Here is a 56,532-nt window from a genome sequence, read left to right as displayed (position 1 = left end):
CTGCCCGGCGCCGAGCGCCAGCGGCAGTGCCACCACCGGAGCAGGCGCAGGCGGCTCGGTTCCGGCCTCGACCACCACAACCGACACACCCCTCAAGATTGGATCGCTCCTGCCGACAACGGGGTCGCTGGCGTTCCTCGGCCCGCCCGAAATTGCCGGTGTCAACCTTGGCATCAAGGAAGTCAATGACGCAGGGGGCGTACTGGGCAAGCCCGTCGAGGTGATCCACCGCGACTCCGGTGACACCAAGACGGACATCGCCACCCAGTCCACCACGGCGCTGCTTGGCAGCGGTGTCAGCGCCATCATCGGCGCTGCTTCCTCGGGCGTTTCCAAAACCGTCATCAACCAGATCACGGGCGCCGGCGTCATCCAGTTCTCGCCTGCGAACACGTCTCCTGACTTCACCACCTGGGATGACAAGGGCCTCTACTGGCGCACGGCTCCTTCGGATGTGCTGCAGGGCAAGGTGCTCGGCAACTACATGGCTACCTGTGGTGCCCAGACCGTCGGCATGATCGTCCTGAACGACGCCTACGGCACGGGCCTGGCAAAGAACGTCAAGTCTGCGTTCGAAGCCGCCGGCGGCAAGGTCGTTGCCGAGGAGCTCTTCAACGAAGGCGACTCGCAGTTCAGCAGCCAGGTGGATAAAGTCATCGCAGCCAAGCCTGACGCCATTGCCCTGATCACCTTCGACCAGGCCAAGAGCATCGTCCCCCTGATGACCGGCAAGGGCATCAAGGCAACCCAGATGTTCCTGGTGGACGGCAACACGTCGGACTACAGCAAGGACTTCCAGGCGGGCACGCTGAAGGGCGCCCAGGGCACCATCCCAGGCACGTTCGCCAAGGACGACTTCAAAAAGAAGCTGCTGGCCATTGACCCGGCCCTGAAGGACTACAGCTACGCTGGCGAGTCCTACGATGCCGTCAACCTGATTGCACTGGCAGCCGAGGCCGCGAAGAGCACCAAGGGCACCGACGTCGCCAAGCAGCTCAAGGCAGTCTCTGAAGCCGGGGAGAAGTGCACCGACTTCGCATCCTGCGTGACACTGCTCCGCAACGGCAAGGACATCGACTACGACGGCCAGTCCGGTCCGGTGACCTTCTCCGACGCAGGCGACCCGACGGAGGCTTACATCGGCATCTACGAGTACCAGGATGACAACACCTACAAGCCGTCCAAGGAAGAATTCGGCAAGCTGTAAAAGCCGACTCAACCTAGATAGCACGAAAGCCCCCGTCCAACCGGACGGGGGCTTTCTGTTGCCCGGGGAGCGCCCTAGGTAGCCTCCTTCAGCATCCTTCAAGCGCCCCGCGAAGGCAGCACACGGCCCGGGCACGCAGAAGGGCCGCCACCGGACGGTGACGGCCCTTCTGCGGCTCCTGGTGGCGGCTTAGACCTCGTCCGCCAGGGTGCCGAGGTACAGCTGAATCACCTTGGGGTCCTTCATGAGTTCCCGGCCGGTGCCCGTGTAAGCGTCCTTGCCTTGGTCCAGCACATAGGCACGGTCGCAGATCTGCAGGCAACGGCGGGCGTTCTGCTCCACCATGATGACTGAAACGCCGGCCCGGTTGATCTCGTGGACCCGCAGGAAGGTTTCGTCCTGTTTGACGGGGGAGAGGCCTGCCGACGGCTCATCGAGCAGCAGCACGGCGGGTTCCATCATCAGCGCTCGTCCCATCGCCACCATCTGGCGTTCACCGCCGGACAGCGAGCCGGCCCGCTGGGCGCGTCGCTTGCCGAGCTCCGGGAAGAGGCTGGTGACGAAGTCGAACCGTTCCGCGAAATCCTTGGGCCGCTGGAACATGCCCATCTGCATGTTCTCTTCGATGGTCAACGTGGCGAACACGTTGTTGTTCTGCGGGACGAAGCCCACACCCTTGGACACGAGCTTGTTGGCCTTGAGCCCGGTGATGTCCTGGCCCCGGACCACCACGGACCCTGAGTGAACTTTCACCAGGCCGAACATGGCCTTCAGGAGCGTGGACTTGCCGGCGCCGTTGGGCCCGATGATGCCGATCAGTTCACCCTTGCGGGCCTCGATGCTGCAGCCGTTGAGGATGTTCACGCCGGGGAGGTAGCCCGCCACCAGGTCGGTGACCTTGACGACGGATTCATCCGCTGCGGCTGGTGTGGCGGCCGCGGCAGCACTGGTGGCGCTCATTCGGTGTCCTTCTTCCTGGTTTCGGGCGTCACCGTGTCAGCGTCCGTTTCAGGGGCGATGACGTCGACGGCGATGATGCCGGCGTTCTCGGTGCCCACGATGGACTCCTCGTCGGCCACGAGCTCGGCAGCCAGTTCCTTGATGCCTTCAGCGTCGCCCAGATCCACGTCGTGGTGGGCGCCCAGGTAGGCATCGATCACGGCCGGGTTTTTCATGACCTCAACCGGCGGGCCTTCGGCAACGATCTTGCCCTCGGCCATCACCACAACCCAGTCGGCGATGTGGCGAACCATGTTCATATCGTGCTCGACGAAAAGCACGGTCATGCCTTCCGCTTTGAGGTTCTTGATGTGGTCAAGGAGTGACTGGGTCAGCGCGGGGTTGACGCCAGCCATGGGCTCGTCCAGCATCACAAGCTTGGGCCTGACCATCAGCGACCGCGCCATCTCGAGCAGCTTGCGCTGGCCGCCGGACAACGACGCCGCGTAGTCGTCCTTCTTCGCGTCCAGTTTGAACTTCTCCAGCAGGACGTTCGCCTGTGCTGTGATTTCCTTTTCCCGGCCGCCCCACATGCCCTTGAACAGCGCCTTGGAGAGCCGCTCACCGGGCTGTTCCGAACCGCCCAACCGCATGTTCTCCATGACGGTCAGTTTGCCCATCACCTTGGTCAGCTGGAAGGTGCGGACCATGCCCATCCGGGCCACCTTGTAGGGGGAGACGCCCGCGAGGCTGTTGCCTTCAAACTGCCACTTGCCGGAGTTCGGCGTGTCAAAGCCGGTCAGCAGGTTGAACAGGGTGGTCTTGCCGGCGCCGTTGGGTCCGATCAGCGCAGTGATTTTGTGCCGGGGGATCTCAAGGTATTCGACGTCGACGGCGTTGATGCCGCCGAAGCTGCGGGTGACGTTTTCGGCGACGACGATCGGATCCCGCTTCTTGCAGCCCGGAGCTGTTTCGCCGGCGGCGATCGGCCGGGTGTCCGTCATGTAATCGATGTTTTCGGTACTACCCGTGCCTTTTGCTGTTGGCACATTATGTTGCTCACTCATGCGAACGCCAACTCCTTTTTGTTGCCGAAGACGCCCTGGGGCCGGAAGATCATCAGCAGCATCAGGGCGACACCCACCAGGATGTAACGCAGCTGCCCGGCCTGGACCGTGTTCAGCCACGTCACAGCGCCGGATTCAATCAAGCCGTAGAGGATGCCCTGGGTGAGCGAAAGCACCACCCAGAAGATCATGGCGCCCACGACGGGGCCGAGCACCGTTCCGAGGCCGCCCAGCAGCAGGCACGTGTACAGGAAGAACGTCAGTTCAGTCCCGTAGTTGGCTGGCTGGACTGCACCGCGGGGAAGGGTGAAGATCATGCCGGCGAGGGCGCCCAGGACGCCGCCGATGACCAGCGCCTGCATCTTGTAGGCGTAGACGTTCTTGCCCAGCGAGCGGACGGCGTTCTCGTCTTCGCGGATACCCTTGAGGACGCGTCCCCACGGGCTCCGCATCAGGAGCCACACCAGGGTGCAGCAGATGATCACAAGTCCCCAGCCCACAACGCGGATGAAGAAGTCCCTGTTGTTCATGCCGAAGTAGGAACCGTCCGGGAACGGGTTCATGGCATAGAACCCGCCTTCGAAGGCGGCCAGGCCGTTGGCCGACCCGGTGACGGACGTCAGCTGGTTGGTGGTGACGATGTACCGGACGATTTCCGCCGCCGCGATGGTCACGATGGCAAGGTAGTCGGCACGCAGGCGCAGGGTCGGGATACCCAGGAGCAGCGCGAAGATCGCCGAGCAGATGACGGCGATCAGCAGGCCGACGAAGAACGGCACGCCGAAAGTCAGCGTGGAGATGGCGAAGCCGTAGGCGCCTACCGCCATGAAGCCGGCCTGCCCGAAGTTCAGCAGGCCCGAGTAGCCGAAGTGAACGGCGAGGCCGAGGGCGGCAAGCGCGTACGCCGCCGTCGTCGGGCTGAACAGTTCACCGGCAGCGCTGGAAAAAATGAATCCCAAGTCCATGGCTGTCTCCTAACCCACGCGCTCGCGTCGGCCCAGGATGCCCTGCGGCCGGAACAAGAGGACAACAATCATGATGAACAGTGCTCCCACATATTTGAGGTCGGCGGCTAGGCCGAACACGGTGGTCAGCTCCACGAAGATGCCGACGATGATGGATCCGATCAGTGCACCGAAAACGGTGCCGAGGCCGCCCAGGGTCACACCCGCGAAGATAAGCAGCAGGATCTGTGAGCCCATGTCGAACGTGACGCCGGGCCGGTAGTAGGCCCAGAGGATGCCGCCGAGGGAGGCGAGCATGCCGCCGGCCACCCAGACAATCCGGATGACGTTGTCCACGTCGATGCCGGAGGCTGCCGCGAGGGCGGGGTTGTCGGCTACTGCACGGGTGGCCTTGCCAAGACGGGTCTTGAGCAGGATGAACCCGATCAGTGCGATCACGACGGCACTGATGACGAGCGACCACAGGTTGTTTGGCGAGATGGACACCGGGCCGATCTGGATCTCGGAGCTCTGGGCGTACGGCAGCTGCTGGGTGGATCCGCCGAAGTAGAACTGAATGACGTAGCGGACTGCCAGCGCAAGGCCGATGCTGACGATCATCATGGGGACCAGGCCGGTCCCGCGGCGCCGCAGCGGCTTCCACAGCCCGGCATCCTGGACATAGCCGAACAGGCCGCCGCCCAGTAGGGCAAGGACCACCGCCAGCCAGAACGGAAGGCTCATGGCATTGAAGGCGAAGACCAGCACCGCACCGAACGTCACCATTTCGCCATGGGCAAAGTTGGTGAGGCCGGTTGTTCCGAAGATCAACGAGAGTCCGACCGAGGCCAAGGCCAGAAGAAGGCCGAAGCTAAGCCCGGCTACGAGCCGGTTGAGCAGGTTCTGGCCGAAGTCCTGTTGCTGGACCACGATGCCTTTTCCAAAGGCGAAGATCACTGACAGGTTGGATGTCTGGCTGAACGTGACCTTTCGTGGATTTTCCTGGCCGTCGGCGAGCTTGATGCCTTCGGGGAGAGTGGATTCGTCGAGTTCCACTTCGTAAGTGCCCTGGACCGGAACTCCGATGGTCCACGAGCCGTTGGCGCCTGATTTTGCGGTCCCGGTGAAATCGCCGCTCTTGGCGGTGATCGTAACGTCAGCGATAGGTGCACGTGCATCGTCCCGAAGGAAGCCGCTGATGCTGTTCTGGAACTGCTGGTTCGACGGGGATGGTGTCGGTGAGGGGGTGGTGGCCTGCGATGCCGGGGCAACGACGAGGAGAATTGCAACGACAGCGGCAAATACGGCCCCCATCGTCTTCAGCAATCCGCCGCGCCGTCTGTGCGACAGGCCTCTCGTTGTGCTTCTCAAAATGAAAACCTCCACATGGGGGTGGACTGGGTTGCGCCTTTACAACCACTGCGAACGGTGCGGGGGACGTAGTCGTGGCGCCAAATATGCGGTAGCTAAACCGAATACCTTGTGATGTCAGTCACCCTGCTTGGGCTTATGTTACAGCCAGCGGGGACCAATGAAGCCTCGTCCAAGGACGCCTAAGATAGCGATCGGATAACAACCGTGAAGCCAAACCTTCGAATTAATGCAGAACTGCTAAAGAAAACTTTTGTTGATTCTGAGTATTCCTAAACAGTCGCCTCGACTCACGGCCCGTGGGCTCCGTCACAGCCCGGAGTAGCCTATGTCACGGTTGCGTTTCGGCTGGCGGTACGGGGGAACTATCCCTGCCCTCCGGGCGTGGGAATTGATACCTTGAACTATAAGGATCACCACCCACCCCCTTTATTTGGAGGACACCCGCAATGGCACTTGGCGGAAACCCGATCTTCAACGGAAAGAATTTCCGTGGAGCCACCCAGGCACCGCCTGTTCCGCAGGCTCAGTACGGCCAGAACCCTTACGGCCAGGCTCCGGGACGCGCCCCCGGCCAGGTCATGGATGCGCAGGGCGGCTGGATGGCCCAGCAGCAGAACATGACCCATGACCAGCTGCAGCAGATGTACAACCAGCCGGCAGCCGGTCCGGCCGAAACCGGACGGATGACGTTCGACGACGTCATCATCAAGACCGCCGCCTGCCTCGGCGTGCTGGTTGCCGGCGCGGCGGTCACGCTCTTCGTGAGCATGTCGCTGGCCTCGCTGCTGATGATCGTTGGTGCACTGGGCGGCTTTGTGCTCGCCCTCGTCAACACGTTCAAGAAGCAGCCGTCACCGGCACTGATCCTGGCCTACGCCGCGTTGGAGGGCCTGTTCCTCGGTGGCCTGACCCGCGTCCTCGACACCATGTATCCCGGAGTCGGCCTGCAGGCCGTCGTCGGGACGCTGTCCGTATTTGCGGTTACGCTGCTCCTGTTCAAGAGTGGCAAGGTCCGGGCAACGCCCAAGGCCATGAAGTTCTTTATGATCGCCATTGCCGGGTACGCCCTGTTCTCCGTGGTGAACCTCGTCATGATGCTGACAGGCCTGACGACGGAACCGTTCGGCCTGCGCAGCGGAATCATCGGCGTGGTGATCGGCGTTCTGGCCATCGGCCTCGCCGCGTTCTCGCTGATCATGGACTTCACCAGCATCGAGGAAGGCGTCCGCAACGGGGCACCGGAGCGGTTCTCCTGGACCGCCGCGTTCGGCCTGACCGTGACCCTGGTGTGGCTGTACGTGGAGATCATCCGCCTCCTGGCGATCCTCCGCGGCGACGACTAGGACCCTGGACGGCGCACGCCGTCGTGCATTAAGTCGTGCTGAACCCCGAATGAGCCCCGCTACCCGGCGGGGCTCATTCCGTTATGGCGGGGTCCTGCTTAGCTGAGCCGCTCGTAAACCACTGCCATGCCCTGGCCGCCGCCGACGCACAGGGTCGCGAGCCCGAGCGATGCGTCGCGCTCCCGGAGCCCGTTGAGCAGCGTTGTGGTCATGCGGGCGCCCGTCATGCCGAAGGGATGCCCCAGAGCGATCGCCCCGCCGTGGACGTTGAGCCGTTCGTGGTCGATGCCGAGTTCGCGGGCATTGGCCACCACCTGCACGGCGAACGCCTCGTTGAGTTCCACGAGGTCGATGTCGCCGATGCCCAGGCCTGCCCGCGCCAGTGCGCGGCGGGTTGCCTCCACCGGCCCCATGCCCATGAGTTCGGGGGAGAGCGCGCTGACGCCCGTGGACACAATCCGTGCCAGCGGCTCCAGCCCGAGCTCCCGGGCACGGTCATGGCTCATCACCACCACCGCGGCGGCGCCGTCGTTCAGGGGGCAGGCGTTGCCGGCGGTTACCGTCCCCTCGCTGCGGAAGACGGGCTGGAGCGCCGCCACTCCTTCGAGGGTGACACCGGCGCGCGGCGAGTCGTCCCGCTCCACCACGGTGCCGTCGCGGCGCGTGTACGGCGTGATTTCGCGCGGATAGAATCCCGAGGCCACGGCCGCTTCAGCGCGGTTCTGGCTCAGGACCGCCCATTCATCCTGCTCGGCCCGGCTGATGCCGTACGTTGTGGCCACATTTTCCCCGGTCTGTCCCATCGCAATGTAGATGTCGGGCATGCGCCCGCCGAGCCGCGGGTCCGTCCACGGGGTGTTGGACGCGGCCCGTACCTCGGTGCGACGGCGTGCCGATTCGAACAGCGGGTTGTGGGTGCCGGCGTCGGTTTCCCCGGCACCGGTCCAGTTCGGATACCGGGAGACGGACTCGACGCCGGCAGCGACGAATGCGTTTCCCTCGCCAGCCTTGATGGCGTGGAACGCCATCCGGATGGTCTGCAGGCTGGAAGCGCAGAACCTGTTGATCGTGGCACCGGGGACGTTGTCCAGTCCGGCCAGGATGGTGACCACCCTGGCCATATTGGAGCCCGCTTCGCCGCTGGGTTCGGCGCAGCCAAGATAGAGGTCGTCCAGGCCGGCGCCAGTCTCTCCACTTGGGTCGAAGGACGGGATCTTGTCCAGGGCTGCCGTGACCATCGCCGCGGCAAGGTCATCCGGCCGCTCATCCTTCAACGACCCCTTGAAGGCGCGTCCGATGGGGCTCCGGGCAGTGGAAACGATGACTGCTTCTGACATGCGCCCAGCCTACGCCCGGGCTAAACCAGCCGCATCGCCCCTGCCGCCGGGGTAACGGTGAAGATCTCCGGCTTGCGGTACCCGGCGCGGGAGAAAGCCTGCTCGACGGCGGTGCGCACCTGCTGTTCGGCGGCCACCGGCGTCAGGGCAATCGCCGCGCCGCCAAAACCGCCGCCCGTCATGCGCGCTCCGATGGCACCGCTCGCGCGGGAGGTGTCGACCGCGAGGTCCAGTTCCGGGCAGGAAATCTCGAAGTCGTCCCGCATGGAACGGTGGCTGGCATCGAGAAGGGGCCCGATGGCGCCCGGTCCGGCCGAACCGAGGAGTTCCACAGTCTGCAAGACCCGGTCGTTCTCAGTGACCACGTGGCGGACCCTGCGGAACGTGACCTCATCCAGGAGGCCGCTGGCTTCGTCCAGGTCCTCGATGCCAACATCGCGGAGGGCCTTGACTCCCAGTACTTCGGCCCCGAGCTCGCACGAATCCCGGCGCGACGCATAGCCGCCGTCGGCGTGTGAATGGGAAACCTTGGTGTCGATCACCAGCAGGACAAGGCCGGCCGGTTCGGTCTCGAACGGAACCAGTCGGACACTCTGGTCCCGGCAATCGAGGAAAACGGCATGGCCCTTGGCGCCGCGCAGTGAGGCGGACTGGTCCATGATGCCCGTGGGGGCTCCCACGAAGTCGTTCTCGGCACGCTGGGTGGCCAGAACCATTTCCTCTGCTTTCAGCCCTGCACCGGTCAGCTCGTTGAGGGCTGAGATGACGGCGCACTCAATGGCGTGGGACGAGGAGAGCCCAGCGCCGAGGGGAACGTTGGAGTCCAGCAGCAGGTCAAGGCCCGGGACGTTGATGCCGCGCTCCTGGAGTGCCCAGATAACGCCGAGGGGGTACTTGGTCCAGCCCTTGGCCTGTGAGCCCGCCAAGGATGAGGTGTCCGCCGTCGTCATGCCCTGGTCGCCGTAGGTGGACAGAAGCCTGAGCGTCGAATCGGTCCTGACCCGGACAGCCACCCGCGCCGTCCTGTCGATGGCGAAGGGGAGCACGAAGCCGTCGTTGTAGTCGGTGTGCTCGCCGATCAGGTTTACGCGGCCGGGCGCCTGCCAGATGCCGTCGGGACCTGCGCCGAAGGCATCCCGGAACCGTGTCTCGAGGTCATTGCTGCTCAGGTCGCCGTGGCTGAGTGGGGCGGTCATGCGTGTGCGCCTTCCGGGAGTGGCTTGAGGGCTGATGCGGGAACCGTGACGGTGCGCAACCGCTCCGCCACGAGTTCCGGGGTGGTGTCGTTAATGAAAGCACCCATGGCCGCTTCGGAACCGGCCAGGTACTTGAGCTTATCCGCAGCCCGCCGCGGCGAGGTCAGCTGGAGGTGGAGGTAGCTGGCCGGCCGCAGCACGTCATCGAGCGGTGCCTGGTGCCAGGCCGAAATGTACGGGGTGGGCGTCGGATAGAGCGCATCGAACCGCTTGAGCAGGTCCAGGTATACATGCGCCAGTTCGTCCTTCTCGTCACCGCTGAGCGCCGCGAGGTCCGGCACCTGGCGGTGGGGGACCAGGTGCACCTCCAACGGCCAGCGTGCGGCGAACGGAACGTAGGCGCTGAAGTTCTCGCCTTCGAGGACCATGCGGCTGCCGTCTTCACGTTCGGACCGCAGCAGTGAGCCGGTCAGCGTCTGCCGGCCGTCGGCGTCGTCGAAATATTTGCGGGCGGCGGCACCCATCACAGCTGCGCGGGGCGTGACGTACGGGTACGCGTAGATCTGGCCGTGCGGGTGGTGGAGCGTCACACCGATGTCCGCGCCGCGGTTCTCGAACGGGAAGACCTGCCGGATGCCGGGCAAATCGTTCAACGCGGCGGTGCGGTGCGCCCAGGCCTCGACGACAGTGCGTGCCCGGACTTCGCTGAGCCCGCTGAACGAACCGGTGTGCTCGGGGGTGAACGACACCACTTCACAGCGGCCGAATGCCGTTCCGGTGGTTCCCCAGCCTGCGTTGCCGGGAACCGGTCCAAGCGCCGGCCCGAGCGACGGGAAGCGGTTCTCGAACACCACGACGTCGTAGTCCGGCGCGGGGATCTCGGAGGGGTTGGCGGGTGTTGTGGGGCAGATGGGGCACTGGTCCGCCGGGGGGAGGTGGGTGCGGCCCTGGCGGTGCGCAGCCACGGCCACCCACTCGCCGGTGAGGGCGTCAAACCTGACTTCGCCCGGCTCGCTCCGGGCCGGCAGCTCGCGGAGGTCGGGGTTCTGCTCCGGCCGGCGCGTGTTTTGTCCTGCCGGAGCACTATCTGACGCGGCATTGTCCGCCGAGGCAGCATCTGCCGTAGCGTCATCGAAATAGAGCAGCTCCCGGCCATCGGCAAGGTTGGTGCTGGAGATGTGTGTCATGCGTCTAGTCCTTTTCGAGCGGCGGCCATCGGAGCCACGCCGTGGGTATGGCGCGGCAGCAGGCACTTCAATTCTCCCACAAAACGATCAAAAAGAAATAGTTTCGAACAAAAGATAACAAGATGCGTTGAGATGGCCCGTGGGCGGGTGAGGCGGCGCGGCCGAGCAGGTACGGTTGTGCCCATGACTCCGAGCGCACCTCCTTCCGGCCAGGGCAGCACCTCCGCAGCAGGCAACATCGCAGCCTCCGGCCCGGCTGACTCCGGCACTAGCGAGGGCGCGCCGCGCCGCTACGCCTCCGGCAGGCAGTACGAGCTCCGCCGCGGCGATGCCCTGGCCGTTGTCACCGAGCTGGCCGCTGGCCTGCGGCTCTACTCCCGGGGCGGCGTCCAGCTGACGGAAACGTACGGGGACGGGGACATCCCTCCGGGAGCCACCGGAATCACGCTGGCTCCCTGGGCCAACCGGGTTGAAGACGGCGTCTGGTACCTGGACGGCAAGAAGCAGCAGCTGGACATCACCGAGGTTTCGCGCAACAACGCCAGCCACGGCCTGCTGCGGAACGCCTCCTACGAACTAGTGGATGAGTCCGAGTTTTCGGTGACCCTGGAGGCGCCGATCTTCCCGCAGCACGGCTACCCGTTCCTGGTGCGGCACCGCGTCCAATACGCACTGGCCGAGGACCTTGGGCTTGTTGTCCGCCAGACCCTGCTCAACGATTCCCAGGTATCCGCACCCTTCGTCCTGGGCTCCCACCCCTACCTCAGGCTGGGGGATGTCCCTGCCGGGGACCTGGTCCTGACGGTGGGGGCCGGGCGCCGGCTCGTGGCAGATGACCGGCTCATACCCCGCAGCTCGGAGCCGGTCAGCGGTGACACGGATCTGCGGGGCGGCCGGACCGTGTCCGAACTGGATATCGATGTCGCCTACACGGACCTGGAGTTCGACGGCGGCGTGGCCCGCCAAACGCTGCAGGCGTCCGACGGCCGCAGGGTGAGCCTCTGGCAGGACGGCAGCTGCGCCTACGTCCACGTCTTCGTCACGGACCAGTTCCCCGGCAGGGCAAAAGCTGTTGCCATCGAACCCATGACAGGCCCGGCCAATGCGTTCAACAGCGGCGACGGCCTGCGCTGGCTGCCGGCGGGGGAGTCGTTCACCATGACGTGGGGCATCAGCGCGTCGCTGTAGTCCGCAGCGGTTTCCCATCGGAGCGCGGCTGGGGAAGTATTAGGCTATGACGCCAGCTGAGGACGCCGCACCAACCAATAGCCCTGATGCCCGGACCGGGGCCGCCGCACCCGCGGCCCCGTTGCGGGTGTTGACTGACCGCGAGCTGGACCAGGACATTCCCTATGGCGTGCGGATCGCCGCCTCCTGGGCCTGGCGGCTGGGGCTGATCCTCCTGGTCAGCGCCGCGCTGATCTGGCTGCTGAGCAAAATCAGCTTCCTCATCATCCCCGTGATGGTGGCCGCCTTGCTGGCCGGCCTGCTGAGTCCCGTCACACGCTGGCTCAAGGCCCGGCGCGTCCCGAGAGGCGGCGCCGTCGCCATCACCGTGCTGGGCTTCCTCGGCGTGATCGGCGGCTCCCTGGCGCTGGTGGGGCGGCAGCTGGTTACAGGATTCAGCGAACTGTGGAGCGAAGCGTTGACCGGAATCCAGCAGATCCAGGGCTGGCTGGCGGACGGGCCGCTGCACCTGACAGCGGCCCAGATCGACCAGTATCTGAAGGAGGCCACGGATGCACTGCAGAACAACAGCAGCAGCATCCTGAGCGGCGCGCTTTCCTTCGGAAGCACCGCCGGCCACTTTGCCGCGGGACTCATCCTTGCGTTGTTTGTGCTGATCTTCTTCCTCCTCGAAGGTGACCGGATCTGGGCCTTCCTGGTCCGGCTTCTTCCAAGGAAAGCCCGCGCCGCCACGTTCGGTGCAGGCCGAAAGGGCTGGACCTCCATGGTCAGCTACGCGCGCATCCAGATGTTCGTGGCATTTGTGGACGCCGTGGGTATTGGCGTGGGCGCCGCCATCATCGGAGTTCCGCTGGCGCTTCCGCTGGGTGTGCTGGTCTTCATGGGTTCGTTCATTCCCATTGTTGGCGCCCTGGTCACCGGCGCAGTGGCCGTGCTCCTTGCCCTCGTGGCCAACGGCTGGGTCAACGCGCTGATCATGCTGGGAATCGTGCTGCTGGTCCAGCAGCTGGAAAGCCACATCCTGCAGCCGCTGGTGATGGGCAAGGCTGTGGCCCTTCACCCGGTGGCCGTGATCCTGTCTGTGGCGGCCGGTTCCTACCTTGCCGGCATCCCCGGCGCCCTCTTCTCGGTGCCCATCCTCGCCGTAGCAAACTCGGCGATTCGATATATTGCTGCCAGAACGTGGGAACATGAAGGAGTGCTGGTGGCGGATGGCCCGGGTGTACCCGGGGACTCCGGATCCAGCCAAGACAACACCTTCAAGGATGTCTACCTTCCCGGTGCGAATCCGGGCCGCGGCAAGGGCGCCGCACAGTCAACGGGAACTCCCGCCGGACATGCCGGCCCGGACTCCCCAGCCGAATTCCCCAAAGGAGACTAGTTCGTGAAAACCCTCAATAGCCTGCCCGTCACGTTGGACAATGTCCTGGAGGCGCAGAAGCTGCTTGAGGGGATTATTACGCGGACCCCGGTGGAAACTTCGCGGGCACTGGGCAGCATGGTGGGCGGCGAAGTCTTCTTCAAGTGCGAAAACCTCCAGCGGGCCGGCTCCTTCAAGGTCCGCGGCGCCTACGTCCGCATGGCCAAGCTGTCCGCCGAAGAGAAGAAGCGCGGCGTGGTGGCGGCGTCCGCCGGAAACCACGCCCAGGGCGTGGCGGTCGCAGCGAAGAGCCTGGGTATCAAGGCGCGCATCTACATGCCGCTGGGCGTGGCGCTGCCCAAGCTGGCCGCCACCCGCAGCCACGGCGCCGAAGTGGTCCTGCACGGGCACAACGTGGACGAAGCACTCGCCGAAGCCCAGCGCTACGCCGATGAGACCGGCGCCGTGTTTGTCCACCCCTTCGACAACGTGGACGTTGTGGCCGGACAAGGCACGGTGGGGCTGGAAATCCTGGAACAGATCCCCAATGTGGACACCATCCTGATGGGTGTCGGCGGCGGAGGACTGCTCGCCGGCGTCGCCGTGGCCGTGAAGGCGAGGGCCAGGGAGCTGGGCCGGGACATCCGGATCATCGGCGTCCAGGCCGAAAACGCCGCGGCCTACCCGCCCTCGCTCGCCGCAGATGCCCTGGTTCCGTTGAAAAAGGTCTCAACCATGGCGGACGGCATTGCCGTGGGCCGTCCGGGGCAGCTGCCGTTCAGCATCATCCGTGAGCTCGTGGACGACGTCGTAACGGTCAGCGAGGACTCCCTCGCCCGGGCGCTGATCTTCCTGCTGGAACGCGCCAAGATGGTGGTGGAGCCCGCCGGCGCCGTGGGCGTGGCCGCCCTGATGGACGGCAAGATCGAAAACCCCGGCACCACCGCCGTGATCCTTTCCGGCGGCAACATCGACCCCATGCTGATGCTCAAGGTGATCCAGCGCGGTCTTTCCGCCGCCGGCCGCTACATGACCGTCCGGATGATGCTGGACGACCGCCCCGGTTCGCTGGCCACCATCGCCCGGATCATCGCCGAGAACGACGCCAACGTCACAGGCCTGGACCACACCCGGGTTGGCGGTTCCATCTCCATGGGAGACGTCTCCATCACCGTGAACCTGGAAACCAAGGGGCACGAGCACTGCGAGCAGGTCCTGGGCGCACTCCGTGCCGAGGGCTTCCAGCCGATCGTGGTCCACTAGGGGCCATGATGCTGGATGCACAGGGGGGACGGCCGCAGACCACAAGGCATAGCCCTGCCGCACGTGCGCAGGGCGGGCTGCTGGTCACGGGGCTGTTCGTCGTTCTCCTGTTTGCGATCGAGTTCGTCAACGCTGCCACGTTCCATGCACTGAACAGGACGTTCGGCCTCCGCCCGCGCAGCGCCGACGGACTGCTCGACATCCTCACCTTTCCGCTGTTCCACGCCAACCTCGGCCACGTGGTTTCCAATGCGCTGCCGCTCATCATCTTCGGCTTCCTCGTCTTTATGTCCGGGCTCAGGGTCTTCGTCACCGCGGTGGCCTTCAGTTGGTTCGGTTCGGGCATGGTGGTGTGGCTGATTGGCGGCTGGGGAATCACGGTGGGTGCTTCAGGCCTGGTCTTTGGCCTCTTCGCCTTCCTCCTGGTCCGCGGGTTCTTCAACGGCAACTGGTGGCAGATCGCCCTGTCAGTGCTCCTGTTCCTCAGCTACGGCGGCATCCTCTTCGGGGTCCTTCCGGGCGTGGCAGGATTCGTCTCCTGGCAGGCCCACCTGGGCGGTGCGCTGGGCGGTGTTGCCGCCGCTGTGCTGCTGAAGCCCCGGCGGCTGACGCGGGGACGCCAGGTGGCGGAGAACCAAAACACATAGAACTCAGCGTTAACGCACGACGCCGGCCATCCCCGCGGAGGGGAGGGCCGGCGTCGTGCGTTAGGGCTTTGCCGTGGTTGGGGAGCTGCGCTCCTAGCCTGCGTACGGCTTGGCGGAGAGGATCTCCACCGTGATGTCCTTGCCGTTCGGGGCGGTGTAGCTGAGCTTGTCGCCCTCCTTGTGGCCCACAATGGCGGACCCCAGCGGTGACTTTTCGCTGAAGACGTCGAGGTCCGAGTCGCCCGCGATCTCGCGGGAGCCTAGCAGGAACGTCTCCTCGTCGCCGGCGATCCGGGCGACGACAATCATGCCGGGCTCGACGATTCCGTCGTCCGCCGGGGACTCGCCCACGTGGGCGTCGCGGAGCAAAACGGTGAGCTGGCGGATGCGGGCCTCGATCTTGCCCTGCTCCTCTTTGGCGGCGTGGTATCCGCCGTTTTCCTTGAGGTCGCCTTCCTGGCGTGCAGCTTCGATCTTCTGGACGATTTCCGCCCGGCCGGCGCCGGAGAGGTGGTCCAGCTCTGCCTTCAGGCGGTCAAAAGCTTCCTGGGTAAGCCAAGCTGCAGTTGCGCTGTTGGTGGTAGACACGGACTTCTCCTTTTTCGTGGTCAAACAAGTTTGCGGTCAAACAAGTAAAGACCCCGCCACGGTGGCCACTTGTGGGACTCAGTAACCAGCTCAGCGGGGTAAAGGTATTTGATCCATTGTAGTCAATGCGGTGGACAAACCAAAGAACGCCTGCGGCGTGGGTCACACGGTCAGGCCGGGAGTGCTCCTGGGGCCGCGGGCGGCTACTTCTCCGAGCCAGGAATCCAGCAGCTGTCCACCACGCCGGAAACGGACAATGACTCTGTGCGCACTACGGCACGGTGGACCGTCGTTCGTCCGCCGTCGGGGGTGGCTTCGGCCGGGTTCGGTCCGATATCGACCACTTTCCAGCCGACCACGGCAAATTTTGCGTCCAGCGCCTTAACCGCGCATTTGGCACTGGTTCCGGGATCCTTGGTGACCTGGAAATCGATCTCCGCCTGCGTGGCGTCCGTCGTGCTGTAGCCGATGTCCTTGAATGACACGGTCTCCGCGTTCAGGGAAGTGGAGATCCACGCCATGAAGCCCATGCCGGCAGCAAGTGCAGCGATTCCGATGTTGCGCTTGGCCTTGCGCGACAGGGCACGCTTTTGGCCCCCGTAACGATTGGCTAGGGTGGTAGTTGCCGGCGTCGAAATGGCCGGCCGATCCTCGGAAGTCACCGTTCCAGTTTAGTGTGGATCCGAACGGGATAATTCCGCGTCCCTGCAGCCATAAACCCGCAAGCCCAAATTCGAAGAAAGTGAGCCGTTTCAGATGACAGCGTCCGCAAGCCAGTCCAAGCCGCTCCGCCTGCTGGCCGTCCACGCTCACCCTGACGACGAATCGAGCAAGGGTGCGGCCACCATGGCCATGTATGCAGCGGCAGGCGTTGAGGTCATGGTGGCCACCTGCACCGACGGATCCCGGGGCGACATCCAGAACCCGGCAATGGAGCACGAGCCGCACCCCAAACGCGACATGGCCGGCGCCCGCCGCCTGGAAATGGACAATGCCGCCCGTGTGCTGGGAGTCCGCCAGCGCTGGCTTGGTTTTGTGGACTCAGGGCTGCCGGAAGGTGACCCGCTTCCGCCGCTGCCGCCGGGCTGCTTCGCCCTCCAGCCGCTGGAAGTAGCCGCGGCTCCGCTGGTCAGGCTGGTGCGCGACTTCAAGCCGCAGGTGATCCTGAGCTACGACGAAAACGGCGGCTATCCGCATCCGGACCACATCATGGCCCACCGCGTGGCCGTTGAGGCGTTCGAAGCCGCCGGCGATCCGGAACGGTACCAAGGTATCGGCGAACCGTGGTCAGTCAGCAAGCTGTACTACGACCGCGCGTTCAGCCCTGACCGGTTCCGGGCGCTCCACTTTGCGCTCGAAGAGGCGGGCCTGCAGTCGCCCTATGCCGAGCGGCTGGCGGCCTGGCTCGAGGCTGATGCCGAGGGCCACACGCCACCGGCCCCGACGCACCCCACCACCACCCAGGTCGACTGCGGGGACTATTTCGAAGCCCGGGACGATGCGCTCCGTGCCCACCGCACCCAGATTGATCCGCTGGGATTCTTTTTCGCCGTATCCCCGGACATGCAGCGCCGCGCGTGGCCCTGGGAGGATTACAGCCTGATCCAGTCGCGGGTGCCGGTGGACCTGCCGGAAAAGGATCTCTTCGCCGGACTAAGATAGAACCAAGCCATGTTCTATGCCCTGTAGAAGTCAGGGCCCTCAAGACGCTCCACAGAAGGTCTAACCGTGCATCACTTGCTCCTCGCCCTCGCGACAACTCCGGCGCCCAGCCCCACGCCGTCCCTGCGCCCGGGCCTCTCCGAAGACCAGGTGACGCCGGGCATGTGGGGCTTCATCATGACCGCGTTCTTCGTCCTGGCCACCACGCTGCTGATCGTGGACATGGTGCGGCGCATCCGGCGGGTCCGCTACCGGGCCCAGGTGGAAGAGGAGCGCCTGGCTGCACTGGCTGCCGGAGAGCAGGACATGCCCGAGGTTCCCGGAGCGGACGCGCCGCGAAGCGACGAAGACGGCGCGAGCGATGATGCCGGCACACTCGGGGGCCCGCAGGGCGGCGCCGATCTCCGGACGGAACGCAACGGTGATGAAGGCCGCGGACAACGGTAGCGCCCGGCCCGGTGCTGGGAACGACGCGGACAACGGTAGCGCCCGGCCCGGTGCTGCCAATGCCCTGGCCGGCGAACCTTCCGCCTACCTGAGGCAGCACGCCGGCAATCCTGTCCACTGGCGGCCCTTCGGTGATGAAGCGTTCGGCTTTGCCGCCCAGCGCGACGTTCCCGTGTTCCTGTCCATCGGCTACGCCGCCTGCCACTGGTGCCACGTGATGGCCCACGAGTCCTTCGAAGACCAGGAAACTGCGGACTTCCTCAACGCCAACTTCGTGGCCATCAAGGTGGACAGGGAAGAACGCCCGGATGTAGACGCCGTCTACATGGCCGCAACCCAGGCAATCAGCGGTGAAGGCGGCTGGCCGATGTCCGTCTTCCTGACTCCGGACGGACGCGCCTTCCATGCCGGAACATATTTCCCGCCCCAGCCCATGCCCGGCCGGCCTTCTTTCCGCCAGGTCCTCGAGGCGGTCCGCGAAGCCTGGCTGGAGCGGCGCGAGGCCGTCGAACACAACGCCGAGACCCTGGCCCGCGGAATGGCGGAAACGCAGCTTGCGGCCGCCGTCCAACTGACCGGCTCGCCGGACCCTGTCGACGCCGGGCTGCTCTCCGAAGCGGTCCGCGTCCTGGCCCGCTCTGAAGACCCGCACGACGGCGGATTCGGCACCGCGCCGAAATTCCCGCCGTCGCCCGTGCTGGAATTCCTGGTCCGGCACGCCGCGGTGGCCTCCGACACCGCCGATGCCGCGAGGGATATGGCAGGCCGGACGCTGGCAGCGATGTCCCGGTCCGCGCTGTTCGACCAGCTGGACGGCGGTTTTGCACGGTACTCCGTGACGCGCGACTGGTCCGTACCGCACTTCGAAAAGATGCTCTACGACAACGCCCAGTTGCTGCGTGCCTTCGTGCACTGGGTCCGGCTCGGAGGCAACGCGGTGTACACCGCGGAGGAGGCCGCGGACGCCGCAACGCGCACCGCGGACTGGATGATCTCGTCGCTGGGCCTCGCCGGTCCTGGAGACGGTACAGGAGGGGGCTCAGATCGGGCTGAGGCGTTTGCCTCGTCGCTGGATGCGGACACTGTGGTGGACGGCCAACACCTCGAAGGCGCCAGCTACCTCTGGACCCCCGCGGAACTGCTGGACATCCTGGGGCCTGAGGACGGTCCCGCTGTGGCGCGGCTGATGAATGTTGCTCCCGAGGGCACCGTGACGAAGGCAGCTTCGCCGCTGCATCCGGGCCGCAGGCTCGACGGCGCCGAGCACCTCCTGTGGGACCGTGCGCGGCCGCGGCTGCTGGCTGCGCGCTCGGGCCGCCCCCAGCCCGCCAGGGACGACAAAGTGGTGGCCGGCTGGAACGGCCTGGCCGTCGCTGCGCTTGCTGAAGCGGGGACCGTCCTCGGCCGGCCCGACCTGACGGCTGCTGCAGCGCGAACAGCCGCCTACCTTGAACGGATCCACTGGACCGACAGCACCCTGATGCGGGTGTCGCATGCCGGCGGGGCCCGCGGGATAGGCGGCCTGCTCGAAGACTATGCCTTCTGCGTAGACGGGTTCCTGACCCTCTACGGCGTCACGGGCAATACCCGGTGGTACCTGCTGGCCGAGGACATCCTGTTGGCTGCCTGCCTGCGGTTCGCCGCGGACGGAACGCTGGTGGACACCGCCCGCGAATCGTCCCAGGTGTTCAACGCGCAGGGGCAGCGGGCAGGCCTGGAGCCCTTCGACAACGCCACGCCGAGCGGTGCGGCCGCGTTCGCAGGCGCGCTGCTGAGCTATGCAGCGCTGTCCGGTTCCAGCGACCACCGGATCATGGCCGGCAATATCCTTTCGCTGCTGCCCCCGCTGGCAACCCGGGCGCCCCGGGCGGCAGGCTGGCTGCTGGCCACGGCACAGGCTGCGCTGGCCGGTCCCGTGGAGGCCGCCGTCGTCGGGCCTGACGGTCCGGCGCGTGCGGAACTACAGCACGCACTGCTGCTGTCCGCCAGCCCGGGGCTGGTTGTGGCGGTGGCCTCCGAAGCCGGGAGCCCGGCTGCCGTGAGTGAGGCGGGCGCTGGAGCCGCGGGCGCTGGCGCCGCGCCCGCCGTGCCGCTGCTGGACGGCAGGACGGCGGCGCCTGACGGCTCAGCGCAAGTGTTCCTCTGCCGCGGGATGGTGTGCGAGCGTCCGGTGGGTTCCGTGGCCGAACTTCTGGAGCGACTGGCTACGATGGCCGGATGACTTCTTTGCCGCACCCGCAGTCCGTGGCTCTCGGGGTCCAGCGCGCCTTTGACCTTGTCATTTTCGACTGTGACGGTGTCCTGGTGGACTCCGAGTCCATCGCCATCCGGGTGGACCAGCGGGTCCTCGCAGATCTCGGCTGGGAGCTTGGCCTCGACGAGATCGTGGAGCGCTTCGTTGGCAAGTCCGAGGCGCACTTCGTGGCGGAGACGGAGCGGCACCTGGGCGTCAGGCTGGACGCGGACTGGGAGGAGAAGTACCAGCACTGGTACCGGACGGCGTTTGAACGGGACCTGGCTGCCGTTGACGGCATCGAGGAAGCCCTGGCGCGTCTGCGGCTCCGGCACTGCGTTGCCTCCAGCGGCACACACGCCAAGATGCGGCGGACGCTCGGGCAGACAGGGCTGCTGCCAACGTTTGAAGGACGCATCTTCAGCGCCTCGGAGGTTGACCGCGGAAAGCCGGCCCCGGATCTGTTCCTTCATGCTGCGCGGACGCTCGGTGTGGAACCACGGTTTTCCGGCACATGAGGGAACTTCCGGACCTCATCGCCGCGGGCAGGCCCTAGGCAGGCCTGCCGAGCACCGCGATGGCGATGGCGATGAAGTGCGCGGCAAAAGCGAACACGGTGAAAGCGTGGAAGAGCTCATGGAAGCCAAAGTGCTGGTAGCTGAAGTTCGGCTTCTTGAGGGCGTAAAAGACGGCGCCGGCGATGTAGAGGGCGCCGCCGACGCAGATGAGGACGGCCGAGGCGACACTGGCCGCGAAAAAGTCCGGCAGGTAGAACAGGGAGCCGCAGCCCAGGGCTATGTAGATGGGCACGTAGAGCCAGCGCGGTGCATCGGTCCAGAGCAGCCGGAAGAGAACACCCAGGATCGCGCCGGACCAGATGACCCATAGCAGCACCACTGCCTTGGGCCGTTCCAGCAGCGCCCATGCCAGCGGCGTGTAGCTGCCGGCGATCACCAGCATGATGTTGGTGTGGTCGAGGCGCTTCAGGACGATCTTGACTCCCGGTGACCAGTTCCCGCGGTGGTACACGGCACTGATGCCGAAGAGCAGTACTCCCGTCACGGCGTAGACGGCCGAAGCGATCTTGAGGTCGGCGGTGGGGGCCAGCAGGATCAGGACCAGCCCCGCGGCAAAGGCCAGCGGGGCGGTGACGGTATGGATCCAGCCGCGCCACTTGGGCTTGATCGTCAGGAGCTCCGCGATACGGACAGCGGCCTCGTCCATCGGGCCCGATTTCCGGCCGCGGCCTGCTCCCGCATCCGGTTGGGGAGTTTTGCTTTCCATTGCTCAAGAATAAACTACGTTCCAGTAAGTTACTGATGAGTAACCAGTGGATGGGCCGGAATCGGAAGTCCTTGTGCACCCCGCCGCCGTTGCGGGCGGGTAGCCTAGGAATGCACTGCCGTCGTACATCAAGGAAGTCAGGTGAGTCTCCGGATGGAGTTGCCCGGGATCCTCTATGGCTTCTACGAACGCAGGCTCCTGCGCTCGCTGGACAAGGACCGCATCCCCAAACACATCGGCGTGATGGTGGACGGCAACCGCCGCTGGGCCAAACAGTTCAACGCGCCCACCAGCCAGGGACACCAGGCGGGCGCTGACAAAATCCATGAGTTCCTCGGCTGGTGCCAGGAACTCGGCGTCAAAGTGGTCACGCTGTACATGCTCTCCACCGACAACATGAGCCGCTCCGGTGAAGAGCTGGACCTGCTGATGGGCATCATTGCGAACACCCTGGACCGGCTGGACGAGGACGAGGACATCTCCGTCCACGCCATGGGCGCGCCGGAGTTGCTTCCCGATTACCTCGCCGAACGGCTCAACAATCTGACGGCGCGGACGCCGGCCCATGAAAAACTCCATGTCAACGTGGCAGTGGGCTACGGCGGACGCCGCGAAATCGTGGACGCCGTCCGGGAGCTCCTCCATGATGCCGTAGCCCGGGGCAAGGACATCGGCAAGCTGGCGGACGACCTCACGGTCGACGACATCTCGCGGTTCCTGTACACCCGCGGGCAGCCGGACCCGGACCTGGTGATCCGCACGTCGGGTGAGCAGCGGCTGTCCGGTTTCCTGATGTGGCAGAGCGCCTACAGCGAGTTCTACTTCTGCGAGGCGCTCTGGCCCGCCTTCCGCAAGGTGGACTTCCTGCGGGCATTGCGCGATTACGCCGGCCGGCAGCGGCGCTTCGGCTCCTGAAGCCCGGCGCCCGGCAGCCCGGACGCCTGCAAGCCCGGACACCTGGAACGGCGCCCGCTCATGGCCGGTTCACGTGGAATTCACGTGATCGCAACAAGAATCGCCGCGAAATAGTTTGGGAAACAAAGCAGCGGGGAATTACGTTGAATCCATTAGCAGGCACACTGCCCGCTAATCGGGGAGGCCAGTACATGGAGCGAATGTTCGCACCGGATGTATGGGAGGCCGGAACCGGCCTCGTGGCCGCTCCGCCTCACCTATAAATTATCCGGGCGTGCGCCCCGGGGCTGGAGTCGATGTGGCTATTTCTGAACACCTGCCCGACGTCATTTCCGACCAGGGAGAGAAAGCTACCTCTCGCACCGCGCGAGCCACCTCACAGACCGGTGCAGCGAACTATGACGCTGCGGCCGGTCTTGCTGTATCCGGCGGCGGTGCTGCGGCGGATGACACCTTGTGGAGCTTTGTCATCGACACCTCGGTGTTGCTCTCGGACCCCCGCGCCCTGCTGCGGTTCGCGGAGCACGAAGTCATTGTGCCGATCGTGGTCATCACGGAGCTTGAGGGCAAGAGGCACGACCCCGAATTGGGCTACTTCGCCCGTAAGGCCCTCCGCCTCCTGGACGACCTCCGGGTCCAGCACGGCGGACTTGACCGGCCCATCCCCCTGGGCGACGACGGCGGCACGCTGGTGGTGGAAATGAACCATATCTCCCCCGAGGTGCTCCCCGCCGGGTTCCGTGGAGGGGACAACGACAGCCGCATCCTCGCCGTCGCGAAGAACCTCGCCAACGAGGGCCGGAACGTCACGGTGGTGTCCAAGGACCTGCCGATGCGCGTCAAGGCATCCGCCATGGGGCTCCTCGCCGACGAGTACCGCAACGAACTGGTGAAGGACTCCGGCTGGACCGGCGTTGCCGAAGTCGAGGCCAGCGAGGAGGACGTCTCCACCCTCTACGGCCACGAGCCCGTCTTTATCCCGGCGGCTGCGGAGATGCCCGTCAACACCGGACTGGTGCTGCTCTCAAACCGCGGCTCAGCCCTGGGGCGCGTGGGCGCGGACAAGCAGGTCCGGCTGGTCAAGGGGGATCGCGACGTCTTTGGACTGCACGGACGTTCCGCGGAGCAGCGGCTGGCCATCGACATGCTGATGGATCCGTCCGTGGGCATCGTGTCGATCGGCGGCCGGGCCGGCACAGGCAAGTCGGCGCTGGCACTCTGCGCGGGCCTCGAAGCCGTGCTGGAACGCCGCGAACACCGCAAGGTGATCGTCTTCCGGCCGCTCTACGCGGTGGGCGGGCAGGAGCTCGGCTACCTGCCGGGATCCGAAGCGGAGAAAATGAACCCTTGGGCGCAGGCCGTCTTTGACACCCTCGGAGCCCTGGTCAGCCAGGAGGTCGTCGAGGAAGTCATGGACCGCGGCATGCTCGAAGTCATGCCGCTGACCCATATCCGCGGCCGCTCGCTCCACGATGCGTTCGTGATCGTCGATGAGGCGCAGTCCCTGGAAAAGAACGTCCTCCTGACGGTAATGAGCCGGATCGGCCAGAACTCGAAGATCGTCCTGACCCACGATGTCGCCCAGCGCGACAACCTCCGGGTGGGCCGGCACGACGGCGTTGCCGCCGTCGTCGAAACCCTCAAGGGACACCCGCTCTTCGGGCACATCACCCTCACCCGCTCGGAGCGCTCGCCGATCGCGGCACTCGTCACCGAGCTGCTGGAAGGGGCGGAAATCTAGGCCTCCTGGTTTGGTTGCGCCGGTCACCCTTCCTCCGCGTGCTAGCTCGTTCCTCGCTTTTACGCACGCTTCCGGAAGGCTGGCCGGCGCACCTGACCACCACTTCGTTGCTACGCCCCCAGGAACTTGGCCGTGGGTTCGTGGCCTTCTACCTTCAGCGTCCAGTCGGGGCGTTTGAAGGTGGCCGGGGTGACTCGGACCTTCTGGACCTCCTGAACCTTGCCGCCCCAGGAGGCCCTGGTGACGCCGTTCAGTTCGTAGCCGAGGGAGCGGGAGACGCCCAGGGATTTTTCGTTCCAGGCGGCTGCCTCGGACTCCGCGACATCCGCTTTCAGGTGATCGAAGGCATAGCTCACGACGGCGGCCCGCATCTCCTTGCCGAAGCCCTTGCCTTGCGCCGCTTTCGTGAGCCAGGAACCGGTGGTGACCGTCTTGAGCGTCGCGAAATCCTTGGCCTCGATGTCCTGGCAGCCGATGAACCCGCCGTCGTGCCAGATGCCGAGCAGGAGCGTCCATTCCTGCGGCGACATGTTCCCCCGGCATCGCCAGTACCACTGAGCCATGTTGGGGCCCAGCTCCTCGGCAGGGGATTCTGCCCAGGGCCTGCTGAACGGACTGTGGCCGGGATCGTGGATGCCGCTCAGCGCCGCCTGCACCGCGGCCGGGATGTCCTCATCACGAATGGGCCGGAGGGCAAGGCGGGGCGTGGTCAGGGTGAGGGCGAACGGGGGCCAGAAGGTGGCGGGCTCAGTCATCAGGGAAGCTTAGCCGTGGGGCCCGTGCGCAGCCAGTCACACGCCCCGCGAGATGTCCCAGCTGATGTGGCGGCGCACGTCGGTGAGGTTCATGGATTCTGCGAGGAACAGGTCATCAAGCATGTACTCATCCACGCCGAGGATCCTGAGCCAATGGCCAAGACCTGCCGATTCGTTCTCCAGCGAGCGGCTTAGCACGCAGACACCGGTGCCGACATCGATGCGGATCAGGTTCCGTCCCGGTCCGCACAGCGGTGCCAAGGGGTCTGAGGGCCGGTAGGCGGCATTGGGAGTCACGACGGCTTCAAAAGCGGGGCGGCCCTGATGGTCCACCTCGGTGATGGGGCCGAGCTCCACGGCGTTGGTGTTCGGGAATTCGATGGGAACGGGGGCGTTGCCTGCCAGCTCCACCGGATCCAGCGCTGCGGCAAAGCGGCCGTTTCCGAAGCACGGTTCGCCGTAGGCGGCCTCCGGGCGGCGCCGGACCAGCCCGCCGTCGTCATACACGGGGGTGACCAGCTGCGGCGGCAGGAGCCACGACTTCCTGGTGGAGCTGACGTAGAAGCCGTCTTTGGAGTCGTTGATGCCGGTGGTGCTGTGCAGTACCACGCCGGCCGAGGACTCCAGGCGGAGGGCGCCGGGCCGGCGCAGCCACGCACGAACGGTGTTGTCCGGGTCCGGGTTTTCGGCGCCCGGATCTGCGGTGCCGGGGTTTGAGGGGTCCGGGACCGGGCGGTCCACATACTCAAAACGGAGGCTCTGCCACTTCCACGGAGAGGAACGGCACAGGTTCCGGAAGTTTGCGGCCATGTCCGGCGGTCTGGTCTGCTGACCGGCTTCCCCCTGGCGCCTCGCGTCCCATGTCGACATATCCACAGTTTACGCGCGGGCTCCGCGGCGGGTCGGGAAAATCCAGTAGCATCCGAGAGTGATCCAACGACTGGGCGAACTTTGGCAATCCACCCCGCTGGGGTTCTGGCTGGTGCTGGCGGCCTGTGCCTACTACGGAGTGATGGCGGTGCGGCTTACCGTCATCGACGTCAGGCACCACCTGCTGCCGAACAGGATTGTGTTCCCGTCCTATGCCGTGGGCGGCGTGCTCCTGCTGGCGGCGGTTGTCGCCGTCCTCGCTGTCGGTGCAGACGCCTCGGCAGTACCCGACGGTGCCGCCCGGCTTTTCGGGCTCCCGGGCGGACGCATCCTTGCCGGGGGGGCCGTGCTGTGGCTGTTCTACTTCATCCTGCGCATGGTTTATCCGCCCGGGATGGGATTCGGCGACGTGAAACTTGCCGGTGTGCTGGGCCTGTACCTCGGCTACCTCGGCTGGGGACACGTGTTCGCCGGAACCTTCGCCGCCTTCCTCCTGGGCGGGCTCTGGAGCCTGGGCCTGCTTGCTGCCCGCCGCGGCACCCTCAAATCGGACATCCCCTTCGGCCCGTTTATGCTGGCAGGCACGGCCGCAGCAATGCTGCTCCTGCCTGCGGCCTGAGGGGCTGCGCAAGCGTTGCTGCCGCTAGGCTGAAGGCATGCCAGCACCTGAATTCGTCCTCAAGCTTCGCGAAAAAATCGGCCATGATCCGTTGTGGATTCCCGCGGTTCGCGGGGTGGTCTTCAACGACGACGGCCACGTCCTGCTGGGCCAGCGCTCTGACAACGGCCGGTGGGCGCTGATCTCGGGCATGCTGGAGCCGGGGGAGCACCCTGCTCCCGGACTCGTGCGGGAGATCTTCGAGGAGACAGCCGTCGTGGCCGAAACGGAGCGCATGGTGTCGGTCGGCGTCGTCGGTCCGGTCACCTTCCCCAACGGCGACGTGTGCGACTTCCTGGATATTGTGTTCCGCTGCCGCCATGTGTCCGGTGAAGCACGCGTGAACGACGACGAGTCCCTCGCCGTCGGCTGGTTTCCGCTGGAGGGACTTCCGGACATCAGGCCCGGCGACCGCGAGTGCATCCGGCGGGCGCTGCTGCCCGAGGACGCCGTCCACTACGAACCCTGAAGGGACTCCCTGATGAGGGAGTCCCTTCAGAGCGGCCTCCTAGACTGAGGCGGACTGGCGTTCAGCCTCGAGGCGTTCTGCCTCCTCGCCACCCACAGCCTCGCCCCGGGCCACCATTCCGGCGGTGTCGGAGAGCGGGATCTGCTTCAGGGTCAGCGCGAGGATCAGCGCAATCCCGAGGAACGGCAGCAGGTACCAGAACACCGGTGCCAGCGAATCTGCGTAGGCGTTCACGATGGCGTCCCGGAGCTGTTCCGGGAGCTGGCTCAGGGCCTGCGGATCGAGGGTCTGGGTGGACTGCGCTGCCTGGTCGGCGGACGCGCCGGCCCCGGTGAACGCCTTGGTCAGGGCCTCGGCAAGCCGGGAGGTGAAGATGGAACCGAACACGGCCACGCCCAGGGATGCACCCACCTCGCGGAAGTAGTTGTTCGTGCTGGTGGCCGTGCCGATCTGCTCCGCGGGCACGGAGTTCTGCACCACCAGGACAATCACCTGCATGATGGAGCCCAGGCCGGCGCCGAAGACGAACAGCTGGACGCAGATGACCCAAATGGGCGTGTCCGCCGTGAGCGTGGTCAGCCACAGCATGGCTGCCATGGTGAGGGCGGCGCCCATGATCGGGAACATCTTGTACTTGCCGGTCTTGGAGATCCGGATGCCCGAGTAGATGGCCATGCCCATCAGGCCCGCCATCATGGGCAGCATCAGCAGACCGGATTCCGCGGCGGAAGTCCCGGAGGACATCTGCAGGAACGTCGGGACGAACGCGATGGCGGCGAACATGCCCAGGCCCAGGGTGAAGCCGATGGCAGTCGAGTTCACAAAGATGCGGTTCTTGAACAGGCCCAGCGGGATGATGGGATCCTCGGCGCGGCGTTCCACCATCACAAAGGCGGCAGCGGCCACCACCAGCCCGGCGCCGAATGCCCAGGTCAGCGGCGAATCCCAGCCCTCGTCTTTCTTGCCGCCGAAGTCCGTGAAGAAGATCAGGCAGGTGGTTGCGGCAGAGAGCAACAGCACGCCTGGGATGTCGATCCGCTTTTCGGCCTTCTTGGTCGGCAGCGTCAGGGTGAACCACGCAATGGCGAAGGCCGCAATGCCGATGGGGATGTTGATGTAGAAGGCCCATTCCCAGGTGAGGTGGTCCACAAAGTAGCCGCCCAGCAGCGGGCCGGCGACGGCGGAGAGGCCGAAGATGGCGCCCAGCGGGCCCATGTACTTGCCGCGGTCCTTGGCAGGGACGATGTCCGCGATGATGGCCTGCGAGAGGATCATGAGTCCGCCGCCGCCCAGGCCCTGGATGGCACGGAAGACCACGAAGCCCCAGAAATCGGTGGCGAAGGCGCAGCCGACGGAAGCGAGGGTGAACAGGGCAATGGCCACGAGGAACAGGTTGCGGCGGCCCAGCACGTCACCGAACTTGCCGTAAATGGGCATCACGATGGTGGTGGCCAGCAGGTAGGCGGTGGTGATCCAGGCCTGGTGTTCCACTCCGCCGAGCTTCCCCACGATGGTGGGCATGGCGGTGGAGACGATGGTCTGGTCAAGGCTGGAAAGCAGCATGCCGGCGATGAGGGCGGAAAAAATGATCCAGATGCGTTTCTGGGTCAGCAGCAGCGGCTCGGCTGCCTTGGGACTGACGGCGGTGCTCATGGGCGTCCTTCTGCGGGTACGGGTTCTTCAAAGGGGAGGGAAAAGAGCTGGCGGGCGGCTGCGACGTTCTCCAGCAACAGTTCCTGGTAAGTGCGGGTGTTGCCATCGGAGAAATAGGCCATGCTGCTCTTGCGGGCGATATTGCCCAGCAGGACAACGGCCATCTGGACCACCGGGTGGTCAGGCTCCACACCTTCGCGGATGGCCAGGACGCGGGCGAACTCCGCCTCGCGTTCCTCAGTGGCGCCGATGATCCTCAGCATGAGCTGCGGTTCCTTTTTGATGACCCCGATCAGCTGCCGGGTTTCCTCTTCGGAGGCGGCCATGTTTTCGGACAGCTTCAACGAGAGTTCGATGAGGTCCTGGAACAGCGTGGCGGAGATTTCGCCGGGCGCGGAGGACTCGCCGCCGCGGATGAAGCCGGCAATGACGTCGCCGGGAATTTCGTCGTCCACGTGGCCAATGATGGCGTCTTCCTTCGTGGGGAAGTAGTTGAAGAAGGTGCGGCGTGAGATATCCGTCTGCTCGCAGACTTCTTCAATGGTGTAGCCGTTGAGCCCGCGTTCGGCGGTCAGCTTGCGCGCGACGGCGGTGATCGCCGCACGCGTTGCGGCCCGCTTGCGTTCGCGGAGCCCTCCGTCGCTTATTGCACTATTATTCACAAAGTAAAGTTTTGCACCAATCTATGATTAGTGCAATTTTAGCGCGGGCGGACACTTCCGGCCCCAACCGCGACGGCTCCCGTACGCGACGGCTCCCTTAAACGCCAGCGGCCGCCCGCCTTCGCTGGAAGGTGGGCGGCCGCCGTCGTACGTCTTGGAAACTATGCCTTGTGCGGCGGGCGGGTCATGGACATAACGTCCAGGGCGGTATCCAGCTGCTCTTCGGTCAGCTCGCCGCGCTCCAGGAAGCCCATGGCGACGACGGTCTCGCGGATGGTGAGGCCCTCGGCGACAGCCTTCTTGGCGATCTTGGCGGCGTTCTCGTAGCCGATGAACTTGTTCAGCGGGGTGACGATGGACGGCGAGGCCTCGGCGAGGAAGCGGGCGCGCTCCACGTTGGCGGTAATGCCGTCGATCATCTTGTCGGCCATGACGCGGCTGGTGTTGGCCAGCAGTCGGACGGATTCGAGCAGGTTGGCGGCCATGACGGGGATGCCCACGTTCAGCTCGAAGGCGCCGTTGGTGCCGGACCAGGCGATGGCAGTGTCGTTGCCGATGACCTGGGCGCAGACCATGATGGACGCCTCGCAGATGACGGGGTTGACCTTACCCGGCATGATCGAGGAGCCCGGCTGCAGGTCCGGGATGGCGATTTCGCCGAGCCCGGTGTTGGGGCCCGAGCCCATCCAGCGGAGGTCGTTGTTGATCTTCATGAAGGAGATCGCGATGTTGCGCAGCTGGCTGGAGGCTTCGATGAGGCCGTCGCGGTTGGCCTGGGCTTCGAAGTGGTCGCGGGCCTCGGTCAGGGGCAGGCCGGTGTCGGTGGCCAGCAGTTCGATGACGCGCTCCGGGAAGCCGGCCGGCGTGTTGATTCCGGTGCCCACGGCGGTTCCGCCGAGGGGAACTTCGGCCACGCGGGGGAGCGAGGCGTTGATGCGCTCGATGCCGTAGCGGACCTGTGCTGCGTAGCCGCCGAACTCCTGGCCCAGCGTCACCGGCGTGGCATCCATGAGGTGCGTGCGGCCGGACTTCACGACGTCCTTGAACTCGACCGACTTGCGGTCCAGCGAGTCGGCCAGGTAGCCGAGGGCCGGGATGAGGTCGTTGATCAGCGCGGAGGTCGCGGCGACGTGGACGGAGGTGGGGAAAACGTCGTTGGAGGACTGCGAAGCGTTGACGTGGTCGTTCGGGTGGACAACTTTGTCGCTTCCGGCGGCCTTGAGTGCGCGGGTGGCGAGCTCGGCGATGACCTCGTTGGTGTTCATGTTGGAGGACGTGCCGGAACCGGTCTGGAAGACGTCGATGGGGAAGTCGCCGTCGTACTTCCCGGCAGCAACCTCATCAGCGGCGTCCGCGATCGCCTTGGCCAGCTCGCCGTCGAGCACTCCAAGTTCTGCGTTGGCCTGGGCTGCAGCCTTCTTGACCCGTGCGAGGGCCTCGATGTGCGCGCGTTCCAGGGTTTTGCCGGAAATGGGGAAGTTTTCAACTGCACGCTGCGTCTGGGCACGGTACAGGGCGTTCACGGGGACGCGGACTTCGCCCATCGTGTCATGTTCAATGCGGAATTCTTCAGTGGAAGTCATGGGGCTAGCTTAGGGCGATTGGCGGCCTTGGCTGAAACCGTGAAGCGCTTGAGTCGGGCGGCGGGCGGACGCCCGCACAGCGGGGACTTAGAGTTCGCCGATGCCCGAAACGAGGTCCGCCCGGCCCTCTTTGAGGCTGTAGGAGAGGCCGATCACCGCTGCGCGTCCGGTTTCAATTGCGCTGGAAATCACACGGGAGCTGTCCACGAGCCGGTGTGAGGTCTGCTTCACGTGCTCCACCACCATGTCGTTGACTTCGGTTTCGTTGTTGCGCAGCGAGGTCAGCACGGACGGCGTGATCCGCTCCACAAGGTCGCGGATGAATCCCACGGGCATCTTGCCTGTCTCGACGGCGTCCTTGGTTGCACTGACTGCGCCGCAGCTGTCATGGCCGAGGACCACGATCAGCGGCACACCCAGCACACCGATGCTGTACTCCAGTGAGCCCAGCACGGCGTCGTCGATGACCTGCCCGGCCGTGCGGACAACGAACGCGTCGCCCAGGCCGAGGTCGAAGATGATTTCAGCGGCGAGGCGCGAATCCGAGCAGCCGAAGATCACCGCGAACGGATGCTGGTTCTCCACCAGCGAGGAACGGCGTGATGCGTCCTGGTTGGGGTGGGAGGATTCTCCGGCGACAAAGCGTTCATTTCCTTCGCGCAGTCGTCGCCAAGCCAGCGCGGGAGTCAAGTAAGTAGCCACGGGGCCACTTTACGGTGAAGGTGTGGCCGAGGGTGAAACCGTGGCGGCAGCGTTACTTTCCATGGACTTCACGACGGCGTCCGCCAGGACGGCGAACTCGTCGAGTTGCGCGGTGCCGGTCAGGATGACGGTGGTTCCCTTGTGGACGAGGACCATGCTTCGCTCGCCTTTGCCGGTGTCGCGGAGTTCCCAGTCCATGCCGCCGGCGTTGCGGCTGCCCGTGACCGGGGCATTGTTAGTCTGCTGGAGCAACCAGGTCGGGTTCGCCTGGGCAGTCTGGACGAGGCCGATAAAGGAATCCTTCGGAGTGAGGTATCCGACCTCCCACGTCGGCACGCCGCTCCCGGCGCCGGACTCCCAGCGGGCGTAATTCGGACTGAATGTGTCGCCGGTCTCGGGTGCCACGGGTGTGAATCCCGCCACACCGGAGGCGTTCTGGGCCACGGCGCTGACATTGACATTCGGGCGGTAACCGTCGGTCTTGGGCGACGGGTTCATGAGCACGATGGGGAGGAATGCGGCGACGCTCACCAACAGGGCGATGATCATGCCGATGACTGAGGCATTGGCCCTTTTCGCCGCCGCCGCGCGGATAACAGGCTTCACGACGGGTGCATCGGGGGTGCCGTTGGTGGCCGCGGGGGAGCCCGTGCTGGCCGTTTGGGTGTCGGGGGTGGACTTGTCCTGCGTTTCGCTCACGCTTCTATAGTCGCCCATGTGAATGTCGTTCTCACATTCCTGCAATTCGGAGGTGAGGAAACGCCGGGTATCACGGGCCGGTCATCCCATGACCTTCGGATGCTGCCGCGACTATGATCAGTATCAGAGGAATCACCGTGACGGACTGTACCGGCCGCACGGGTTCAATGATCGCCACTCGAAGAAGAGGTTCACGTGTCACCAGCGCCTATGACCCAGCAGTATTCCACGATTTCGCCGTCGCTTGCCGTAGGCATTGACGAACCGGACCGCAACCTTGCCCTTGAACTTGTGCGCGTCACCGAAGCTGCGGCAATTGCCGGCGGCCACTGGGTTGGCTTCGGCGACAAGAACAAGGCTGACGGCGCAGCAGTCGACGCCATGCGCTCCTTCCTGCAGACCGTCCACTTCAACGGCGTTGTGGTTATCGGTGAAGGCGAGAAGGACGAAGCTCCCATGCTTTTCAATGGCGAGCACGTCGGTGACGGCACCGGCCCCGAGTGTGATGTCGCCGTCGACCCCATTGACGGAACCCGCCTGACCGCCCTGGGCATCAACAACGCCCTCGCCGTCCTCGCCGTCGCAGAGCGCGGCTCCATGTTCGACCCTTCCGCCGTGTTCTACATGGAGAAGCTCGTCACGGGCCCGGAAGCTGCCGACATGGTTGACCTGCGCCTCCCGGTCAAGCAGAACCTGCACTTAATCGCCAAGGCGAAGGGCGTGAAGGTCAACCAGCTGAACGTCATGATCCTGGACCGGGACCGCCACCGCCCGCTCGTGGAGGAAATCCGCGAAGCCGGTGCACGGACCAAGTTCATCATGGACGGCGACGTTGCCGGCGCCATCGCCGCAGCCCGCTCCGGTACCGGCGTGGACGCGCTCATGGGCATCGGCGGGACGCCGGAAGGCATCGTCGCCGCGTGCGCCATCAAATCCCTCGGCGGCGTCATCCAGGGCCGCCTCTGGCCCACGAGCGATGACGAGAAGCAGAAGGCCATCGACGCCGGGCACGACCTCGATCGTGTGCTGTCCACCAATGACCTCGTCTCCAGCGACAACTGCTACTTCGCAGCCACGGGCATCACGGACGGCGACCTCCTCCGCGGCGTGCGCTACTCCAAGGACAAGGTCCTGACCCAGTCGATCGTCATGCGGTCCAAGTCGGGCACCATCCGCTTCGTGGACGGCGAGCACCAGGCCAGCAAGTGGGAAGGCTACGCCCGCAAGAGCTAGCCCCCTGCTTCATCCAGCGCGAACGTACACTTGAGGCCCCCAACACCGGGGCCTCAAGTGTACGTTCGCGCTTTTGTTTGCCGATCAATACCGCGCGTCATGGCCGCTCTCACCTTCTCGAGCAGGAACGGCTTGTCTCCCTCGAGATCCTCCTTGTAGACCCTGACTTCATGCCAGCCCGCCCGCTCTGTCAGGGAATGGCGGCGAAGATCGCTGCCGACTTGGAGCGGATCGGCGTGGTGGCCGCCGTCGTACTGCAATGCGATCCGTTGCTCCGTATAGGCCGCATCCGGCCACACGGCCGGCTGTCCCCAACTGTTCCTGATGACGTAGTTGAGTGCAGGTTCGCCATGGCCGAAGCGGGAGAGGATCAGCCTCATCCGGGTCTCCTGAGGAGAGTCGGCGCCTACACGGATTTCAGAGAGTGCAAGCCTTGCGGTCTTCATTCCGCGCATTCCGGGATGGGCCCCGACCATTCGGCGCAGTTCGGCCAGGGTGCAGAGGCCCTCCTTCGGCTTGGGGAAGTCAGTGCCATGGGCACAGACCAGCGAATCGCCGGCCGCGATGAGGTCATCGACGCTCATCAGCGAGGCGAGGTCGAGCCACGTCCTCGCCGGTGAGGTGACCCGGACGCCGTCGTGCATCACAACTTCCCCAGCCTTGAAGGTCAGGCGGTGCCCGACGACGTTGTGCCGCCGCGGCTTGCTGCCGTTCCGATCCCTGGCCACATGGATCCGCCAGTCCTCCTGCATCCAGGCGGGCAACGCGCACTCCCAGATGCGGCCACCGGAATGATGGGTCAGGACTGAAGTGCTGTCCAGCTCCGTGTACGCCCGGAGGCTTGCAGCCGGACCGCGAGCTCCCGCAAACGGGACGCGGATGCCACGTGAAGGTATGGCGACGTCGGGTTGCCTCTGCCGCTTTCGGGTCACCCCTAGTGCGCTGGCCGTCGTTGAGGTAAAGGATCCTGTGAGGAGTTCCTTGGGCAGGGACGTTCTGGACATGCTTCAGTCTGCAACGCCGGGGGCCGGGCAAAGCCGTTATCCACAGGTCGGATTCCCCGGCTATGCGCGAACGGACATTTGAGGCCCCAAAGCTGCCCGTGCGGAGGGCCGCAAGTGTCCGTTCGCGCTCGTGCGGAGGGCCGCAAGTGTCCGTTCGCGCTAAGTTCACGCTCAGTTCGCGCTTGTAGAGCGCGTGGGTGTTCAGCGTCAGCTGCGGAGTTCGCGGAGCTTTTCGCGGGTCTTCCGGGCGAGCTGGTAGGCGCCGTAGCGGAGTTTCTTCACGGGCAGGTCCCAGGTGCCCGGGTAGGCGATTTCGCGCCCGCCGAAGGACTTCTTGAACGCCGTGAACCCGGCCCACTTGTGGTTCGGCTGATCCTCCGGTGCCACGCCCCACAGGTCGACGTACTTCAGGCCCTTCTCCTTGGCATCCGCCATGAGCGTCACCAACAGCGGAATGCCCGCGCTGAGCTTCCGGTGTGAGTCGTCCAGGGCTGCGTGCGCATAGGTGCGGGTGTCGGCGGAATCGTAGGCCAGAGCTGCGGCGATGGGGCCGCCGTGGCGTTCGGCGATGAACAGCGTGGCCGCGCCCGCAGGCATGAGGGACCGGGCCACCTGGCTGAGGTACTCATCGCTTTGCGGCTTGAATCCGCTCCGCTTGGCCGTCATGTGCAGGAAATTCAACAACACGCGGATCTCTTCGGGATCCTGCGACGTCCGGAAGGTCACGTCCTTTTTGTGGATGTTCCGGTAGAGGTTCCGGTTGACGGGCTTCATACCGGCCAGGACCTCCTTGAAGTCCCGGTCCAGGTCCACGATCCAGCTCAGCTCGGGCTGCTGGTTGACGGGAGCAGGTCGCAGGCCGCGGCTGCGCAGTACGGTTTCGGATGCCGCGTTTTCGAATCCGGCGCTGACCGGCTCGATCCGGACGAAGGCCGCACCGCACTTGCGTGCCAGTGCCACCAAGGCGGCCAACGCGGCGTCGAATGCTTCGAGTGAATCAGCAATTGGGCCGTATGGGGCGTAAAGCACCTTGCCCGCCGGGTTTTTCTCCTCCACGGCGAGGAAGCTCCAGCCGGGACCCGACTGTTCGTGCACCGTGCGCCCGAGGGATCGCTGGACATCGGCCCACTGCGGGGTCTGCAGGAAGTATTCCACCGGATCAAGCCCCTACGGCAGTGGTCACGGCGAAGGCCACGGCGGTCCCCGCGGAGCCCGCTGCTGGGTGTACGTTGACCGGCGCCTCCGCGGCCGGAAGGAACGCACTCGCACCGCGGTCCAGATGGAGATCGCCCTTGGGGGAGTCGAGCAGCACGGAGCCGGAGACCACAATGATCACAGCCGCGCCGGACTGTGCCAGCGGGACGGGGCCGCCGTCGGGCTCCAATTCGATCCTTTGCAACTGGAATTCACGGAACGGGGGCCGGTAGAGTTCCTGGCCCAGCTCGGACGTCTCAGCGGCCAGCATTGGTACGCCCACGGACTCGAACTCCACAGTAGCCAGCAGTTCGGGAACGTCCACGAACTTCGGCGTCAGCCCGCCGCGGAGCACGTTGTCCGACGACGCCATGACCTCGATGCCGAGGCCGTGCAGGTACGCGTGAACATTGCCGGCCGGCAGGTAGACGGCCTCGCCGGGGGCAAGCGAGATCCTGTTCAGCAGCAGCGAGATGAGCACTCCGGGATCGCCGGGGTAGTGGCCGTGCAGGCTGACCACCGTGGACAGCTCGGTCTGGTACGGGGACATCGGCAGCCCGGCCTTGAGTGCTGCCACAAGTTCGCGCACGGCGTGCGAGACGGCGTGGCCGCCGCCGATGAGCCGGGTGAACGCGGCTTTCAGGCCGTCGTGCTCCACCGGGGCAGCGAGGTCCTGGGCAACGTCGAGGAACACGTGCGGAACCTCCAGCGACATCACGCGCATGGACGTGGCCAGGTGCTCGAAGAGCGCGCGCGTGGACGCGGCCGGACGGAAGCCGCAGAGCGCCTCGAACGGCGTCAGGGCGAAGATCATCTCCGGCTTGTGGTTGTCATCTTTGTAGTTCCGCTCCGCCGCGGAACGGTCGACGCCGGCAGCCTCCTCGCGGGCAAAGCCCGCCCGTGCCTGTTCCAGCGTCGGGTGTACCTGCAGCGACAGCGGACTCTCGGCGGCCAGGACCTTGAGGAGGAACGGCAGGCGTGGGCCGAACTCCGCCACGCTGGCGCTTCCCAGGTGGTGGCCCGGATCGGAGCTGATTAGCGCATCTAAAGCCAGCGGACCGCCGTCGGCCGCAAGTGCCACGGACGGCGAATCCGGGTGGGCGCCGACCCACAGCTCCGCTTCCGGCCCACCGGAGGCCTGCCTGCCGAGCAGGCCGGCAATGGCCGTGGTGGAGCCCCAGGCGTAGGGCCGGAGGACATTCTCAATTTCGTACACAGCCAGGTGTCCTTTATCTCATTGCAGCAGTTACGGCGTCAGGCGGTCGGGCAGGGGGCGCCTACAACGGGCGGCACTGGCCGTTCGTGGCCACAAGGTCCCGGATCGCCTGCTCGTTGCCCTCACGCTTGAACTGGTTGAGCATCTCTTCGGTGATCGGCTCGCCGTCGGGGGTGGTGGTCACCGGTGTGAAGTCCGACGACGACGGCGATGGCGCCGGCTGCGTCAGGGGCGCCGCCGGTGCGGCCGCCATCAGATGGCCTGGGGCCGTTCCGGCCTGCACGGTGCTGTTCCCTTCGGCGGAATCCCCGGCCGCACCTGCCGACTTTTCGGACTGTGCGGCCAACAGCTGGTCCACCTTCTGGTGGATCTGGTCGAAGTCCGGCACGGTCGAGAACGAGGCGTCGAAGTCCGGCGGTCCAATGGTCAGCCGGCTGACTTCCTTGCCTTTGGCTTTCATGGCCAGGTCCACGAAGCTGCCCAGCTGGCTCGCGGAAATGTTGGAGTCAACCACCTTGGTGCCCGCGTTGGCGATGTCCTCGAACTTGGCGAGGAGCGTTGCCGGGTCCAGCTGCTTCAGCATGGCCTGCTGGACGCATTGCTGACGCTGGATGCGTGCGTAGTCATCAACGAATTCGCGGGAGCGTCCGTACCAGAGCGCGTGGTAGCCGTTGAGGTGCTGTTCGCCGGCCGGGATCCAGCCAAGGGGCATGCCGTGGATGCCGTTGGCCTCGTCCACCATGTCGCCGCTCAGCGGCACCCAGCCGCCGGCCTTGATCCTGATGCCGCCCATGGCATCGATGAGCTTGGCGAAGCCGTCCATGTCCACCAGGACGTAGGCCTGGACGGTGATGCCGAGCGTGCCCGAGACAGCCTCGAGGGTTGCCTGGGCGCCGGGATCGGCGACGCCGGGATAGAGGTCCGCGTGCTCGTTGGTCACTTCGGTGTTGATGGCATTGATGAGGCACTCGTTGCCGCAGTCGTAGCCGTCCGGGTAGATCTGCCGCATCGGCGAGCCTTCGCTGAACTGTGCGTTCTGCAGGTTGCGCGGCACCGAGATGATGGCGGTCTGGCCCGTCTTGGCGTCGACGCTGAGGACGGAGAGGCTGTCCGGACGGCGGCCCGTGCGGTCGTCTCCGGCGTCGCCGCCCATCATCAGGAAGTTGTAGCGGCCGTCCACGGGATCAATGGCCGGTCCGGCGGAGAAGATGCTGCCGATGGCGTTCCGGCTCACATTCAACACGTAGGCCGCGTAGCCCAGCGTGCCGCTGCTGAGCACCATTGCCAGGACCAGGGCGACGCCGACGATGGGCCGCATTCCGGGCGCCAGCAGGACCGGCCGGATGAGCCTGAGGGTGTTGACGAACAGCGCGGCCCAGCCTATGGCGAGGGCGATGAGGATGACGATGATCAGGAGTGAAGCCACCGTGTTGGTGAGGATACCAATCAGGAGCGTGCGGTTCACCAGCAGCAGGACCAGTGCCACGATCGCCAGTCCCCATGCGCCCAGCGTCACGCGGAGGGCGATCCTTCCCAATTTGCGGTCGCCGGCCACGATCTGGGCGCTGCCGGGGACGAACAGGGTCAGCACCAGGAGGACAAACGCGCGTTTGGTCCTCACGGGCGCCGGGGCATTCACCGGATTGCGGACGGGGTCCGTTAAAGCCGGTTGCGGTGCCTTGGGACGGGAGTGGCTGGTGGTCATCTGATTCCTAACGGCTGCCCCGGAGAACGACGTTGCCGTCGGAGAACACTTCGCTCACTTTGTGCCGCAGCGTCGCGCCCTTGCGGGTGGCGACGTCGTTGAGTTCCTGCGCGAACTCGATCAGGTCATCGCGCAGGCGGAGGGCAAGGTCGTCTGTGCCGGAGGCCAGGATCCGGACGGCCAGCAGGCCGGCGTTCCGTGCGCCACCGATCGACACCGTGGCCACCGGAACTCCGGCGGGCATCTGGACGATGGACAACAGCGAGTCCATGCCGTCCAGCGTCTTCAGCGGTACGGGGACGCCTATGACCGGCAGCGGGGTGACGGATGCCAGCATGCCGGGCAGGTGGGCCGCGCCGCCGGCTCCGGCGATGATGACGCGCAGTCCCCGCTCGTGGGCTGTCTGGCCGTAGCGGATCATTTCAGTGGGCATCCTGTGGGCCGAGACCACATCGGCTTCGAACGGGATGCCGAACTCGGCCAGGGCCTCGGCTGCGGCTTCCATGACCGGCCAGTCCGAGTCGGAGCCCATCACGAGGCCGACGATCGGCGCCGCGGCGTCGGTTTCAGCCGGGTGGATTGCTGCTGCAGGCGTGCTCATACGGTCTCCTCGGAGTTCCCTGGTGCTGTTCGGGCCGGAGCACGGCCGTCCCTGATGATGTTGGCGACGGTGGTGGCGCGCTGCCGGACGGAGTCGACGTCGGAAGCGGCTGCGCCCACCAGGTTGACGTGGCCGATCTTCCTTCCGGGCCGGACGGCTTTGCCGTAGCAGTGGATTTTCGCGGCCGGCTCGCTCGCCATGGCCAGCGGATATGCCGAGAACAGTTCCTGGTTGTCTCCGCCGAGGAAGTTCTTCATCACAACAATCGGCCCCAGGGCGTCGGTGGCGCCGAGCGGGAGGTTCAGTACCGCGCGCAGGTGCTGTTCGAACTGGCTCGTGACGGATCCGTCCTGGGTCCAGTGGCCGGTGTTGTGCGGACGCATGGCGAGTTCGTTGATCAGGAAGCCGGACCCGACGCCGGGAGTTTCGAAGAGTTCCACGGCCATGACGCCGGTGACTCCCAGTTCGTTGGCGATGCGGATGGCCGCGTCTTCCGCGGCCGCGGCCACCTCGAGCGGGATGTCCTGGGCGGGGGCGATCACTTCGTCGCAGACGCCGTCCACCTGGATGGTGTGGACCACCGGCCACGCGCGGGATTCACCGTTCGGTGTCCTCGCGACGAGTGCGGACAGTTCGCGGCTGAATTCCACCTTGGCCTCGGCCAGCAGGGGAGACATGGCCGCGAACCAGTCGGCGGTTTCGGCGGCTTCCTCAGCCGAGCCGACCATGCGGACGCCTTTGCCGTCATAACCGCCGCGGGGCGTCTTCAGCACCACCGGCCAGCCGGTCTGCTCGCCAAAAGCAATCAGGGCATCGACGTCGGCAACGGAGGCCCACGCGGGGTTCGGCAGCTCCAGCCGGTCGATGGCGGCGCGCATCACCAGTTTGTCCTGTGCGTGCACCAGCGCGTCGGGCCCGGGCTGCACGTTGACGCCCGCCTCCTGCAGCGAACGCAGATGGTCGTTCGGGACGTGTTCGTGATCAAACGTCATGACGTCGAGGCCCTGGGAAAACTCCAGCAGGGCGTCGAGGTCCTTGTAATCACCAACCGGCGACGTCGGCACGGCGGACACGGCGGACACGTCTTCGCCCTCGGCCAGGACGCGTAGTTCAAAGCCCAGGGCCGTTGCGGCGGGGGCCATCATGCGGGCAAGCTGGCCGCCGCCAACTACGCCTATTACTGGAAAAGTCACAAGAACCAGCCTACAGAAGAGCAGGGGAGTTCCGGGCTTCACCACCGTTTCGGCCCGGAATTTGCGATATTTCGAACCAGCGGGAGCCTGCGTTGCGTCGCCCGTTCAGACTGTTTCCAGCTAACGGGCTAAAATGGGTACTCGGCCCTGTGGCCCGAAATCTCAGACGGCCATGGAGGGTCATGATTTACACACTTGCAGAACGTTTGCGCGGACTCGCCTCGCTTTTTTGGCGTGAGGTGGCCAAGTTCGGCGCCGTCGGCGGTGTCGCCTTCGTGATCGACAACGGCCTGACCTACTACCTGATGCACGGCCCGATGACTGACAGCGAGGCCAAGGCACGGTTCGTGGGCGCATCGGTTGCCACGGTCTTTTCCTGGATCGCCAACCGGTTCTGGACGTTCCGCCACCGCCGCCAGGACAATGTGATCCGCGAATTCTTTATGTTCATCCTGATCAACGGCATCGGTATCGGCATCTCCACCGGCTTCACTGCCCTGGCCAAGTATTCGCTCGGCATCACGGACAAGAACATGCTCTTCTTGGCCGGCGTGGCCGGCATCCTCGTGGCCACCGTGGTGCGTTTCTTCGCCTACCGGTTCCTCGTCTTCAACAAGGAACTGGACGAAGAACCGTCGTTCTCGCACGACCACGAGATCATCGAACTGCACCACCACCAGGACAGGCACGCCGTCCGCGTTCCCGCCGACGAGGTGCAGGATCCGGACCTCCCCGCCCCGCCCCGCAGCTAGCTAGGGCCTAGTCTCCCTGCACGCGTTCGTCGTTGAGGAGCTTCTCGGTGACCGAAACGTCGGGGTGGACCAGGACGACTGAACCGCCGTTGTGCCAGGCCCCCAGCGACTGGACAAGGGCCTCCTCGAGGCCCTCGCCTGCCCGGACCAGCAGCCGCACGCCGGTATCGTGCGTGGCGGCGAAGCCTTCGAGCAGTTCTGAGTGCGTATGTGCTGTGCCGGCAGCTGACACTATGGCCCGCTGTGACCCTTCCGGATCCTGATGGGCCATAAAGACGTCGCCGTGCGAACGCACTTCGGCGGCGAAGTCGACGACGCCGGGCGGCAGATCGCCCGGCCAGCGCATGGCCAGTGCCGGAAGCGGCACTGCAATGACGGCGTCGAAGGCGGCACCGCCGCTACCAGCTTCCGGTGACTGGGTGGCGAGGAGCTCTGCGTCACCGGAGTCGAGGACAACTTCCATCCCGAGCTGCCAGGCGGCAAGGGCCAGGACCATCGACTTCCAGTGCGCCGGCAGATCCAGCCGGAGCCGTATCCCGGGCTCGGCATCGAGTTCGTCCTGCAGCAGGTTGCTGGTTTTCGCTACCCAGTTGTCCAGGACCCGGCCGGACAGTTCCACCCGCTCGGAGTCCGGTCCGTACCAGGTCAGTCGGGGAGAGGTGGAGTGGCCGGACCGCAGTGCAGTCATCAAGTCGATTGCGGGGATGCTCATGCCAACATCTTGCCACGGTGCCCGGCGGGGCGGGAGGTGGTGCGCGGGGCCACGGGAACGCGGCCACCGCGAAGGCCGTGTGATTTGCGACACGTCATTTTTGATCACTTTGATTGCCTAAATCGCGGTGGACGGAGGATTTCCCGGGATTCCCGGCAAATTCCCAGAAAACTAGTCAGTATGCTGTCGAAATTCCCGTGATGGCGGCGAGTCGTCCGAAAATTCATGGGCGTGGCGTGGCAGCGGATTGGGAACGAAGTTGATTATTATCCCGGCAGCCGCTTGACTCCCAACGACTTACACACGTGTAATTAGTTATCGAACGCCATTGCGCAGATACGGGCCACACAACCGAGTGTCCAGGTATTCAGTCAGGGGCAGCAACATCAGGAGGGACGCCATAATGGGGCAAGTTGAGCGTATCCATGAAGATGCAGTCGTCGCGGGTCAGGCGTCGGCAAAGTACCGTTCGCGCGGTGTGCCAAGTGATTGGTATGTAGATCCGGCCGATCCGGATGCCGCAGAGCGTTACAACCAAAGCACCAACGATCTGCTGCAGGACCAGGCCACGGCCTTCCTGGCAGCGCATGAAGCACTCCTGGCGGGCAACCCCGACCAGGACAACGATCTGCACGATCCGCCGATGGAACTGCAGACACTCCACTCGGAAACCACCGCACAACCTGTCTGGATCGGGCTACCCTTCGAGCAGAACTTCGACGACGAAGGCGAGCTCGGCTGGCAGACGGACGCATTGTGCGCCCAGACTGATCCGGAGGCATTCTTTCCCGAAAAGGGAGGGTCCACCCGCGACGCCAAGAAAGTATGCGGCGCCTGCAACGTACGCTCGCAGTGCCTGGAATACGCACTGTCGAACGACGAACGCTTTGGCATTTGGGGAGGCCTCTCCGAGCGCGAGCGCCGTCGGCTGAGGAAGCGAGCGGTCTAATTCTTCAAGTAGTACATGTCACCGCCGTTGTGGTCGCCCACAACGGCGGTGACTATCTCCCCAGGACCCTGGCGGCTTTGTCGGAGCAGACCCGACCCGTTGATGCCTTCATCGGCGTCGATACCGGCTCACGGGATAATTCCCTGGCTCTGCTGGACCAGGCGTTCGGCGAGGCCAACGTCACCACCTTCCAGCAGGGGCGGGCCGGGATGGGGGATGCCGTCAAGGCCGGCCTGGCCGCGTTGGCCCCCCGGAACGACGATCCCGGGGACCGTGACCGGACGACGGCCGACGCCGAATGGATCTGGCTGCTGCACGATGATGCCGCGCCCGCGCCGGAAGCGCTTGCCGAGCTGCTCCATGCCGTGGAGCGGGCACCGTCGGTGACGGTGGCCGGCTGCAAGCAGCTGGACTGGCACGCCAGGCGCCGGCTGATCGACGTCGGACTTTCCACCAGCCGCTGGGCTGAGCGGCTGACCCTCATTGAAGCGGATGAACTCGACCAGGGTCAGTACGACGGCCGCAGCGACACTTTCGCGGTCAACTCCGCCGGCATGCTGGTTCGACGGGACGTCTGGGAGGAACTGGGTGGTTTTGACGCAGCCCTGCCCGGCACCGGGGACGATGTGGACTTCTGCTGGCGCAACCGCCTGGCCGGACACCGTGTGGTGGTGGTGCCCACCGCACGGATGTTCCACGTGTCGCACCGGCCGCACGCATTGGGGAGCGCCAGCGCGGCCCGCAAGGCGCAGGTTCACCTGCGCCTCAAGCACACCGTGTGGTGGAAGGTGCCGCTGCACGCGGCGGGGGCACTGCTGGGGAGTTTCTTCAAGCTTGTCCTGAGCATTGCGGTCAAGGATCCCGGCCACGGATTTTCCCAGCTCATGGCGACGTTTGTGGCGCTTGGCCGTCCTGCGGCGGTGATCCGCGGGCGTCGCGAGGCAGCACGGACGCGACGGATCCGCCGCTCGGTCATCAAGGGACTCCAGACCCCGCGGCGCGAAGTCTGGGCACACCGGCGTTCTCTCATTGAAGCTTTGGGCTCCGACGACCAGGACGCGGACTCGGCGCGGATCGATCCGCTGGCCGAACAGCCCAGCGGTGACTCCACGGATGATTTCGCCGCGCTGACCACGTCGGACCGCGGCTGGGTGGGCAACGGCGCCCTGCTGGCCGTGATCCTGACAGCTGCTGCCTCGCTGATTGGGCTTTCGGGGTTGTTCCGTGCGGAAGCCGTTTCCGGTGGTGGCCTTATTCCGGTCTCGTCGAAGGTTTCGGACATCTGGCACCACGCCACCAGCTGGTGGATCGGGCTGGGCGCCGGACTTCCCGGCCACGGCGACCCCTTCGCCCTTCTCCTGTGGGTTCTTGGCATCGCCGGCGGCGGCGATGCCAACAGCGCCCTGGCCTGGCTGCTGCTCCTGGCCATGCCCCTCTCCGGCCTCGCTGCCTGGTTTGCAGCCGGCGGCCTGACCACGCGGCGGCGGTTCCGCCTCGTGGCTGCACTCGTGTGGGGCGGGGCGCCCGCCCTGCAGGTTGCTTTGAACCAGGGACGTCTGGGTGCGCTGGTAGCGCACATCATGATTCCGCTGCTCGTGGTGGGCCTGCTGCGTGCCACCGGCACTGCCCGGGGCCAGGGGCGCTTTGCGGTCCCCGAGCCGGGGGACCGCCGGTTCCTGGAAAAGCCTCCCGCCAAGCCGGGCGTCAACGGGATGCCATCGTGGACCGCCGCAGCTGCGGCCGGCCTGGCGCTGGCTGTGGTGGCAGCGGCGGCGCCGTCGTTGCTGGTTCCGTCCGCCGCCGTGGTTGTCCTGGCAGGGATCCTGCTGGGCAGGCGCGGGCGCACCGTTTGGTGGGCGTTGCTGCCGAGTGCAGCGCTTTTCGTTCCCTTCGGGTTCTCCGTCCTCGACCGCCCGCGTGCGCTGCTGGCCGACCCCGGCGTGCCGCTCGGTTTTGATGGCGCGCCGTTATGGCAGCAGGTGCTGGGACAGCCGCTGCATTTTGATGCCGACGGCGGTTTGGCCGGCCTTCCGGTTTTCGACGGATCTGCCGTCCCGTGGGCGCTGCTCCTTGCCCTCCTGGTCGGTTTCCCGGTACTGGCCCTCGCGACGGCAGCATTGTTTGTCCCCGGCAAACGCACCCGCGTTGCCCGTGCCCTGTGGGTGGCTGCGCTGATCATCCTCGCGGGCGGTTGGCTTGCCGGCCACGTCGCCACCGGCGCGAGCGCCGACACCCTGGTCACGCCCTTTACGGGACCTGCCGTGTCTGCGTCCGGATTCCTGCTGCTGGGGGCCGCCCTGATCGGGGCCGACGGTCTGCTTTGCTTCGCAGAGAGGACGGCCGCCGCGCCGGCTGCACGCCGGATCGCGCTCAAGTCCATGTCCGTCCTTGCCATGGTGTTGCTGGTGGCCGGACCCGTGGCCGGACTGAGCGCCTGGGCGGCCCAGAACCTGTTGCAGTCCGCCTCCTTGGCTGCACCAGCCGGACCTGCCCCTGAGGCCTCGGCAACGGCCCCGTGGGGAACCCCGCGGCAGATTGCTTCCACCACCGCCCGCACGCTGCCGGCAACGGCCATCGATCGCGGCCAGGGGCCGGAGCAGACACGGACGCTGGTTATTGACACGGCTGAGGACGGCAGCTTCAGCGCCTCGATCGTGAGGGGGGCCGGGACCACCCTGGACGGATTGTCCACCATTGCGGCCGCCCGCAACATTATGGGCGACCCGGGCAAGGAGACCGTGAGGGATGACGACGCCGTCACCGCAGCCCTGCGCAGCGTCGTGGCCACAGTGGTCGCCGGCCAGGGCGTTGACCCGCGCCCTGAGCTGGAACGGCTGGGGGCAGGCTTCGTTGTCCTCCGGTCCTCGGACACCGCCGCGCAGCTGACCGCGAGCCGGATGGATGCCGTGCCCGGACTGGTGGCGGTGGGGCAAACAAATGTCGGCTGGCTCTGGCGGATCAGCCCGCTGAACCAGCCCGTCATCGACGCCGCGGATGTCGCCCACCGGGTGCGCATCGTGGACGGTGCCGGAGCCGCGATAGGGCTCCTGCCCTCGGGACTGGAATCGGTTGATGCCGCTGTTCCGGAAGGGCCGGAAGGCCGGCTCGTGGTTCTCGCCGAACGTGCGGATCCGGGATGGTCCGCATGGCTGGACGGCAGGCGCCTGACGTCCACAACGTCCGGCTGGTCCCAGGCGTTCACCCTCCCCGCCCAGGCGGGCCAGCTCACCATCCGCTACGAAAACCCGTGGGCGGTGTGGACCGCCGTTGTCCAGGCCACCGTCATTGGACTGACTGTGCTGCTCGCCATCCCCATGCCCGCCCGCCGGCCGAACACCGGCCTCTCCCGCGATGAAGGCTCCCTGCGTAAGGAACATCAGCATGCATAAGGACGGGAACGACGGCGTGCCGCCGGCACATAAGGAAGACGTCGCCTCCGCCGCCGGACCAACAGCGGGACCAGAAGGTTCAGACGCGCCGGCAGGTACCGCGGACCACACGGCTGACCATGCGGGAGGATCCGCGCCCGCGGCCGGCCGCCTGAAGGGATTCAAGGCCCGCGGGACGGCCGTGCGCGGAACGGTGGCCGGGCTGACGTGGGCAGTGGTGATCGTGGCCGCCGCCGGAAGCCTGGTGGCGGCGGCGTCGATGGGCCCGCAAAGCTCCGGCAGCCGTACGCTCGAAGCACCCTTGGCGGCAGTACCCGCGGGAAGCAACGTGGGGATCTGCCCCGGACCCGCCCGCTTGTTGGAGGGCACGCCAGTGGGGACCGACCCGCAGTTCAGCCCGGAATCGGCCACCGCCAAGACCTTGGTCAACGGGGCAGTGCTGAGCACCAACGCAGGAGTGCTGCCCGGAAGCAGGCTCGCCGAACTCAACGGGAATCCGCTGGCTGAGATCGCCAAGGATCCCGGCAGCCCTACCGCTGCCACCGCTCCTCCTGCGTTGCTGGCAGGGGTCGTGTCCGAGCGCTCGGTGGATTCCGTCAGCGTCCTGAGTGCGGACGCGGCAGGCAACCAGCAGGCCACGGCCGGCGGCGTGATGAGCTACACCGCCACCGACGGTGACCTGCAGGGCCTGGCCGCGGCCGGCTGCCAGGCACCGTCGAACGACCTGTGGCTTGTAGGGGCGAACACATCGCTGGGGCGGACCGCTGTACTAAACCTCAGCAACGCCTCCAGCACACCGGCAACAGTCAGCCTGGACCTGTACGGCGCCGAGGGCCGGATCCAGGCTCCCGGCAGCCGCGGACTCCTGGTTGCACCGGGAACCACCCGCTCAATCGTGCTGGCAGGACTGGCGCCTGGCCAGCCAAAGCTCAGCATCCACGCCCGGAGCGCCGGCGGACCGGTCGCCGCCGTTATCCAGCAGAGTGTCCTGAGGGGGCTGACTCCCGGCGGCGTGGACTTCATTGTGCCCGGCGCGGCACCGGCGACACGGCAGGTCATGTCCGGACTGGACATCCAGGACCCGGCCTCCACTAAGGCACTCATTGCCAAACAGGGCTTTGTGGACGCCGCGGCGGCGCTGCAGATCGCTGTCCCCGGCCCCGCGGACGCCGTAGTGGAAATCAAGCTGTACAGCCGTGATGGGCAAAAGGCACTGCCGGGCGGCGGCGTAGTGACGGCCAAGGGCGGGTCCGTGACCGAGGTTTCGCTGGCCGGTGTTCCGGCCGGCCAATACACCGTTGCGGCCAGTTCCGACGTGTCGTTCGCCGCTGCGGCGCGCGTCACCCGAGGCCTCAAGTCGGACGGCGCCACGGACTTTGCGTGGTCGCCGTCATCCGCCAGGCTCGGAAGCCAGCACGTGGTGGCGGTGCCGCGTGGTGGAGAACGCTACCTGGTCTTCGGTGCACCCGAAGGCCGGGCCAAGATCACCTACACGCCCATCACAGCTGACGGCAAGGTCCGCACGGCCGCCGCCGCGGACATCGCAGGCGGCACCACCGCGGTCATCAAGGTGCCGGCCGAAGTGGCCGATTCCGCGGTGCTCGGGTACGTCGTATCAGCATCCGGCGATGCGGCGTACGGCACCGTGCTGTTGGAGCAGGACGGGCGCGCGGACATCGGCGCAGTGGCGGTGGCGCCGGGCGCCGCGGGGCAGGAACAGGTCGCGGTGAAGCTCGGCTACTAGCAGCCAGCCAGTGCCGGCGATCAGTACCGGCGCCGGTACACGGGGTCCAGGGTTTCCGGCGCGACCCCGAGCATTTCAGCGGTGCGTTCCACCACGACGTCGTGCACCAGGTCCTGGAGTTCCTCGCGGCCGGAGCAGGCGTTCTCGATGACCCGGCGATAGAGCGTGATCACCGGACCTTCGTCGGCGGTGGCGGGCTCATAAAGACCCATGGGCGCGGGGGAGCGGTCCGCGACCAGCTGTTCCAGGCCCTGCGGGATCTCATCAACAGCAAACCTGACACCGTCCAGCGGCTTTCCCCAGATGTCATGGAGACGCTGGGCGGAGTCCATGACCATCTCGTCGAAGCGGTCCGAACGGGTGCGGTAGCCCGGAAGCGTGGGGAGCATCAGTTCGCCGCGCAGGCCACGCCCATGGCGGTTCCTGCGGCGCTCCCGGAAGCTCTTCCCGCGGACTGTTGGCGCGGGCGCGGCGGTGTCCGCCGGCTGGCCGGATCCCGGGTCAGCCAACCGGACCGTGAAACCCGGAACGTGGTGCGATTGCTGCATACATTGACTCTAAACCCGCCGCCTGAAATACGCGACATAACTAGAAACGCCACACGGACCATCCCGGCAACTCGCGGTACCACAGGACGACACCGCAGGACACTGCGGTCGCAATGCGCGGCACAACGGCCAACGGGGAGTAGTCTGTGATGTCGTGGGTGCTATTCGTCAATGTTCAAGGTCAGCCTGCCGTAACTCTGCGGTGGCCACTTTGACGTACGTCTACGCGGACTCCACAGCCGTCCTGGGGCCCTTGGCCACGTACGCTGAGCCCCATTGTTACGATTTGTGCGAACAGCATGCGGGGTCACTGACAGTGCCGCGGGGCTGGGAAGTACTGCGCCTTGCCATGCCGGCGACCCCGCCGCAGCCGGGACCCGATGACCTTCTGGCCCTCGCCAACGCCGTCCGCGAGGCGGCCCTGCGACCGCCCGCCGCGGACCCTGCCCCGGGCCAGCGTTCCGCCCATGCGGCGCTCGAGGCCCCGCCGGCTTCGGAAGGCGCCCGACGGGGACACCTGCGCATCCTCCGCGAACCGTCCTGAGCCCGGCCGCGCCGCGAAGCTTGTACGCTGGAAGCTGCAAATCCATCGGCCACCGGCGCCTGCTGCGGCGCCCATCAGGGAGCAGTCACCATGCCAAAGATCAGTCCTGACCTGTTGTCCGTCCTGCGTTGTCCCGTTACCGGCTCAACACTGGTGCAGGAAGGCGATGAACTCGTCTCGACTGCCGCCGGTGCGTCCGGAGAAACGCTGCGCTACGCCATCGAGGACGGCATTCCGCTGCTGCTGCCGCCGGAACTCGTCGCCGCCGCGAACGCTGCGGCATCGGACCAGCATGACGGCGGCCACGGCCCCGTGGTATCAAACCCCGCGGCATCAGACCCCGACGGCGCCGAATAACTTCCCCCGCCGGCCTGAATAACTGCCCGGCCGGCCCATCGCCCTTCCGCTTGGCGCCGAACTTCCCATAGTTCGCCGAACGGACACGGACTTCCGCCGTTCCAGAATCTTCCGGATACAACACAAGGACTCACATGACTTTCGATTACAAGGTTGCTGACATCTCACTGGCTGAGGCCGGCCGCCACCAGATCCGCCTCGCGGAGCACGAGATGCCCGGACTCATGTCCCTGCGCGAAGAGTTCGGCGCCAGCCAGCCGCTCAAGGGCGCCCGGATTGCCGGTTCGCTCCACATGACCGTCCAGACCGCCGTGCTGATCGAAACACTCACCGCTTTGGGCGCCGAGGTCCGCTGGGCTTCCTGCAACATCTTCTCCACCCAGGACGAAGCTGCCGCCGCCGTTGTGGTGGGCAAGGGTACGGTCGAGGACCCGCAGGGCGTCCCCGTCTTCGCCTGGAAGGGCGAGACCCTCGAAGAATACTGGTGGACCGCCGAGCAGATCCTCACCTGGCCCGGCGCGGACAGCAACCCGGAGCTCGGTCCGAACATGATCCTTGACGACGGCGGCGACGCCACCATGCTGGTCCACAAGGGCGTCGAGTTCGAAGCCCTCGGGTCCGTTCCGGCGGCAGCAGAGGACGAGTCCGATGAAGGGCGCGTCTTCCTCGACGTCCTGCGTGCTTCGCTCGCAGCGGACGCCCGGAAATGGACCCGCATCGGCTCCCGCCTGCTGGGTGTCACGGAAGAAACCACCACCGGTGTGCACCGTCTGTACCAGCTGGCGGAGCAGGGCAAGCTGCTCTTCCCGGCCATCAACGTCAACGACTCGGTGACCAAGAGCAAGTTCGACAACAAGTACGGCATCCGCCACTCGCTGCCGGACGGCATCAACCGTGCCACCGACGTCCTGATGGGCGGCAAAATCGCCGTCGTCTGCGGTTACGGCGACGTCGGCAAGGGTGCGGCGGAGGCTTTCCGCGGGCAGGGCTCCCGGGTGATCGTCACCGAAATCGATCCGATCTGTGCACTGCAGGCAGCCATGGACGGCTACCAGGTGGCCAAGCTGGAATCGGTCCTCAGCGAGGGCCACATCTTTATCACCACCACCGGCAACAAGGACGTCATCATGGCCGAGCACATGGCCGGCATGCGTGACAAGGCCATCGTCGGCAACATCGGCCACTTCGACAACGAGATCGACATGGCCGGACTGGCCCGGATTCCGGGCATCACGAAGGTGGAAATCAAGCCGCAGGTGCACGAGTGGGTATTTGACCAGGGCACGGACGCCGAGAAGTCCATCATCGTCCTGTCCGAAGGCCGGCTCCTGAACCTGGGCAACGCCACCGGCCACCCGTCCTTCGTGATGAGCAACTCGTTCGCGAACCAGACGATCGCGCAGATCGAACTCTTCACCAAGCGGGACCAGCCCGAAGGCGAGCGGGAGTACGAAAAGCAGGTCTACGTGCTGCCGAAAATCCTTGACGAGAAGGTTGCCAGGCTTCACCTGGACGCCCTCGGCGTCGAGTTGACGGAACTGTCCAAGGAACAGGCCGCGTACCTGGACCTGGACGTTGCCGGCCCGTACAAGCCGGATCACTACCGCTACTAAGGGTGCCGCCGCCAAGGCGGCAGCAAGCCCAGGCGGCAGATAAGCAGCATCGCGAGGGCCCCGGAATGAATTCCGGGGCCCTTCGCCGTGGCCCTCGGGCGCCGGCTGCCCGTCAGCTCCAAGGAGCGTGCCCTATGCTGTGCCCATGATGACTGCAAAGGACCCCGCGCCGTGACGGCAAGGGAACGCTGGACCACCGGCCGGAAGGTCTTCCTGCTCGGGGCGCTGTGCCTGCTCGCCGCCGGCGGCGGCGTTTTCGCCGCCGTGGCACCCGGAGCCGCCCGCGCCGCCTTCGAATCCGAAGCGGGTCCCGCCGAGCGGACGACGCCGGGACTCGCGGCGCCCGTGGTGGCGCCTGTGCAGCTGGCAGCGTCGCCGGCAGACGGCGCGCAGCAGGTAAATCCGGCAGCCCCCGTATCGCTGAAAGTCACCAACGGAACCGTTGAACGCGTGGCGCTCACGGGCGGCGACGGCGCAGCAATCGAAGGCAGCCTGAACCCGGACGGTACGGGCTGGTCGGCCTCCGGCCCCCTGCAGTTCAACAGCAGCTACACGTACAGCTTCGTGGTGAGCGACGCTGCCGGCCGCAAGACCAACAGCACTCGAACGTTCACCACGGTGTCAACCGCCAACGAGGCGGATGCCGCCGTCTACCCGCTGGACGGCATGAAGGTCGGCGTCGCGCAGCCGCTGCAGATCACCTTCAGCGAACCTGTGCTGAACAAGGACGCGGTGGAAAAAGCCATCAAGGTCTCCTCGACGTCCGGCCAGGTGGGCGAGTTTCACTGGTTCAGCGACAGCATGGTCCGGTACCGGACAGAGAATTTCTGGGCGGCGAACAGCACGGTCACCATGGACATGCAGCTTTTCGGCGTCGATTTCGGCAACGGTCAGATCGGAAACTTTAACAAGTTGGTCACCGTCCACATCGGCGACAAGAAGGTCGCCGTGGCCGACGCCACCGCGCACACCTTTTCGGTGAGTGTGAATGACAAACCAGCCGGCTCATGGCCGGCCACCATGGGGGATACCCGGTTCCCTTCGGCCAAGGGCTACCTCGTGTTCATGGAGAAGTACCGGGTGGAGCACATGTCTGCCGCCAGCATCGGACTCAAGCCGGGCGACCCGGCATACTACGGCGAGCTGGACGTCAACTTCGCCACCCGCCTGACACCCAGCGGGGAATTCATCCACCAGGCCACCGACTCCGCAATGCCCTACATCGGTGTCAGCAACCTCTCGCACGGGTGCATCGGACTGGGCCCGGACGGCGCCCAATGGGTCTTCGAGAACATGACCACGGGCGACGTTGTCCAGGTAGTGAATACCGACGGTGAAAACGCCAACTTCGACGACGGATTCGGTGACTGGAACATCCCCTGGGCGCAGTACGCCAATTGATCCGTTCGCCATACGGTAAAATCGTCTGGTCACGGGTGAGTGCTGAACACCTCACTGACGTGCCGGCGAACGTATCAACTGAAGATTCAAGACGGTATTTGGGCTGATCACGGGCCTGTCGGGGGACATGGAGAAGGTCATGACAAAAGTCCACAAACGCAAGACCATGAAAATCCTGGGGATTGCCGCCATCTGCGTTGCGGTCGCTGCGGGCGGCATCGGTGTTGCCACGGCTCCCAGCTGGGCCGAGCCCGTATTCCAGTCGGAGTCTTCCAGCCCGGTCCGCAACGAACCGGGGCTCGCTGCTCCTGTGGTGAAGCCAGTCGAACTGGGCGTGACCCCCACCGACGGCGCGGCTGGAGTCAACCCCGCCGTTGCGCCGTCCGTCAAAGCCGTCAACGGCACCGTGAAGGACGTTGTCCTGACGACTGCCGGCGGTGAGCCCGTCAAGGGCACCCTCAGCGCCGACGGTTCCACCTGGACCGCCCTGGACCCGCTGGAGTTCGACGCCGCCTACGACTACGCCTTCACGATCGTGGACCAGGCGGGCCGCGAAACGAAAAAGACCCAGTCCTTCACCACGGTGGCAACGGCCAACGAGGCCGACGCTGCCGTGTACCCGCAAAACGGTTCCACCGTGGGCTCGGGCCAGCCGATCGAAATTGTCTTCTCCGAGCCGGTCCTGAACAAGGAGGCCATGGAGAAGGCCGTCACCGTCACCTCGTCCTCGGGCCAGGCGGTCGCCTGGCGCTGGTACTCGAACCAGCGCGTGCGCATCCGTCCCGAGGCGTTCTGGGCCTCGGGCAGCCAGGTCACGGTGGACCTCAAGCTGTTCGGCGTCGATTTCGGGAACAAGATGGTCGGCAATGTGGACACCAAGGTCAGCTTCAAGGTCGGCCCGCAGCGGGTGGCCATCGTGGACGATACCACCAAGACCATGAACGTCTACTTTGACGGCCAGCTGGTCCGGACGGCTCCCGTTACCCTGGGCGACGCCGAGTGGCTCTCGCCCACCGGTTACGCCGTGATCATGGAGCAGGAACGCCACTCCAAATTCAACGCCGGAAGCATTGGCCTCAAGCCGGGGGACAAGGGTTACTACCCGCCGCTGACCGTGGAATACGCCAACAGGCTGACGTCGTCCGGCGTCTACGTCCACCAGGCCCTTGAGTCCGCCTGGAGTTACGTCGGCAAGGCCAATGTTTCGCATGGCTGCGTGGGGTTGCTGCCGGCGGATGCTGCGTGGTTCTTCAACAACATGAAGACCGGCGACGTCGTCCAGACCCTCAACACGGGCGCTCCGCCGGTGGAGCCGCTGGAGGGCTATGGCGACTGGAACATTCCCTGGGCGCAGTACGCCAAGCGGTAGTGCAGGCGGCCTACCGGCTGTCCCGGCCATAAGGGAGCCGGTTCAGCCGTTCTCCCACACCCGTGCTCCGGGCCCGCGCCCGGGTCAGCCGGGCCAGTTCCCGCTCGCGGCGTTCCACCAGCACGGCTGCCAGATACTCTTCCGGACCCGTGCCTGCCGGCGGCGGCGGGGCCACACACGCTGACACCTCGGTGGCGAGGGACACCGCCATGGAAGCGCGCGACGCCGGCGCCATCCGTCCCGCCTGGCGGATGAACTGCGCCGAGCGGCGGGCCACCGGGTCCGGTATCCGGCCGATGTCGGCAAGCGCCGCCCAGGACCTCAGGTGCGGAGGCACGAACGGGACGAACGGCGGTTCGGTAGGCACCCGGCGCCGCAGGGAGTAGGTTCCTGCCACCACGTCACCGAGCCGCTTGGATTTGTCATTGAACAATGCGACGGCGATGGCCAGTCCGCCGAACGTCAGGTAGATCTCCAGGAAGCCGATCAGGCCGCGGATCAGCGCGTGCCGGAAGCGGATGGCGCCGCCGTCGTCCCGGACGATCCGGAGCCCGGCAGCCAGCTTCCCCAGCGAGAGGCCCCGGGTGAGGGTTTCCACCGCCACCGGGAGGATCACGAAACAAAAAACCACACTGACCAGCACCAGGGCACGCGCAGCCGCCCCGTCCAGGTCACTGTAGGCAGACGAAATCACCGTCATCATGACGATGAGGAGGACGACGTTCGCAACGACGTCCAGGATCAGGCCCAGCGCCCGCGCAGCGAACGACGCCGGGCGGAGCTCCAAGACAACTGCTTCACCTGTGATGATAGAGCTCAAGCCGGGTCCCCGTCCCCTACACGCCGCCTACGGACGCTCACAGTCTAATCCGGGGGCGCTAGGGTAGTGCCGTGGACATCGATGCGTTCTCCGCGGTCAACGGGGACAAGTGGGCGCGGCTTCACGTACTGGCGTACAAACGGCGCCTGGACGGCAGCGAAGCCGATGAACTGCTGCGCCTCTACCAGACCACGTCCGCCCACCTTTCCCTGCTGCGCTCCGTGGCCCCCGAAACAGGGCTCTCGGCCTCCCTGTCGGCCACACTGGCCCAGGCCCGCACACGCTTCACCGGGGCCCGGTCCAACTTCATGGACGACCTCGCACGGTTCTTCGTCATCGCACTGCCGGCGGCGTTGTACCGGATCCGCTGGCTTACCGTCTGGTGCGGCCTGGCGTTCTGCCTGGTCGCGGGGGCGTACGCATTGTGGATCGCCACGTCGCCCGACGCGCTCCGGGCCCTCGGTTCGGACGCAACCGTCAAGCAGTACGTCGAGCGGGATTTCGTCGACTACTACTCGGAGAATCCCGCCGCGTCGTTCGCCGGCGCAGTCTGGACCAACAACGCCTGGATCGCTGCCCAGGCGGTGGCCCTGGGCATTACCGGTTTCTGGGTTCCGATGATCCTCTTCAGCAACGCCCAGGGGCTGGGGATTGCGGCCGGTGTCTTCGCCGCCGTCGGGAAGGCCGATGTCTTCTTCAGCTACATCCTTCCCCACGGCCTGATGGAACTCACCGCAGTCTTCATTGCCTGCGCCGCGGGCCTGAAGATCTTCTGGGCCATGGTTTCCCCCGGACCCCGGACCAGGGGCCAGGCAGTGGCTGCGGAAGGGCGCTCGCTGATCACCGTGGCGCTGGGACTTGTCGTGGTGCTGTTTGTCTCCGGCCTCGTGGAAGGCTTCGTCACCCCCAGCAGCCTTCCGGTGTGGGCCAAAATTACGATCGGTGCGGCGGTCCTGGCTGCGTACTGGACGTATGTCCTGGTGTGGGGCAGACGTGCGTATCGTTCGGGCGCGTCGGGCGACCTGGACAGCGCTGATGCAGGCTACACGGCGCTGGCTTCGTGAATACGTGACGGAACGGGGTGGCACCTGCCGCCACGGAGTGCCTGACGGTAGGCTCATCTGGAGATAAGTAGCGTTGCCTGGCGGTGTCCGGCAACGCGGACGCCTACGGAAGTGAAACTGCAGTGACTGAAAAGACGCCCACCCCGCCGAATCGGCAGGATCCGCACCTGGATCCGGCCGACGACACTGCCGAGCCCGCCTTCGACTGGATGAAGCCTGCCGGCACTGGGGCAGGAGCGGCGGCCAAAGCACAGGGAACAGCCCCCGCCGGAAACACGTCACCTGTTCCAGGCGCTGCCGCAGGCAAGGGACAGCCGGCAGCGTCCGCCGGCACCCCTGCCTCCCAGGACGGCGCCCCTGCAGCCCGAGGCGGCACCCCTGCCTCCCAGACCGGTGCCCCTCTCGCCCAAGGTGGCATGCCTGCTTCCAATGCCGGCACGCCTGGTTCCCAGGCTGGCAGCCGCGCCGACCGCAAAGCGGCGGAGGCCGCCGTCGGACCGGCCGCGGAGCCGCAGGGGAGGGGCACGCATTTCCGCGAGCCGCTGCCCACTTCGGCCCTCCAGGTGCGCCCGCCGCAGGACGAAGTGGAGCGCCGGAACGCCGAACGGGAGCTGGCGAACAACACCAAGCCCGTCCTGCCCCGCGTGATGCAGGTGCTGCTCGCGGTCTTCTACCCGCTGGTCCTCCTGGTCCTGGCCGTCCGGGCCGTCGCGAGTCCGTTGTTCCTCTGGGTTGAATACAACCGTCCGGGCTTCCCCGGCGACGGCTACGGCTTCAGCACGGATGACCGCATGACCTACGGGTCCTACGCCGTGGACTACCTCACCAACTGGTCCGGCCCGCGGTATCTCGGCGAACTGGTGAACCGCAGCGGCGATGCGCTGTTCCAGGAAGGCGAAGTCAGCCACATGGCGGACGTCAAGCTCGTCATCCTGTCAACGTTCGCCGGCGGCGCGCTGCTGATCCTGCTGGGCATCATCGCCATCATCTACCTGCGCCGGCGCAGCACCGGGGGAGTCCGCCGCGGCCTCTTCGCCGGCTCCGTCGCAACGCTGGTGATCATTTTGGGGCTGGGCACTTTGGCGGCGCTGGGCTGGCAGCAGTTCTTCACCGAGTTCCACCGGATTTTCTTCGCCAACGGGACGTGGACG

Annotated in this window: 52 protein-coding genes (2 of these 52 running past the window's edge); 26 read left to right on the top strand and 26 right to left on the bottom strand. The window is 65.8% G+C overall.

Annotation, left to right across the window (positions count from 1 at the left end):
- Positions 1–1,207: the 3' portion of an ABC transporter substrate-binding protein gene (locus ASF98_RS16915; protein WP_055804108.1), read on the top strand. The gene continues 143 nt to the left of window position 1, outside the view; the window shows 1,207 of its 1,350 coding nt (coding positions 144–1,350); the start codon falls outside the window, past its left edge; the stop codon is at positions 1,205–1,207.
- 189 nt (positions 1,208–1,396) lie between these two features.
- On the opposite strand, the gene ASF98_RS16910 is transcribed toward ASF98_RS16915, so the two are convergent.
- Genes ASF98_RS16910 through ASF98_RS16895 form a run of 4 tightly spaced genes read right to left on the bottom strand, consistent with a single transcriptional unit; the run spans position 1,397 to position 5,471 of the window.
- A complete protein-coding gene (locus ASF98_RS16910) occupies positions 1,397–2,167 on the bottom strand; it encodes an ABC transporter ATP-binding protein (protein ID WP_055804107.1) in 771 nt (256 codons plus the stop codon).
- Positions 2,164–3,213, bottom strand: coding sequence for an ABC transporter ATP-binding protein (locus ASF98_RS16905; RefSeq protein ID WP_055804104.1), 1,050 nt, complete (start codon positions 3,211–3,213; stop codon positions 2,164–2,166). Before ASF98_RS16905 ends, ASF98_RS16910 begins: the two co-directional genes overlap by 4 nt.
- Positions 3,210–4,178 carry a branched-chain amino acid ABC transporter permease gene (locus ASF98_RS16900; protein ID WP_055804102.1) on the bottom strand — a complete coding sequence of 323 codons (969 nt, stop codon included), beginning with the start codon at positions 4,176–4,178 and terminating at the stop codon, positions 3,210–3,212. Before ASF98_RS16900 ends, ASF98_RS16905 begins: the two co-directional genes overlap by 4 nt.
- Before the next feature lie 9 nt (positions 4,179–4,187).
- Positions 4,188–5,471, bottom strand: coding sequence for a branched-chain amino acid ABC transporter permease (locus ASF98_RS16895; protein WP_028270464.1), 1,284 nt, complete (start codon positions 5,469–5,471; stop codon positions 4,188–4,190).
- Between the two features lie 506 nt (positions 5,472–5,977).
- Here ASF98_RS16895 and ASF98_RS16890 point away from each other — a divergent pair.
- Positions 5,978–6,874, top strand: coding sequence for a Bax inhibitor-1/YccA family protein (locus ASF98_RS16890; RefSeq protein WP_055804099.1), 897 nt, complete (start codon positions 5,978–5,980; stop codon positions 6,872–6,874).
- A 98-nt stretch (positions 6,875–6,972) separates the two neighbouring features.
- Here the strand turns inward: ASF98_RS16890 and ASF98_RS16885 are convergent, their stop codons facing one another.
- From ASF98_RS16885 to galT, 3 genes are read right to left on the bottom strand one after another with little or no spacing between them, the layout of a single operon-like run.
- Positions 6,973–8,211, bottom strand: a complete 1,239-nt coding sequence (locus tag ASF98_RS16885; RefSeq protein ID WP_055804096.1) for an acetyl-CoA C-acetyltransferase — start codon at positions 8,209–8,211, stop codon at positions 6,973–6,975.
- A 20-nt stretch (positions 8,212–8,231) separates the two neighbouring features.
- Positions 8,232–9,407 (bottom strand): galactokinase, encoded by a 1,176-nt coding sequence (gene galK / locus ASF98_RS16880; RefSeq protein WP_055804094.1) that lies wholly within the window; start codon positions 9,405–9,407, stop codon positions 8,232–8,234.
- Entirely contained in the window at positions 9,404–10,594 is a 1,191-nt protein-coding gene (gene galT / locus ASF98_RS16875) for a galactose-1-phosphate uridylyltransferase (RefSeq protein WP_055804091.1), read from the bottom strand. Before galT ends, galK begins: the two co-directional genes overlap by 4 nt.
- Positions 10,595–10,777: 183 nt before the next feature.
- Here galT and ASF98_RS16870 point away from each other — a divergent pair, with 183 nt between their 5' ends.
- From ASF98_RS16870 to ASF98_RS16855, 4 genes are read left to right on the top strand one after another with little or no spacing between them, the layout of a single operon-like run.
- Positions 10,778–11,782 carry an aldose 1-epimerase family protein gene (locus tag ASF98_RS16870; RefSeq protein WP_055804086.1) on the top strand — a complete coding sequence of 335 codons (1,005 nt, stop codon included), beginning with the start codon at positions 10,778–10,780 and terminating at the stop codon, positions 11,780–11,782.
- Positions 11,783–11,828: 46 nt separating this feature from the next.
- Positions 11,829–13,163, top strand: a complete 1,335-nt coding sequence (locus tag ASF98_RS16865; protein ID WP_156372443.1) for an AI-2E family transporter — start codon at positions 11,829–11,831, stop codon at positions 13,161–13,163.
- Positions 13,164–13,166: 3 nt separating this feature from the next.
- Positions 13,167–14,405: a threonine ammonia-lyase gene (gene ilvA, locus ASF98_RS16860; protein WP_055804082.1), complete on the top strand. Its 1,239-nt coding sequence runs from the start codon at positions 13,167–13,169 to the stop codon at positions 14,403–14,405.
- A gap of 8 nt (positions 14,406–14,413) precedes the next feature.
- Positions 14,414–15,052 (top strand): rhomboid family intramembrane serine protease, encoded by a 639-nt coding sequence (locus ASF98_RS16855; RefSeq protein ID WP_156372451.1) that lies wholly within the window; start codon positions 14,414–14,416, stop codon positions 15,050–15,052.
- A gap of 93 nt (positions 15,053–15,145) precedes the next feature.
- Here the strand turns inward: ASF98_RS16855 and greA are convergent, their stop codons facing one another.
- Complete coding sequence (gene greA, locus ASF98_RS16850) at positions 15,146–15,640, bottom strand: transcription elongation factor GreA (RefSeq protein ID WP_011691028.1); 495 nt, start codon at positions 15,638–15,640, stop codon at positions 15,146–15,148.
- Positions 15,641–15,843: 203 nt separating this feature from the next.
- On the bottom strand, positions 15,844–16,302 hold the full coding sequence (locus ASF98_RS16845; protein WP_055804077.1) for a DUF4307 domain-containing protein: 459 nt from the start codon (positions 16,300–16,302) through the stop codon (positions 15,844–15,846).
- A gap of 94 nt (positions 16,303–16,396) precedes the next feature.
- Between ASF98_RS16845 and mca the strand changes: the two genes are divergently transcribed.
- The 4 genes from mca to ASF98_RS16825 all read left to right on the top strand — a co-directional run bounded on the left by mca (position 16,397) and on the right by ASF98_RS16825 (position 20,500).
- Positions 16,397–17,302 (top strand): mycothiol conjugate amidase Mca, encoded by a 906-nt coding sequence (mca, locus tag ASF98_RS16840; protein ID WP_055804074.1) that lies wholly within the window; start codon positions 16,397–16,399, stop codon positions 17,300–17,302.
- A gap of 66 nt (positions 17,303–17,368) precedes the next feature.
- The gene (locus ASF98_RS16835; RefSeq protein WP_055804072.1) at positions 17,369–17,749 is read left to right on the top strand and encodes a hypothetical protein; all 381 of its coding nucleotides are present in this window, start codon (positions 17,369–17,371) and stop codon (positions 17,747–17,749) included.
- Positions 17,727–19,970: a thioredoxin domain-containing protein gene (locus tag ASF98_RS16830; RefSeq protein ID WP_055804069.1), complete on the top strand. Its 2,244-nt coding sequence runs from the start codon at positions 17,727–17,729 to the stop codon at positions 19,968–19,970. Before ASF98_RS16835 ends, ASF98_RS16830 begins: the two co-directional genes overlap by 23 nt.
- Positions 19,967–20,500, top strand: coding sequence for an HAD family hydrolase (locus ASF98_RS16825; protein WP_055804064.1), 534 nt, complete (start codon positions 19,967–19,969; stop codon positions 20,498–20,500). The genes ASF98_RS16830 and ASF98_RS16825 overlap by 4 nt, the downstream gene beginning before the upstream one ends.
- A 34-nt stretch (positions 20,501–20,534) precedes the next feature.
- Here the strand turns inward: ASF98_RS16825 and trhA are convergent, their stop codons facing one another.
- Positions 20,535–21,206 carry a PAQR family membrane homeostasis protein TrhA gene (gene trhA, locus ASF98_RS16820; protein WP_200939396.1) on the bottom strand — a complete coding sequence of 224 codons (672 nt, stop codon included), beginning with the start codon at positions 21,204–21,206 and terminating at the stop codon, positions 20,535–20,537.
- Positions 21,207–21,419: 213 nt separating this feature from the next.
- Between trhA and ASF98_RS16815 the strand changes: the two genes are divergently transcribed.
- Complete coding sequence (locus tag ASF98_RS16815; RefSeq protein WP_055804061.1) at positions 21,420–22,181, top strand: isoprenyl transferase; 762 nt, start codon at positions 21,420–21,422, stop codon at positions 22,179–22,181.
- Positions 22,182–22,479: 298 nt separating this feature from the next.
- Positions 22,480–23,922, top strand: a complete 1,443-nt coding sequence (locus tag ASF98_RS16810; RefSeq protein WP_055804058.1) for a PhoH family protein — start codon at positions 22,480–22,482, stop codon at positions 23,920–23,922.
- A 110-nt stretch (positions 23,923–24,032) separates the two neighbouring features.
- Here the strand turns inward: ASF98_RS16810 and ASF98_RS16805 are convergent, their stop codons facing one another.
- Positions 24,033–24,677: a GNAT family N-acetyltransferase gene (locus ASF98_RS16805; RefSeq protein ID WP_055804055.1), complete on the bottom strand. Its 645-nt coding sequence runs from the start codon at positions 24,675–24,677 to the stop codon at positions 24,033–24,035.
- Positions 24,678–24,713: 36 nt separating this feature from the next.
- The gene (locus ASF98_RS16800; protein ID WP_200939393.1) at positions 24,714–25,547 is read right to left on the bottom strand and encodes a hypothetical protein; all 834 of its coding nucleotides are present in this window, start codon (positions 25,545–25,547) and stop codon (positions 24,714–24,716) included.
- A gap of 58 nt (positions 25,548–25,605) precedes the next feature.
- Here ASF98_RS16800 and ASF98_RS16795 point away from each other — a divergent pair, with 58 nt between their 5' ends.
- The gene (locus ASF98_RS16795; RefSeq protein WP_055804049.1) at positions 25,606–26,166 is read left to right on the top strand and encodes a prepilin peptidase; all 561 of its coding nucleotides are present in this window, start codon (positions 25,606–25,608) and stop codon (positions 26,164–26,166) included.
- A gap of 37 nt (positions 26,167–26,203) precedes the next feature.
- The gene (locus tag ASF98_RS16790; RefSeq protein WP_055804046.1) at positions 26,204–26,674 is read left to right on the top strand and encodes an NUDIX hydrolase; all 471 of its coding nucleotides are present in this window, start codon (positions 26,204–26,206) and stop codon (positions 26,672–26,674) included.
- Positions 26,675–26,713: 39 nt separating this feature from the next.
- Here the strand turns inward: ASF98_RS16790 and ASF98_RS16785 are convergent, their stop codons facing one another.
- From ASF98_RS16785 to ASF98_RS16765, 5 genes are all read right to left on the bottom strand, one after another.
- Complete coding sequence (locus ASF98_RS16785; RefSeq protein ID WP_055804043.1) at positions 26,714–28,327, bottom strand: MDR family MFS transporter; 1,614 nt, start codon at positions 28,325–28,327, stop codon at positions 26,714–26,716.
- A complete protein-coding gene (locus ASF98_RS16780) occupies positions 28,324–28,989 on the bottom strand; it encodes a TetR/AcrR family transcriptional regulator (RefSeq protein ID WP_055804040.1) in 666 nt (221 codons plus the stop codon). The genes ASF98_RS16785 and ASF98_RS16780 overlap by 4 nt, the downstream gene beginning before the upstream one ends.
- Before the next feature lie 161 nt (positions 28,990–29,150).
- The gene (locus tag ASF98_RS16775) at positions 29,151–30,572 is read right to left on the bottom strand and encodes a class II fumarate hydratase (protein WP_055804037.1); all 1,422 of its coding nucleotides are present in this window, start codon (positions 30,570–30,572) and stop codon (positions 29,151–29,153) included.
- A gap of 87 nt (positions 30,573–30,659) precedes the next feature.
- Positions 30,660–31,274 carry a carbonic anhydrase gene (locus ASF98_RS16770; RefSeq protein ID WP_055804035.1) on the bottom strand — a complete coding sequence of 205 codons (615 nt, stop codon included), beginning with the start codon at positions 31,272–31,274 and terminating at the stop codon, positions 30,660–30,662.
- A 9-nt stretch (positions 31,275–31,283) separates the two neighbouring features.
- On the bottom strand, positions 31,284–31,973 hold the full coding sequence (locus ASF98_RS16765; RefSeq protein WP_442854046.1) for a DUF4245 domain-containing protein: 690 nt from the start codon (positions 31,971–31,973) through the stop codon (positions 31,284–31,286).
- 210 nt (positions 31,974–32,183) lie between these two features.
- Between ASF98_RS16765 and glpX the strand changes: the two genes are divergently transcribed.
- On the top strand, positions 32,184–33,206 hold the full coding sequence (gene glpX / locus ASF98_RS16760) for a class II fructose-bisphosphatase (protein ID WP_028270439.1): 1,023 nt from the start codon (positions 32,184–32,186) through the stop codon (positions 33,204–33,206).
- Positions 33,207–33,259: 53 nt separating this feature from the next.
- Here the strand turns inward: glpX and ASF98_RS16755 are convergent, their stop codons facing one another.
- The 6 genes from ASF98_RS16755 to ASF98_RS16730 form a co-directional block, all read right to left on the bottom strand.
- Entirely contained in the window at positions 33,260–33,970 is a 711-nt protein-coding gene (locus tag ASF98_RS16755) for a hypothetical protein (RefSeq protein WP_235506057.1), read from the bottom strand.
- A gap of 447 nt (positions 33,971–34,417) precedes the next feature.
- Positions 34,418–35,365 carry a lipid II:glycine glycyltransferase FemX gene (locus ASF98_RS16750; RefSeq protein ID WP_055804028.1) on the bottom strand — a complete coding sequence of 316 codons (948 nt, stop codon included), beginning with the start codon at positions 35,363–35,365 and terminating at the stop codon, positions 34,418–34,420.
- A gap of 4 nt (positions 35,366–35,369) precedes the next feature.
- Positions 35,370–36,620, bottom strand: a complete 1,251-nt coding sequence (gene manA, locus ASF98_RS16745; protein WP_055804025.1) for a mannose-6-phosphate isomerase, class I — start codon at positions 36,618–36,620, stop codon at positions 35,370–35,372.
- A 61-nt stretch (positions 36,621–36,681) separates the two neighbouring features.
- Positions 36,682–38,325, bottom strand: a complete 1,644-nt coding sequence (locus tag ASF98_RS16740; protein ID WP_055804021.1) for an LCP family protein — start codon at positions 38,323–38,325, stop codon at positions 36,682–36,684.
- Between the two features lie 7 nt (positions 38,326–38,332).
- A complete protein-coding gene (purE, locus tag ASF98_RS16735) occupies positions 38,333–38,926 on the bottom strand; it encodes a 5-(carboxyamino)imidazole ribonucleotide mutase (protein ID WP_055804018.1) in 594 nt (197 codons plus the stop codon).
- Positions 38,923–40,071 (bottom strand): 5-(carboxyamino)imidazole ribonucleotide synthase, encoded by a 1,149-nt coding sequence (locus tag ASF98_RS16730; RefSeq protein ID WP_055804015.1) that lies wholly within the window; start codon positions 40,069–40,071, stop codon positions 38,923–38,925. The genes purE and ASF98_RS16730 overlap by 4 nt, the downstream gene beginning before the upstream one ends.
- A 230-nt stretch (positions 40,072–40,301) precedes the next feature.
- On the opposite strand from ASF98_RS16730, the gene ASF98_RS16725 reads away from it, so the two are divergent.
- On the top strand, positions 40,302–40,871 hold the full coding sequence (locus ASF98_RS16725) for a GtrA family protein (protein ID WP_055804013.1): 570 nt from the start codon (positions 40,302–40,304) through the stop codon (positions 40,869–40,871).
- 7 nt (positions 40,872–40,878) lie between these two features.
- On the opposite strand, the gene ASF98_RS16720 is transcribed toward ASF98_RS16725, so the two are convergent.
- Positions 40,879–41,583, bottom strand: coding sequence for a TIGR03089 family protein (locus ASF98_RS16720; RefSeq protein WP_055804011.1), 705 nt, complete (start codon positions 41,581–41,583; stop codon positions 40,879–40,881).
- 403 nt (positions 41,584–41,986) lie between these two features.
- Here ASF98_RS16720 and ASF98_RS23795 point away from each other — a divergent pair, with 403 nt between their 5' ends.
- Genes ASF98_RS23795 through ASF98_RS16705 form a run of 3 tightly spaced genes read left to right on the top strand, consistent with a single transcriptional unit; the run spans position 41,987 to position 47,665 of the window.
- The gene (locus ASF98_RS23795) at positions 41,987–42,532 is read left to right on the top strand and encodes a WhiB family transcriptional regulator (RefSeq protein WP_082506901.1); all 546 of its coding nucleotides are present in this window, start codon (positions 41,987–41,989) and stop codon (positions 42,530–42,532) included.
- A gap of 29 nt (positions 42,533–42,561) precedes the next feature.
- Complete coding sequence (locus tag ASF98_RS16710) at positions 42,562–45,921, top strand: glycosyltransferase family 2 protein (RefSeq protein ID WP_055804008.1); 3,360 nt, start codon at positions 42,562–42,564, stop codon at positions 45,919–45,921.
- Entirely contained in the window at positions 45,914–47,665 is a 1,752-nt protein-coding gene (locus ASF98_RS16705; protein ID WP_055804006.1) for a DUF5719 family protein, read from the top strand. The genes ASF98_RS16710 and ASF98_RS16705 overlap by 8 nt, the downstream gene beginning before the upstream one ends.
- Positions 47,666–47,685: 20 nt before the next feature.
- On the opposite strand, the gene ASF98_RS16700 is transcribed toward ASF98_RS16705, so the two are convergent.
- The gene (locus ASF98_RS16700) at positions 47,686–48,213 is read right to left on the bottom strand and encodes a metallopeptidase family protein (protein ID WP_055804002.1); all 528 of its coding nucleotides are present in this window, start codon (positions 48,211–48,213) and stop codon (positions 47,686–47,688) included.
- Between the two features lie 154 nt (positions 48,214–48,367).
- Between ASF98_RS16700 and ASF98_RS16695 the strand changes: the two genes are divergently transcribed.
- From ASF98_RS16695 to ASF98_RS16675, 5 genes are all read left to right on the top strand, one after another.
- Positions 48,368–48,757: a DUF3499 domain-containing protein gene (locus ASF98_RS16695; protein ID WP_055804001.1), complete on the top strand. Its 390-nt coding sequence runs from the start codon at positions 48,368–48,370 to the stop codon at positions 48,755–48,757.
- Positions 48,758–48,847: 90 nt separating this feature from the next.
- Complete coding sequence (locus tag ASF98_RS16690) at positions 48,848–49,114, top strand: Trm112 family protein (protein ID WP_055803998.1); 267 nt, start codon at positions 48,848–48,850, stop codon at positions 49,112–49,114.
- Between the two features lie 134 nt (positions 49,115–49,248).
- A complete protein-coding gene (ahcY, locus tag ASF98_RS16685) occupies positions 49,249–50,727 on the top strand; it encodes an adenosylhomocysteinase (protein WP_055803994.1) in 1,479 nt (492 codons plus the stop codon).
- 171 nt (positions 50,728–50,898) lie between these two features.
- The gene (locus ASF98_RS16680) at positions 50,899–52,128 is read left to right on the top strand and encodes a L,D-transpeptidase (protein ID WP_055803991.1); all 1,230 of its coding nucleotides are present in this window, start codon (positions 50,899–50,901) and stop codon (positions 52,126–52,128) included.
- 139 nt (positions 52,129–52,267) lie between these two features.
- Complete coding sequence (locus tag ASF98_RS16675; protein WP_235506056.1) at positions 52,268–53,497, top strand: L,D-transpeptidase; 1,230 nt, start codon at positions 52,268–52,270, stop codon at positions 53,495–53,497.
- A gap of 10 nt (positions 53,498–53,507) precedes the next feature.
- Here the strand turns inward: ASF98_RS16675 and ASF98_RS16670 are convergent, their stop codons facing one another.
- The gene (locus ASF98_RS16670) at positions 53,508–54,317 is read right to left on the bottom strand and encodes an RDD family protein (RefSeq protein WP_055803987.1); all 810 of its coding nucleotides are present in this window, start codon (positions 54,315–54,317) and stop codon (positions 53,508–53,510) included.
- A gap of 71 nt (positions 54,318–54,388) precedes the next feature.
- Here ASF98_RS16670 and ASF98_RS16665 point away from each other — a divergent pair, with 71 nt between their 5' ends.
- Both ASF98_RS16665 and ASF98_RS16660 read left to right on the top strand, forming a co-directional pair.
- On the top strand, positions 54,389–55,381 hold the full coding sequence (locus tag ASF98_RS16665; RefSeq protein ID WP_200939392.1) for a stage II sporulation protein M: 993 nt from the start codon (positions 54,389–54,391) through the stop codon (positions 55,379–55,381).
- A gap of 122 nt (positions 55,382–55,503) precedes the next feature.
- Positions 55,504–56,532, top strand: partial view of a TIGR01906 family membrane protein gene (locus ASF98_RS16660; protein ID WP_055804362.1) — the 5' portion only. The gene runs 267 nt beyond the window's last position; 1,029 of the gene's 1,296 nt are visible here — the first part of the coding sequence; the start codon lies at positions 55,504–55,506; its stop codon lies off the right edge, out of view.

This window comes from Arthrobacter sp. Leaf337 (assembly GCF_001423745.1).
Lineage (GTDB): Bacteria > Actinomycetota > Actinomycetes > Actinomycetales > Micrococcaceae > Arthrobacter.
Note: the sequence above shows the minus strand (reverse complement) of the source record. Positions and strands in the feature narration are given on the sequence as shown.

Excerpts from the sequence above, each read along its gene's own strand:
- mca (WP_055804074.1), top strand. The coding sequence starts at position 16,397 with ATGACAGCGTCCGCAAGCCAGTCCAAGCCGCTCCGCCTGCTGGCCGTC.
- ASF98_RS16905 (WP_055804104.1), bottom strand. The coding sequence starts at position 3,213 with ATGAGTGAGCAACATAATGTGCCAACAGCAAAAGGCACGGGTAGTACC.
- ASF98_RS16730 (WP_055804015.1), bottom strand. The coding sequence starts at position 40,071 with ATGATGGCCCCCGCCGCAACGGCCCTGGGCTTTGAACTACGCGTCCTG.
- ASF98_RS16900 (WP_055804102.1), bottom strand. The coding sequence starts at position 4,178 with ATGGACTTGGGATTCATTTTTTCCAGCGCTGCCGGTGAACTGTTCAGC.
- ASF98_RS16870 (WP_055804086.1), top strand. The coding sequence starts at position 10,778 with ATGACTCCGAGCGCACCTCCTTCCGGCCAGGGCAGCACCTCCGCAGCA.
- ASF98_RS16830 (WP_055804069.1), top strand. The coding sequence starts at position 17,727 with ATGAAGGCCGCGGACAACGGTAGCGCCCGGCCCGGTGCTGGGAACGAC.
- trhA (WP_200939396.1), bottom strand. The coding sequence starts at position 21,206 with ATGGACGAGGCCGCTGTCCGTATCGCGGAGCTCCTGACGATCAAGCCC.
- ASF98_RS16815 (WP_055804061.1), top strand. The coding sequence starts at position 21,420 with ATGGAGTTGCCCGGGATCCTCTATGGCTTCTACGAACGCAGGCTCCTG.
- ASF98_RS16790 (WP_055804046.1), top strand. The coding sequence starts at position 26,204 with ATGCCAGCACCTGAATTCGTCCTCAAGCTTCGCGAAAAAATCGGCCAT.
- ASF98_RS16805 (WP_055804055.1), bottom strand. The coding sequence starts at position 24,677 with ATGACTGAGCCCGCCACCTTCTGGCCCCCGTTCGCCCTCACCCTGACC.
- ASF98_RS16740 (WP_055804021.1), bottom strand. The coding sequence starts at position 38,325 with ATGACCACCAGCCACTCCCGTCCCAAGGCACCGCAACCGGCTTTAACG.
- ASF98_RS16775 (WP_055804037.1), bottom strand. The coding sequence starts at position 30,572 with ATGACTTCCACTGAAGAATTCCGCATTGAACATGACACGATGGGCGAA.
- ASF98_RS16690 (WP_055803998.1), top strand. The coding sequence starts at position 48,848 with ATGCCAAAGATCAGTCCTGACCTGTTGTCCGTCCTGCGTTGTCCCGTT.
- glpX (WP_028270439.1), top strand. The coding sequence starts at position 32,184 with ATGACCCAGCAGTATTCCACGATTTCGCCGTCGCTTGCCGTAGGCATT.
- ASF98_RS23795 (WP_082506901.1), top strand. The coding sequence starts at position 41,987 with ATGGGGCAAGTTGAGCGTATCCATGAAGATGCAGTCGTCGCGGGTCAG.
- ASF98_RS16825 (WP_055804064.1), top strand. The coding sequence starts at position 19,967 with ATGACTTCTTTGCCGCACCCGCAGTCCGTGGCTCTCGGGGTCCAGCGC.
- ASF98_RS16865 (WP_156372443.1), top strand. The coding sequence starts at position 11,829 with ATGACGCCAGCTGAGGACGCCGCACCAACCAATAGCCCTGATGCCCGG.
- ASF98_RS16885 (WP_055804096.1), bottom strand. The coding sequence starts at position 8,211 with ATGTCAGAAGCAGTCATCGTTTCCACTGCCCGGAGCCCCATCGGACGC.
- ASF98_RS16890 (WP_055804099.1), top strand. The coding sequence starts at position 5,978 with ATGGCACTTGGCGGAAACCCGATCTTCAACGGAAAGAATTTCCGTGGA.
- ASF98_RS16705 (WP_055804006.1), top strand. The coding sequence starts at position 45,914 with ATGCATAAGGACGGGAACGACGGCGTGCCGCCGGCACATAAGGAAGAC.
- ASF98_RS16895 (WP_028270464.1), bottom strand. The coding sequence starts at position 5,471 with ATGGGGGCCGTATTTGCCGCTGTCGTTGCAATTCTCCTCGTCGTTGCC.
- ASF98_RS16720 (WP_055804011.1), bottom strand. The coding sequence starts at position 41,583 with ATGAGCATCCCCGCAATCGACTTGATGACTGCACTGCGGTCCGGCCAC.
- ASF98_RS16675 (WP_235506056.1), top strand. The coding sequence starts at position 52,268 with ATGACAAAAGTCCACAAACGCAAGACCATGAAAATCCTGGGGATTGCC.
- ASF98_RS16785 (WP_055804043.1), bottom strand. The coding sequence starts at position 28,327 with ATGAGCACCGCCGTCAGTCCCAAGGCAGCCGAGCCGCTGCTGCTGACC.
- purE (WP_055804018.1), bottom strand. The coding sequence starts at position 38,926 with ATGAGCACGCCTGCAGCAGCAATCCACCCGGCTGAAACCGACGCCGCG.
- galK (WP_055804094.1), bottom strand. The coding sequence starts at position 9,407 with ATGACCGCCCCACTCAGCCACGGCGACCTGAGCAGCAATGACCTCGAG.
- ASF98_RS16855 (WP_156372451.1), top strand. The coding sequence starts at position 14,414 with ATGCTGGATGCACAGGGGGGACGGCCGCAGACCACAAGGCATAGCCCT.
- ASF98_RS16700 (WP_055804002.1), bottom strand. The coding sequence starts at position 48,213 with ATGCAGCAATCGCACCACGTTCCGGGTTTCACGGTCCGGTTGGCTGAC.
- ASF98_RS16725 (WP_055804013.1), top strand. The coding sequence starts at position 40,302 with ATGATTTACACACTTGCAGAACGTTTGCGCGGACTCGCCTCGCTTTTT.
- galT (WP_055804091.1), bottom strand. The coding sequence starts at position 10,594 with ATGACACACATCTCCAGCACCAACCTTGCCGATGGCCGGGAGCTGCTC.
- ahcY (WP_055803994.1), top strand. The coding sequence starts at position 49,249 with ATGACTTTCGATTACAAGGTTGCTGACATCTCACTGGCTGAGGCCGGC.
- ASF98_RS16910 (WP_055804107.1), bottom strand. The coding sequence starts at position 2,167 with ATGAGCGCCACCAGTGCTGCCGCGGCCGCCACACCAGCCGCAGCGGAT.
- ASF98_RS16800 (WP_200939393.1), bottom strand. The coding sequence starts at position 25,547 with ATGTCGACATGGGACGCGAGGCGCCAGGGGGAAGCCGGTCAGCAGACC.